This is a genomic window from Gemmatirosa kalamazoonensis (assembly GCF_000522985.1).
GTDB lineage: Bacteria > Gemmatimonadota > Gemmatimonadetes > Gemmatimonadales > Gemmatimonadaceae > Gemmatirosa > Gemmatirosa kalamazoonensis.
Genome location: NZ_CP007128.1, coordinates 4,246,890 through 4,304,560, shown reverse-complemented (window position 1 = coordinate 4,304,560; position 57,671 = coordinate 4,246,890). Strand labels below are relative to the sequence as shown.

Here is a 57,671-nt window from a genome sequence, read left to right as displayed (position 1 = left end):
AGAACCGTCTCGAGGTGAACGCGGGGATGAGCGTCACCGACGGCGTGGGGCAGACGAACGTCGGCCGCAACCAGCTCTCGGGGTGGAAGTACAACGTCGCGCAGGCGCGCTACACGACGCCGCACTGGTACCTCAACGCCTATCGCGCGCAGTCGCAGAGCGGCAAGTCCTTCGCGCTGAACCGCTACGCGGGCGCGCAGCTCACGCCGGCGACCGCGAGCCTGTCGCCCGACTCACTGCGCATGCTGTCGGACTGGCCGAGCGACGGTCGGATGTACGCCGGCGAGGCACAGGGCAACTACGTCGTGGCACCGCTGCGCAACACTGCCGTCGTGTTCGGGGCGCAGTACCGGGACGACGTGGTGAGCAGCGACCGGCAGTGGCTGACGGACCGCATCACGGGCTCCGACATCAGCAACGACCAGAAGGGCGTGTACGCGCAGACCACGACGCCGGTGATGCCGTGGCTCGACGTGGTGCTCGCCGGGCGCTACGACAAGCCGAGCGTGTATCACGCGCAGTGGAGCCCGAAGGCGGGCGTGGTGGTGAAGCCGATCGCGGACCAGGCGCTGCGCGTGACGTTCAACCGCGCGTTCAAGTCGCCGACGATCCTGCAGACGAACTTCTTCATCCCCGACTGGACGAGCATCATCTCGATCTACGGCAACACGACGGGCTTCAAGACGGTGAACGCCGCGGGCAACACGGTGTCGACGTACGGCGCGATGGTGCCGGAGACGAACAAGACGTGGGAGTTCGGCTACAAGGGCGTGCTCGCGCAGCGGCTGTACCTCGACGCGACATACTTCCGCTCGGACTACCAGAACTTCATGAGCCCCCTGACGATCGTCGGGAACCCGTTCGCCGCGGGCGGCGCGGCGACGTGGGCCGTGCCGACCGAGAACCCGGGGAACCACATCCCGGTGAACGCGCAGGGACGCATCGTGAACCAGGCGAACATCTCGCCGATCGTCCTGATCTATTACAACCTCGGGAACGCGAAGGTCTCGGGCACGGACATCGGCGCGAACTTCGTCGCCACGCCGCACGTCGAGCTGCGCGGCACGGTGTCGACGGTGAAGATCGACGAGCTGACGACGCCGAGCGGCGCGAGCCCCGAGGCGACGTCGCTGAACTCGCCGACGACGAAGTGGACGTTCGGCGGGACCGCGCGCGACGTCGGACCGCTCACGTTCGGCGCGACGTGGCGCAACGTGAACGCGTACTACTTCCGCTCGGGCTCGAACCAGGGCGTCGTTCCGACGTTCGGCACGCTCGACGCGTCGGTGTCGCTGAAGCTCTCGACGCTGCAGAACACGATGCTCAACCTCGGCGTGAGCAACCTGCTCTCGTGCACGGCGCAGGACGTGACCTACGTGCCGGCCAGCAAGCTCCCGACGGGCGCGCAGCCGAACAGCATCATCGACCAGGAGGACCGCTCGTGTGGGTTCAATCGCCGCCACGTCGAGATGATCAACATGCCCGAGATCGGACCGATCGCGTTCCTCGGCGTGCGGTTCCAGCGGTGACCGCGGCGCCGACGCAGCCGCCGGCCGTCACGGTGCCGGCAGCGGAGGGGCGGTTCGAGTGGCACACGTACGCCGGAGCGCCGGGTGCCCGCCGGTACAAGCTGTACGTGCCGGCGAGCTACGACGCGCGCCGACCCGCGCCGCTCGTCGTGATGTTGCACGGCTGCACGCAGGATCCCGACGACCTCGCGCGCGGCACGCGGATGAACGCGGCGGCCGAGCGCTCCGGCGCGCTCGTCGCGTACCCCGAGCAGGTCGCGACGGCGAACCCGCTGCGCTGCTGGCGGTGGTTCGAGGCCGCGCAGCAGCGGCGCGACGGCGAGGAGGTGGCGCTCGTGGCGGGGATCACGCGCGAGGTGATGCAGCGGTTCGCCGTCGACGCGCGGCGCGTGTACCTCGCGGGGATCTCCGCCGGCGGCGCCATGGCGCTCATCGTCGCCGCGTCGCACCCGGAGCTCTACGCTTCGGCGGCGTCGCACTCTGGCGTGGCGGTCGGCGTCGCGGTCACGGCGGAGGCGGCGTGGGCGATGATGCGCACCGGTGCGCCGGACGGCATGGACCTCGCCGCGCGGCTGCTCGCGGTCGCGGGCGAGCCGAGTCGCGCGGTGCCGCTGCTGGTCGTGCACGGGCTCGCGGACAACACCGTGAGCGCGCGCAATGCGCGCCAGATCGCGGAGCAGTGGGCGATGGCGTTCGGCCCCGTGCCTAACGGCGCGCCGGAGTCGGCCGAGGTGCGCGGGCGGCGCGTGGAGCTGGCGCGGTGGGGCCGCGGCGGGTCGACGCTCGTCGAGCTCGCGGTGGTGTCGGAGCTCGGGCACGCGTGGTCGGGCGGCTCGCGCGCCGGCACGTTCGCCGACGAGGCGGGCCCCGAGGCGACGGAGCTGATGCTCGCGTTCTTCGCGCGGCATCCGAGGGACGAGTGACGACGAGCGCGCAGGTCGGCGCCGCGTACGCGACGCCCACGAGGGGCGTGGTCACGGCGTGGCCAAGCTTTCCGGAGGGCGACGACGCGGTCGCGCGGTGGGCGCGGCTGGCGCCGCAGCGCGCGGCGGTGATCGACGGCGTGACGGGGCGTCGCACGACGTACGCGGCGCTCGACGCGATGGCGATGCGGTGGGCGGCGCGGCTCGCGCGCCACGGCGTGCGGCGTGGCGACCGGGTGGCGCTGCTCGCGGGGACGCGCGTGGAGTGCGTGGCGCTGTTCCACGCCTGCCTGCGGCTCGGCGCGGCGCTCGTGCCGCTGAACTGGCGGCTCTCGGTCCCCGAGCTCGCGCGCGTGCTCACGGACGCCGAGCCGGCGGTGCTGGTGATCGACGAGCGCCACGCGACGGTCGCCGCGCGCGCCGAGGCGGAGCGCGGCGCCGCGACGCCCGCGCTGGCCCTCGACGCCGCGGACGACGAGGATTCGACGCGCGTGCCTAACGTCGTCGCCGGCGCGGCCGACGACGCGACGATGATCCTGTACACGTCGGGGAGCACCGGTCGGCCGAAGGGCGTCGTGCTCCCGCGCCGCCAGCTGCTGTTCAACGCGATCGCGACGACCGTCGGCTGGCGGCTCGGTCCCGACGACGTGGCGCCGGTGGCGACGCCGATGTTCCACACCGGCGGGTGGCACGTGTTCACGACGCCGTTGCTGCACGTCGGCGCGACGGTCGTGCTGTGCGACGGGTTCGACGCGGACCGGTTTCTCGCCGCGCTCGACGAGCAGGCGTGCACGGTCGCGTTCGCGGTGCCGACGCAGCTCACGATGCTGCTCGCCTCGCCGCGGTGGGGCACGCCGCTGCCGCGGCTTCGCTACTTCATCTCCGGCGGCGCGCCGTGTCCGCCGAGCGTGCGCGCCGCGGTGCGCGCGGCGGGCTACGGCATGCGGCAGGGGTACGGTCTGACGGAGTGCGGCCCGAACTGCTTCGCGACGAACGACGAGACCGCGGACGCGCATCCGCACACCGTCGGCTGGCCCAACGTGGGGCTCGAGATGCGGCTCGTGCGCGACGACGGCACCACGGCCGACGTCGACGAGCCGGGCGAGCTGTGGCTGCGCGGCCCGCAGATGTTCGCCGGCTACTTCCGCGCGCCGGATCGCACCGCCGAAGCGGTGACGTCCGACGGCTGGCTGCGCACGGGCGATCTCGCGTGCCGCGACGCGGCGGGGCGTTACACGATCTGCGGCCGGAAGAAGGAGATGTACATCTCGGGTGGCGAGAACGTCTTTCCGGGCGAGGTGGAGGCGGTGCTGTGCGACGCGCCCGACGTCGCGGAGGCGGCCGTCGTCGGCGTGCCCGACGCGAAGTGGGGCGAGGTGGGGCACGCGTTCCTCGTCGCCGCGCGCGGCGCGTCGATCGATCCGGCGGCGGTGCTCGCGCACGCGCGCGGCGCGCTCGCCGGCTACAAGCTGCCGAAGCGCCTAACGGTGCTGGCCGAGCTGCCGCGGCTCGGCTCGGGGAAGGTGGACCGCGCGGCGCTCGCCGCGCGCGCGGGAGCGGAGTCGTGACCGTGGCGGAGCTCGTCGCGAAGGGATCGACGATCCGTGCGACGCTGGAGTTCGTGTCGAGCACGCGCGGCGAGGCGGCGCGGCGCGAGGTGCTGACGCGGCTGTCCGACGCGGACCGCGCGCTCGTCGAGTCGCTCAGCGCGACGGACGAGGTGCCGTTCGCGCTCTGGCTGCGCGTCTCCGAGGCGACCGACGCGGTGGTCGGTCCGGCGGTGCCGGACTGGCCGGAGCGCGCCGGCGCGCTCGCCATCGAGTCGCTCGGCGTGCAGCTCTACGGCGGCATCCTGCGCAAGTCGTCGCCGCTCGCGTTCGCGACGCAGAGCGTGTCGCTGTTCCGGCTGTACTACCACCCGGGCGACATGAAGGTGGTGGAGACGGAGTCGATCGGCGATCGGGGCGGGCGGGTGGTGCTCCGGCTCGTCGGCTTCGACCACACGAGCCGCCACTTCTGCCGCCGTCAGACCGGGGGACTCGCGAAGGCGGTGGAGATCGCGGGGGGCGAACGCGCGCGCGTCCGTCACGTCCGCTGCGCGCTGGAAGGCGATGCGTTCTGCGAGTGGGACCTGAAGTGGGAATGATGCGGTAGCCCAGGGGAACCTGCGGTCTCTGTTCGGGGTACCAGTTCCCGCTCCGTGGGGAGCCTGTGCCGGCCCGGTCGGGCGGCGCAGCGGACTGGACGACACCGCCTGGAGGAGACCGACATGGCACAGGAGACCGAGCTGACCCGGCTGCGCGACCCCTTCGCGCCCGAGGACATCGAGTGGCGGGTGCAGACCGCCGGCGAGAAGAACGGGAAGCCGTGGGCGCGCGTGCTCGCCTACGTCACGAACCGCGCGATCATGGACCGCCTCGACGAGGTCGTGGGGCCGGCGAACTGGCAGAACGTGTACAAGGAAGGCCCTGCCGGCGGCGTGATCTGCGGGCTCTCGGTCCGCGTCGCGCGGTCGGACGGCACGAGCGAGTGGGTGACGAAGTGGGACGGCGCGGAGAACAGCGACGTCGAGCCGGTGAAGGGCGGGCTCTCGAACTCGATGAAGCGTGCGGCGGTGCAGTGGGGCCTCGGCCGCTACCTGTATGATCTCGAGGAGGGGTGGGCGCAGGTGCACGACGGCGGCCGCTTCAGCGCGAAGACGAAGGACGGCAAGTGGTTCAAGTGGGACCCGCCGACGATGCCGGAGTGGGCGCTGCCGAAGGCGCAGGTCGCGTCCGTCGATCAGCTCGCGCGCATCGACGCGCTGCTCAGCCAGGTGCGCAATGCGAAGGTCGCGGGCGGCATCCGCAAGCGCGTCGCCGAAGGGCTGACCCGCGCCGCGGCCGACGACGCGATCCGCTTCCTGGAAGCTCGCATCGCCGTGGAGACGGAGTCGCAGCGGGCCGCCTGACCGGCGAGGGCAGGAGGGCAGGAGGGCAAGAGGGCAGGAGGGCCTAACGACTCTCCTGCCCTCTTGCCCTCTTGCCCTCCTGCCCTCGACCGTTAGGCCGCCGAGTCGATCGCCGCGTACATCCCCGACGTCGCCGCCGCCTGCGCGGCGGACTCGCGCGCGGCGGCGAACAGCGTGTCGGCGGTGCGGCCCTGGCCCGGCGCGACGGCGACGCCGATGCGGACGTGGGTGCTGCGCGTGGTGGGGCGCGGCGCGGCGAGCACGCCGGTCGCCGCGTCGCGCAGGCGGTCGGCGGCGCCGCGCGCCTCGCTCGGCTGCGTGTCCGGCAGCAGCACGGCGAACTCGTCGTCGGCGAGACGACCCACGAAGTCGCCGCCGCGCGTGTTGCGACACAGCGCGTCCGCGACCCGGCGCCGCAGCTCGTCGAGCGTCGTCGGCGCGGCGCCCGCCGACTGCCGTCGCGCGAGCGCGTCGGCCGCGTCGATCGTGACGACGAGCACCGCGACCGTGCGGATCGCCGCGCCGCGCGACGAGAGCAGCCGCCCGCACTCCGCGTGCACGAGCGGCGCGAGCGGGAGCCGCGTCAGCGGGTCGTGGCCGGGAGGGAGGGGGAGCGCATCGGGGCCGGCCATCAGCTCCGCCGCGGCGAGACGCTGCATCTCCGCGGTGCGCGGCGCCCACGCCGGCGCGACCTTCTCGAACTTCTCGAACACCGCCGGATCGAACGCGGTGCCGATGTCCTTGCGCAGGATCGCCATCGCCTCGTCGTGCGACAGCGCGCGCTTGTACGAGCGCACCGACGTCAGCGCGTCGTACACGTCGGCCACGCACAGGATGCGCGCGACGAACGGGATGTCCTCGCCCTGGAGGCCGTTCGGGTAGCCCTTGCCGTCCCACCGCTCGTGGTGCGACAGCACGATCGGCCGCACGTCCCACGGGAACTCGATGCCGGAGAGCATGTCGACGCCGGCGACCGTGTGGCTGCGCATGAGCGCCCACTCCTCGTCGGAGAGCTTGCCCGGCTTGTTCAGCACCTCCTCCGGGATCACGAGCTTGCCGACGTCGTGCAGCAGCGCGCCGATGCGGAACCAGAACAGCGACTGCTCGTCGAGCCCCGCCTCCTCGGCGATCATGCACGACAGATCCGCGACGCGCTTGCAGTGACCCTGGGTGTACCGGTCCTTCGCCTCGATGGACTCACCCCAGCGGCGCGCGACCTCGACGAACTCGTCCTCGATGCGGCCGACGCGGCGGCCGATGTCGGCGAGGTCGCGTCGCGCGCGCAGCGCCTCGAACAGCTTGTGCGCGGAGTTGAGCGCCTTCAGGGTGTCGGCGTTGCGACCCTGGCGACGGAAGAGCTCCGCCTGCTCGCGCGCCGTCTCGGCCTTCAGCAGCAGGTCGCCGCGCGACTCCGCGTTCTCGCGCGCGCGGTCGAGATGCTGCTCGGCCTCCGCGTACGCGCCCTGCTCGCGCGCGACGACGCCGAACATCTTGTGCGCGTCGCCGATGCCGGCGGAGTGCGTGGTGCGGCCGCAGACGTCCATCGCCGACTCGACGGCCTTGCGCGCGTTCTGGGTGTCGCCGCGCGCGACCCACATCTCGGCGAGGTTCACGTGCATCAGCGCGAGCGCGTCGAGGTCGCCGATGCCGGTGATGATGCTCGACGCTTCCGCGTACACGCGCTCGGCCTCGGCCCACTGGCCGAGGTCGACGTGCAGCATACCCATGTTGTTCAGCGTCGCGGCCACGTCGCGCACGAGCCCCGCGGCGCGGTACTCGGCGAGCGCGCTCTGATAGTGAGAGAGCGCGAGCTGCAGGTCGCCGCGCACCGTCGACACGATGCCGAGGTGCATGGTCGCGAACGCGCGCACGCGGCCGGAGTTCGCGACGCGCGCGCGGGCCATCGCGTCGCCGAACAGCCGCTCGGCGTCGTCGAGCTGACCGAGCTGCAGATGGACGATGCCCGCGTTGTTCAGCGCCTGGCCGGCACCGCCGTCGTCACCCGAGGCGGTGCACACGGCGAGCGCTGCCTCGAGACAGTCGAGCGCGGCCTCGGCGTTCCCCTCGATGTGGAAGCTGCGCGCGCTCACGCGCAGCGCTTCCGCGGCGATCGTCGGCGCGTCGCCGGTGCGCGGCAGGCCGCGCAGCACCTCGCCCGACATCGCACGCGCCTCCGCGAGCCGGCCCGCCATGACGGCGGACCGCGCGGCATCGAGCAGCTCCTCGGGCGTGCGACGCACGGGCGCCGCCGCGAGAGGCTTGCCGAAGACCGGGTCGGAGGAGAGTGGGCGCGTCATCGAGAGGTGGGGGCGGCGACGCGCTCAGTCGAACGCGCGCCGCCGCGGGGGCTGCGTCAGTGGCGGCCCCAGGAGACGATGTAGCCGGAGAAGTGCCAGATGTCGGTGCGCAGCTTGTGGCCGCGCACGTCCATGCTGGTGTTGAGATCCTCGAACGAGTTGGCCGTGCCGGCCGCCGCGTCGACGTCGCTGCGCGTCTTGAAGTACGACACGATCGGCGAGCCGCCGTCGTGCCCGTCGACCACGGCGTCGCGGATGTCCTGCTCGATCTCCAGCGGTCGCGTGAACGTCGCGCCCGACGGCTCGAACTCGTACGCGAACTGCGAACCCGCGATCGCCGTGACGGTGATCTCGAGCGACTCGGTGCCCGCGGGGAGCGCGTTGCTCGGCACCTTCACCTTCAGCCCCGCGGCATCGAGGCGGATCACCGCGCCGTTGCGGTCGACGACCACGCGGCGCGTGACGTCGTCGCCGAGCGGCGTGCGACGCTGCACGGTGGCGACGCGCACCGCCGTGGACGACGACGAGAGCGAAGGGATGCTGGGGCTGAGCTGCGTCCGGGACGCGTCATCGCACGCGCCGAGGGCGACCACGGCGGCGGCGACGACAGCGAGTCGAGCGGTGCGAAGTCCAGTCATACGAGTTCCAACTCCATGGGCATGGGTTGCGGGGCATCGTGCGTCACCCCGTCCTGCTCGGTCGTTCGCGTCCCGCCCCCAAAGCCGCCCAGTCCACCACGTGCTGGAGCCATACCTCTGGCGGCAGTCTCGGCGCTCCTTGCCGGGAACTTGAGGCTGGGTGGCGGCGGGCCGGGGCGTGGGACGTCCCACTGGCGAAACGACGAGACGGTCCGTGACCCGGTCACGGGTGGGGGCGTCCTCCCGTGTGACCCAGCGCACGTCCCAGGCAAACCGACCTCAGCCGTAGGGCCCCGCCGCCTCCGATGTCCACTTCCATCCTCCGCTCGCCGTCGCGCCGCGCCCGCCTCTCCATGAGCGCCGCCGCGCTCCTCGCCCTCGCCGCGTGTGGACGCGACCGACCCGCGAGCGGCGCCGGGTCGGGGAGCGGCGCGGGGGACGTCGGCGGCACGCTCGTGATCGCGACGGCCGGCGACGCCGACATCCTGCTGCCGCCGCTCGTCGCGAGCCTGCAGGCGGCGCAGATCACGTCGCAGCTCTTCGACCGGCTGGCGGAGATCGACAGCACGATGAACACGGTGGGCGACGCCGCGTTCGCCCCGCGGCTCGCGAAGAGCTGGACGTGGTCCGGCGACTCGCTGTCGGTGCGGTTCGCGCTCGATCCGCGCGCGCGGTGGCACGACGGCACGCCGGTGCGCGCGGCGGACGTGAAGTTCAGCTACGAGGTCTACGCGGATCCGGCGACCGGCTCGCCGGCGACGGAGCTGCTGCAGAACGTCGCATCCGTGGACGCGCCCGACTCGCTCACTGCGGTGGTGCACTTCAAGTCGCGCCGCCCGGAGCAGTTCTTCGACTTCGTGTACAACGTCTACGTGCTGCCGCAGCATCTGTTAGGCGGCACGCCGCACGCGGCGCTGCGCACGACGCCGTTCGCGCGGCAGCCGGTGGGCACGGGGCGCTTCCGCTTCGTGCGCTGGGAGCCGAACCAGCGCATCGAGATCGTGGCCGACACGACGAACTGGCGCGGGCGCCCGAAGCTCGATCGCGTGATCTGGTCGTTCGCGCCGGATCCGGCGGCGGCGACGGCGAAGCTGCTCTCGGGCGAGGCGGACCTGTGGGAGATGCTGCGCGGCGACGCGATCGGGCAGGTGGCGTCGAAGGCGTCGCTGCGCGCGATGCCGTACGCGTCGCTCGACGTCGGGTTCCTGCTGTTCAACGTGCGGGGCGGCATGTTCGCCGATCGCGCGCTGCGTCGGGCGCTCGCCGAGTCGATCGACCGTGAGGGCCTCGTGCGCAGCGCGCTCGACACGCTCGCGTACGTGGCGACGGGCCCCGCGCCGCGCGCGCTCGACGGCAAGCCGCACGGCGCGATCACGCACGATCTCGCCGCGGCGGCGCGCACGCTCGACTCGTTGGGCTGGCGCATGGGGCCGGACTCGGTGCGCGCGAAGAGCGGCAAGCCGCTCGCGTTCGGGCTCATGGTGCCGACGACGAGCCAGGTGCGCATCCGGCTCGCGGTGCTGCTGCAGGAGCAGCTGAAGCAGATCGGCGCGAAGGTGACGATCGAGCAGCTGGAGCCGAACGCGATGATGCAGCGCCTGGGCACGCACAAGTTCGACGCGATGCTGCATGCGTGGCACGCGGATCCGTCGCCGTCGACGGTGCGGCAGTCGTGGGGCTCGGCGGCGGCGAACGCGCCGGGGAGCCCGAACGTCGCGGGCTACGCCAGCCGCGCGTTCGACGCGCTCATCGACTCGGCCGCGCTCGCGTTCGACCCGGCGCAGCAGAAGCAGCTCTACGCCCGTGCATACGACACGCTGACGGACGACGCGCCGGCGGTGTGGATCTACGAGCTGCGCAACTTCGCCGGGGTGCACCGTCGCGTCCGTCCGGCCGGGGTGCGCGCCGACGCGTGGTGGGCGGCGCTCGGCGACTGGTCGATCCCGGCCGGAGAGCGGATCGCGCGCGACAAGATCGGGCTGCGTACGGCGTCCGCGCGCTGACTCACGGCGGCTCGGCGAATCGAACCGCAGAGGACGCAGAGGGCCGCAGAGGGCGTCAGCAGCAGTCCTCTGCGGCCGAGCCATGCCCGCGAGTAGATTGTACGAGGATCGTACGAACTCTCTCGTCTCCGAGATCACGACCGTGACCGTTTCCGTCCGTTTCGGCCTGCCGCACCTCCGGGCCGAGCTGCTCGACCCCGACGAGGCGCGCCGCATCGACCCGGCGCTCGCGACCCCGTCCGCGCCCGACGTGTGGGTGTACCGCTACCACGAGCCCGACGCCGGCTGGAGCCTCAGCGTGGCGACGCTCGCCGCGCCCGGCTCGGAGCGCATGTCGCTCGGCGGCTTCCGCATCGCCCCGCCCAGCCGCGCCGCGCTGCCCGGCTACGACAACGACCGCGAGGCGATCGAGCTCGCGGTCGGCATGGAGGAGAAGGTGTACTGGTCGCGCGTGCTCCGCGTCGCCGGCCCGCTCGGGCGACGGCACCTCGACCGCATCGTGGGCGGCAAGTGCGTGCTGCTGCCGACGCCGGAGGCGCGGGTGGGCCAGCCGCGCGACCACGAGCTGCTCGACTTCGCCGTGCAGTGCCTGCGCGACGTGAACGCGTCGGGCGACATCCAGGTCGTCACCGGCCAGGACCTCGGGCACGGCGCCATGAGCGACGGCCGCACGACGTCGCTCGCCTACATGCATGCGCGGTTCGACGGCAGCGTCACCGCGGACACCTCGGCGCCGACGGCGGAGGGCAACTTCCAGCTGCTGCGCGGCATGCTCGCCGGCGCCGGCGTGCCGATGGAGCGCGCGCGCGTCGCGCTGTTAGGCGCGGGCAACATCGGCCGCCGGATCACCGAGCGGCTGTTGGAGACCGGCGTCGGATCGATCACCGCCGTGGAGCCGTCGCCCGACGCGCGGGCCCGTCTCGCGGAGCGCGGTGTGAGCGCGTGGCCCGCGGAGCGGAAGCTCGAGGCGCTGGCGCTGCCGGTGGACGCGGTGCTCGTCAACGCCGCCGGCGGCTCGCTCGACGACGCGGCCGTCCACGCGATCGCCGCGAACCCGCACGTGCGGGTCGTCTGCGGCTCGGAGAACCTCGCCATGCCTAACGCGGCGAACGAGCGCGTGCTGCTCGGCGCGGGGAAGGTCTACTGCCACCCGGAGCTCGGCGGCATGATGGGCTACCTCACCGCCGTCGAGGAATACCTCGCGCGCCGCCAGGGCACGCCGTTCGACGTCACCACGCTGCTGCACGCCGCGCACCGGCTGTACGACGTGGGGCTCGAGGCGACGGTGCGCGTGGTCGCGGGGCGCTTCCGCGAGAGCTTCCAGGACGCGGCGCGGGCGATCTATACGGCGTAGCTGCGTGGCTGCGTGGCTGCGTACCGTTAGGCGGTCACGCAGCCACGCAGCGACTCACCGGTTCTTGAATTTCGCGATCGCGTTCCGCGTGAAGTCCGACAGCACGAGCCGCCCGCTCATCTCGGCGCGGCGCGCGAGCAGCTCGTCCCAGTCGTCGGTGCCGGACCACGCGGCGCGCTTGATGAGCGCCATGGCCTCGGGGTTCGACGCGGCGAGGCGTGCGGCGAGCACCTGCACGCGCTCCTCGAGCTCCATCGGCGTCTCGGCGAGCTGCGTGTAGAGCCCGTGCGTGTGCGCCCACCGCGCGTCGCGCCAGTCGGCGTCCACCGCCATGCCCTGGAACGCGGCGAGGCCGATCTTGCGCTCGATCACCGGGCCGACGACGAACGGGCCGATGCCGACGGCGAGCTCGCTCAGCTTGCACGCCGCCGTCGTCACCGCGACCGAGTAGTCCGACGCTGCGACGAGACCGACGCCGCCGCCGGCGACCTTGCCGTGCACCGCCGCGACGACGAACTGCGGGCAGCGCAGCATGGCGAGGATGACGCGCGCGAAGCCGAGGAAGAACTCCTTGCCCGCGTCGGCGTCCGCGATCGCCGTCAGCTCGTCGAACGACGCGCCGGCGCAGAACGGGCCGGGGCCGTCGCTGCGCAGCACGATGACGCGCACGTCGCGCTGGCGGCCGGCGTCGGCGACGCGCTCGGCGAGGTCGCGCAGCAGCGCGGCGGGGAGCGAGTTCCCCTTCGGGTGGCCGAAGCGCACGGTGGCCACGCCGTCGTGCACGTCGACGACGACGCGCCCGTATGCCGGGAGCGCGTGGAGGGGCGATGCGGGGGGCACGGTCATGGAACTCTCGCGGGCGTCGGCTCTATACCAGGGGAGGGTCGGCTATATTTAACGTCGAACGGAAGCGTCCCGAGATCCCAGTAGCCGGAGCATCGCCCGTGAGCACGCTGGCCACGCCCGAGAGCATCCCCGCCGACGAGAGCGCCCGACTCGCCGAGTTCGAGGCGCGCATCGCGGCCGGGGAGACGATCGAGCCGAAGGATTGGATGCCCGAGCGCTACCGCAAGCAGCTCGTGCGCATGATGAGCCAGCACGCCCACTCCGAGATCGTCGGCATGCTGCCGGAGGGGAACTGGATCACGCGCGCGCCGAGCCTGCGGCGGAAGATGTCGCTCATCGCCAAGGTGCAGGACGAGGCCGGGCATGGGCTGTACATCTACTGCGGCACGGAGACGCTCGGCGTCGATCGCGCGGAGCTCGTGGCCGAGCTGCTGTCGGGGAAGGCGAAGTACTCCAGCATCTTCAACTACCCGACGCTGACGTGGGCCGACATCGGCGTGATCGGCTGGTTCGTCGACGGCGCGGCGATCGTGAACCAGACGGTGCTCGCGAAGACGAGCTACGGCCCGTACGCCCGCGCGATGATCCGCATCTGCAAGGAAGAGAACTTCCACAAGCGGCAGGGCTTCGAGATCGTCGCCACGCTCGCCGCCGGCACGCCGGCGCAGCGCGAGATGGTGCAGGACGCCGTGAACCGCTGGTGGTGGCCGACGCTCATGATGTTCGGGCCGAGCGACAAGGATTCGCCGAACAGCGGGGAGCTGCTGCGCTGGCGCGTGAAGCGCTTCACGAACGACGAGCTGCGGCAGCGCTTCGTGAACCTCACGGTGCCGCAGGCGCAGGCCGTGAACGTGTCGCTCCCGGATCCGGAGCTGCGCTACGACGCGGCGTCGGAGAGCTGGGTGTTCGGTCAGATCGACTGGGACGAGTTCTGGCGCGTCGTGAAGGGCGACGGCCCGTGCAACCGCGAGCGGCTGGCGGCGCGCAACAAGGCGCACGACGAGGGCGCGTGGGTGCGCGCCGCCGCCGAGGCGTATGCCGCGAAGCGCGACTCGCGTCGGGACGCGGGACGCGGGACGCGGGACGCGGTTGCGCAATCGAGCGTGGCATGACGAGTCCCGAGTCCCGCGCCTCGAGTCTCGACTCGTCCGACACGCAGTGGCCGCTGTGGGAGGTGTTCACGCAGGAAGGGCAGGGCGCGCCGCACGAGCACGCGGGAAGCGTGCACGCCGTGGACGCCGAACAGGCGCTGCAGAACGCGCGCGACGTCTATGCGCGGCGCGGCAAGATCGTCAGCGTGTGGGTGGTGCCCACCGCGTCGATCACGGCGTCGACGCCCGACGACATGGGCCCCTTCTTCGATCCGGGCAACGACAAGCCGTACCGGCACCCGCAGTTCTACAAGGTGCCGCGCGGCGTGCGGGTGTACTGACGTGGGCTACGGCAATCCGCCCGACGAGCCGGAGACCGGGGCCGGGTCCGACGCGCCGCCTGCCGTCCGGCCGCTGAGCGCGACCGCGGGCCACGTCGTCCCCACGTGGACGTCGGGCGTCACCGACAACGCGCTCGCCGAGTACCTGCTGCGGCTCGGCGACGACCGGCTGGTGCTCGGCCAGCGGCTGGCCGAGTGGTGCGGCCACGGGCCGATCCTCGAGGAGGACATCGCGCTCGCGAACATCTCGCTCGACCTGTTCGGCCAGGCGGCGCTGCTGCTGAAGCTCGCCGGCGAGACGGAGGGGAAGGGGCGCGACGAGGACGCGCTCGCGTTCCTGCGCGACGCGGTGGAGTTCCGCAACGTGCAGCTCGTGGAGCTGCCGAAGGGCGACTTCGGCTTCACGATCGCGCGGCAGTTCCTGTTCGACGCGTACTCGGAGCTCTGCTACGCGGAGCTCGCGCGCAGCACGCACGCGGAGCTCGCGGGAATCGCGTCCAAGGCGCACAAGGAGATCCGCTACCACCTGCGCCACAGCACCGACTGGATCCTCAAGCTCGGCGACGGCACGCCGGAGAGTCACGCGCGCGTGCAGTCCGCGTTCGACGACCTGTGGCGGTTCACGGGCGAGCTGTTCGAGTCGGACGACGTCGACCGCGCCGTCGCGGAGCAGGGGATCGGCGTCGACCCGTCGACGCTGCGGCCGCGCTGGCGCACGCGCGTGGAGGCGGTGCTCGCCGAGGCGACGCTGCGCGTGCCTAACGACGGCGTGATGGCGAGCGGCGGGCGCCGCGGCCGGCACACGGAATACCTCGGGCACATGCTGGCCGAGATGCAGAGCGTGGCGCGGGCGCACCCCGGGGCGCAGTGGTGACCTCCGCGTTCGCTGGGGGGACGGCAGACGTCTGGGCCGCGCTGCGCGAGGTGCCGGACCCCGAGGTGCCGGTGATCAGCGTCGTGGAGCTCGGGATCGTGCGCGACGTGGCGGTCGACGGCGACGCGGTGACGGTGACGATCACGCCGACGTACTCCGGCTGTCCCGCGATGCGCGAGATCGAGCGCGACATCGTCGCGGCGCTCGAGGTGCGCGGCTTCGCGCGGGTGGCGGTGCGTACGACGTACACGCCGGCGTGGACGACCGCGTGGATCGACGACGACGCGCGCGAGAAGCTCCGCGCCTACGGCATCGCGCCGCCAGGGCCGCCCGAGGGGCCGGACCTCATCCCGCTGCGCCGCCGGCGCGTGGTACCGTGCCCCTACTGCGGCTCGGAGCGCACCACGCTGCGCAGCGAGTTCGGCTCGACGGCGTGCAAGGCGATCCACTTCTGCGACGCCTGCCGCCAGCCGTTCGAGGAGTTCAAGGCGATCTGACGCCGGCGCGCGCGTCGGCGAGCGACGCGCCGATCGTGAAGTCGACGACGGAGCCGGGCGCGACGCGCAGCACGCCGGTGGACGCGCGCGCGGGCCCCGTCTGCGGGACGGCGAGCAGCGTTAGGCCGTTGGCCGGGATCTGGGTCGCCTGCAGGCGGAACTGCTCCGCACGCCCACCCGGCACGTCGCCGAGCCGCGTCGCGACGCCGGCGCTCACGGAGTAGATCGCGAGCGGACCGGCGAACCGGCTCGACACGTGGATGACGACCGGCGCTGCCGCGTCGGCGAGCGACACCTCGCCGGGCGACTCGATCGTCGTGAGGGGGCGTGGTCCCGGCGCGGTCGCGCACGCCGCGAGGAGCAGCGCGGCGCCGAGCGCGAGCGGTCGAGTCGGGTGCATCTCGTGGGTCTCCAGTGGGTCGATCCTGGCTGCACGTGCAGCTTCGGTGCCTGGCCTGATAGAACGGTCTCGTCGTGTCGGCGGGACGACCGTGACGCGTGTCACCTCGGGTGCGACGGTGATGACCGCGTGCCGGTCGGCGCGGCACTCATGACTCCACGTACGTGTTTCTGGAGGACTGAAGGAGGACTGAAGAAGGACCGACAACACCCTTTGTGTTTGGTCCTTCTTCAGTCTCTCTTCAGTCCTTCTTCAGTCCCACACGAACTCGTACGTGGAGTCCGGCCGACGTCAGACGGAAAGCAACGCCTCCAATCGCGCGCCGATCGCCGCGGCGCTGGGCAGCACGGCCTCGAGCAGCACGGGGTGGTACGGCATCGGCACGTCCTCCACGCACAGCCGCTCCACCGGCGCATCCAGCCACCAGAACGCGTCCTTCGCGAGCGTCGCGACGATCTCCGCGCCGAAGCCGGCCGTCAGCGTATCCTCGTGCACGACGAGACAGCGCCCCGTCTTCCGCACCGACGCCAGCACGCACGCGCGATCCCACGGCGCCACGGTGCGCAGATCGATAAGCTCCACGCGATCGCCGAGCCGCTCGGCGGCCTCGCGGCAGCGGTGCACCATCGCGCCCCACGTCACGAGCGTGACGTCGCTTCCCTCGCGCAGCACCGCGGCTTTCCCGAACGGCAGGACGTAGTCGTCGCCCGGATAGTGCGCGCTGCCGTCGCTCGTCATGAGCAGGGCGCGGTGCTCGAAGAAGATCGACGGATTCTTCGATCGCATCGCGGCGCGCAGCAGCCCCACTGCGTCGGCGGCGTTCGACGGCATCGCCACCTGCCAGCCCAGCGCATGCGCGAAGCGGACCTCGTCGCTCAGCGAGTGCCACGGGTCGCCGACGTCCTTGCCGAAGCCGCCGGGCATGCGGACGACGATCGGTGCGGCGAAGCGGTTGTTCGTGCGCCAGCGCACGGTGCCGCAGTTGTTGAGCTGCTCGGTCGCCGGGTCGGCGTACTTACGGAACTGTATCTCGGCCACGGGCATGAGCCCCGCGTAGGCCATCCCGACGGCACGGCCGACGATCCCCTCCTCGGACAGCGACGTGTCGAACACGCGCCGCTCGCCGAAGCGCTTCTGCAGCCCCTCGGTCACGAGGTGCACGCCGCCCTTCACGCCGACGTCCTCGCCGAACACGACGACGCGCGGGTTCACCTCGAGCTCGTTCGCGATCGTGCGGCGCACCGCTTCCGCGAACCGCACGGTGGGGCCGTCGCTCGCGGGCGCGTCACTGCTGCCTAACGCGGCGAGCGTCTCCTCGGGGACGCCGCCCGTCGGCGTCTCGTCGCCCGGCGTGACTGGCTCGGCGTAGATGAATCGCTTCACGCGCGCGGGATCGGACACCGGCCGCGCGCGCGCCGCGTCGAGCGCCGTGGCGACGTCGCGCTCCGCCTGCCGCTCGATCGACTCCAGCTCGACGGCGTCGAGCACGTGCTCGGCGAGGAATCGACGGAGCCGCGGCAGCGGATCGCGCGCCTCGTCGGCGGCGATGTCGTCGGGCGATCGATACGCCTTCTGGTTGTCGGGGCCGGAGTGGCTCGACAGGCGCGGCACGGTCAGACGCACGAGCGCCGGTCCGCGTCCCGCGCGCACGTGGTCGACGCAATCCGTGAGCAGCTTCACCGTCTCCAGCGGGTCGCAGCCGTCGCCGTCGCGCACGTGCAGGTTGCCGAACGACGCGAGGTTGCGCGCCACGTTCGCGCCCGGCGTCTGGAAGCGGCTGGGCACCGAGATCCCGAGGCCGTTGTCCTCGACGTAGAACAGCATCGGCAGCGACAGCGTCGTCGCCATGGTGAGCGCCGACCAGAACCCGTTCGTCGCCACCGACGCCTCGCCGCCTAACGACACGCCGATCGCGCCCGCCCACGACGCGTCGCCGAGCACGTCGCGGTGGTAGCCGATCGCCTGCGCCCATCCCGCGACCGGCGTGTACTGCCCACCGACGTCGCCCGACATGGGCAGCACGACCGGCCCGTTCCGGTTCGGCAGGTTGCAGACGACGCCGATGTCGCGTCCGTCGCTGAACCCGCCGGCGCGGCCGAGTGGGCTCGCGAGCGCATCCTCGATCGACAGGCCGACCGAGAGCAGCAGTGGCCGCGAGCGGTAGTACGCTCCCGCGGCGTCGTGGGGGTGGTCGAGCAGCGCGCCGAGGATCGTCTGCGCGACGTCGTGTCCGCGGGCGGAGAACTGGTACAGCACCACGTGCTCGCGCGGCACGCTCGCCTTGTTCCGGTTCGTCGCCTCCTCGACGTCGTCGAGCCTGCGCGACACGAGCGTGTGGTATGCGACGCGGCGCCAGTCGACGCGGCTCAGGAGATCACGCGGCGGGGCCTTCGGTTTCGGCTGCGAGGAGACGGGCATGGGGAGAATCTAAAACGGCGGGACGATCTGACGGCGGGACGAGCCACTGCGGGACGATCGAACGCGGGACGATCCACGGCGGGTCCGTGTTGCGTTGGGCGGGATCCAGTGTGCGCCGGATTGGTGCCGCGGCCGTTCGCGCATGTAGCACCTTGGGCGAAGGGGGGGGAGCCCCCCTGGGACCTAGGTACGCGCCGCTGCTGTTCCCGCCGTCGATCGTCCCGCGGTGAGACGTCCCGCGGTGAAGACGTCCCGCCGCCAGTCGTCCCGCCGTTCATTCATGCCGTATCGCGTCGATCGGCGACAGCCGCGACGCGCGCAGCGCCGGGTACATCCCGAACGCGACGCCCACGACGAGCGGCGCGCCGACGGCGACGAGCATCGTCGACAGCGAGAAGCCCGCGTGCACGGGCATCGTCGCCTGCGTGCGCATGAACGCGGCGACGACCTGCGCCACCGCGTAGCCCAGGGCGGTGCCGAGCACCGCGCCCATCGCGGAGATCGCGACCGACTCGGCGAGGTACTGTACCAGGACGTCGCGGCGGCGCGCGCCCACCGCCTTGCTGATCCCGATCTCGCGCGTGCGCTCCGTCACCGTGGCGAGCAGCACGTTCATGATCCCCACGCCGCCGACGACGAGCGAGATGCCGGTGATGGCGCCCATCAGCAGTCGGAACACGAGCATCCCCTGTCGGATCCCCTCGCTCTCGCGCTCGTAGCTGGAGAGGTCGACCTGGTCGTGCCACCCGCCGCTGGCCGAGGCGCCCGATCCGGTCGGCTTGCCGAACCGCATCGACAGCCACCGCTGCGCCGCCGCGCGGAGCGTCGGGAGGTCCTCGACGCGCGCCGCGGTGAGCACGAGTGTCGGAGCGATCGGCCGGCCGGGCATCGCGACGACGGCACGGAGCGCGGCCCCGGTCGGAGCCACCGCGCTCGGAAGCCCCATCGACGGCCCGCCGGGCAGTCGCGTCGCCGCCGGCTTGCCGCTGCACGCGGTCGGCGCGTCTTCCGGAGGCTGGAGGATGCCGATGATGGTCCACGGCTCGTCGCCGACGGTCACGCTCCGGCCGACGAGCGCGCGGCATTCGGCGGTGGTCGGCTGCACCCGCTTCGGGCGCGCGGCGGCCGCGTCGCGTCGCCCCGTCGTCGTCGCGGGTACCACGTCGGCCGCTGCGGGGCTCTCCTTCAGCGTCTGCGCGAGCGCGGCGGCGAGCGCGTCGGACAGGACGAGCACGCGGGCGCCGGATCGTCCCTCGTCGGCCGCGAAGAACCGCCCGGCGGCCGGCGGGTGCTCGCGGACGTACGGCGGTGGGAAGTTGAGCCCGCGCAGCATCATCCCGCGTCGCTTCCCGGCGTCGCCGACGGTCACGTACGACGGCCCCGTCACCGACAGGTCGACCGTGCCGGCCGTGCCGACCACCGCGCCGAGCGCCTCCGCGTCCGCCGAACCGAAGACGGCGAAGCGCGCACGCGGCATCTGCAGGCCGTCGACGAACTCGGTGGTCTTCGGCTCGATCCGCATCGTGAGCACCCGGCCGTCGGCCGCGAGCTGCTTGCGGATCGACGATTCGACGCCGTCGGAGAGGGCGAGCACGGAGATCATGGCGCCGATGCCGATGACGACGCCGAGCGCGGAGAGGAACGTCCGGAGGGGGTTCGTGCGGAGCGCGGCGAAGCCGGAGCGGAGTGCGGCCGAGGCGGAGAAGAGAGTCATGCGGGCTCTACGGGGGAGATCGCGCGCTTGTTGCGGCCCGGCGGACGGCCCAACATGGCCGCTGCCGCGGAGCGCGCCGCGGCCGTTACGTTATGCCGGGCCGCGGCGCCGGCCGCCAGCCGCGGAACTTCCCTCCCACGCGCGCATGGACTACCAGCACGTTCGCTACGAGGTCGCCGACGGCGTCGCCACGCTGACGCTGAACCGGCCGGAGGTCCTCAACAGCTTCACCCGCCCGATGTCGGCCGAGCTCCAGGACGCTTTGCGCCGCTTGGCCGACGACGCGACGGTGCGCGCCGTCGTGCTCACCGGCGCGGGGCGCGGCTTCTGCGCCGGCCAGGACCTCGCCGAAGCGGTCCCGCCCGACGGCAGCGCGCCGCCGCCGATCGCCGGCATCGTGCGGCAGACGTACAACCCGGTGGTGCGCGCGCTCCGCTCGATGGAGAAGCCGGTGGTCTGCGCGGTGAACGGCGTCGCGGCAGGCGCCGGCGCGAACCTCGCGCTCGCGTGCGACATCGTGCTCGCGGCCGACTCGGCGTCGTTCGTCCAGGCGTTCGCGAAGATCGGCCTCGTGCCCGACACCGGCGGGACGTTCTTCCTCCCGCGCGTCGTCGGGATGGCGCGCGCCTCGGCGCTCATGCTGCTGGGCGACAAGCTCACCGCCACCGACGCGCAGGCGATGGGCATGATCTGGCGCGTCGTGCCGGCGGCGTCCCTCATGGACGAGGCCCGCGCCCTCGCCGCCCGCCTCGCCACGCAGCCGACGCGCGCGTTCGGTCTCATCAAGCGTCTGCTGAACGCGTCGCTCGAGAACGATCTCGACGCGCAGCTCGAGCTGGAAGCGGATCTGCAGGCGGAGGCGGCGGCGACGGCGGACTTCCGCGAGGGCGTCGCGGCGTTCCTCGGCAAGCGCGCGCCCGTGTTCCTGGGGCGGTGATGGACCAGGGGACGGTGGTGGGCGTGCTGGGCGCTGGCGCGATGGGCACCGGCATCGCGCAGGTCGCGCTCGTGCGCGGCCACCGCGTGGTGCTCGCCGACGCGCGCCCCGACGCGGCGGAGCGGGCGAGCGAGACGTTAGGCAGGGCGCTCGCGCGCGAGGTGGAGAAGGGGCGGCTGACCCCCGCGGCGGCGAACGGGGCGCATCGGCGGCTCACCATCGTGCGCGGCACGGAGGATCTCGCGCCGTTCGCCGAGTGCGGGCTCGTGATCGAGGCCGTCGTCGAGGATCTCGGCGTGAAGCGCGAGAGCTTCCGGCGGCTGGAGGACGTGGTGACGGACGAGGCGGTGCTGGCGACGAACACGTCGTCCCTCTCCGTCGCGTCGATCGCCGGCGCGTGCCGCCGGCCGGAGCGCGTCGTCGGCGTGCACTTCTTCAACCCCGCGCCGGTGCTGCCGCTCGTCGAGATCGTCCCCGCGCTCGCCACGTCGCCGGCGATCGCGATCGCCGTTAGGCAGCTCGTCGACGGGTGGGGCAAGACGACGGTGCTCGCGAGCGACACGCCCGGGTTCATCGTGAACCGCGTCGCGCGGCCGTTCTACGGAGAGAGCCTTCGTCTGCTCGACGAAGGCTTGGCCGACGCGGCGACGATCGACTGGGCGATGCGCGCGATCGGTGGGTTTCGCATGGGACCGTTCGAGCTGATGGACTTCATCGGCCTCGACGTGAACTACGCCGTCACGCGCTCGGTCTACGAGGCGACGTTCCACGACCCGCGCTACCGTCCCTCGCTCACCCAGCAGCGCCTCGTCGAGGCCGGACGGCTCGGTCGCAAGACGGGACTCGGCTTCTACGATTACGCCGAGGGCGCGGAGCGGCCCGCGGCCACGGAGGACCGCGCGCTCGGCGAGCGGATCCTGCGGCGCGTGCTGGCGATGCTCGTGAACGAGGCCGCCGACGCCGTGTACTGGCGCGTGGCGAGCGCCGCCGACGTCGAGATCGCGATGACGAAGGGCGTCAACTATCCGCGCGGCCTGCTCGCGTGGGGCGACGAGATCGGCGCCGACGTGATCCTCGAGGAGATGGAGGCACTGCGCGAGACGTATCGCGAGGACCGCTACCGCCCGAGCCTCCATCTGATGCAGGCCGTGCGCGACGAGCGGTCGCTCCTGTCGTGAGCGAGCTCCAGGCGCTGGCCGAGTCGGTCCTGGCGCACATGCTCGCTGGCGACGCGTTCACGCGCGCGCTCGGCATGCAGGTGCTGGAGATCGCGCCGCGACGCGCCGTCGTGCGACTCACCGTGCGCGACGACATGGTGAACGGGTTCGGCATCTGCCACGGCGGCGTCACGTTCGCGCTCGCCGACAGCGCGCTCGCGTTCGCGAGCAACTCGCACGGCAATGTCACGGTGAGCATCGAGAACGCCATCGGCTACGCGTCGTCGGCGAGCGTCGGCGATGTGCTGACCGCGCGCTGCGAGGCGGAGAGCACCGGCCGGCGCGTGAGCTTCTACCGCGTCGCCGTCACGAACCAGCGCGACGAGCCCGTGGCCCATTTCCGCGGGACGGTGTATGACACGGGGAGACGACACACCTGAGAGTCGTTGCGCGGCTGCGTGACGGTACGTCCACGCAGCCACGCAGCGACGCAGCCACGCAGCCTTTGATGCGATCCGCTTTCCTCCTAGACGGCACCCGCACTCCGATCGGCAGCCTCGCCGGCGCGCTCGCCGAGGCGCGTCCCGACGACCTCGCCGCGCACGTCATCCGCGCGCTGCTCGAGCGCCACGCGAGGCTCGATCCGGCGCGCGTCGGCGACGTGATCCTGGGCTGCGCGAACCAGGCGGGCGAGGACAACCGCAACGTCGCGCGCATGGCGGGGCTGCTCGCCGGCTTGCCCGTCACCGTGCCCGGCGAGACGGTGAACCGCCTGTGCGCGTCGGGTATGGCGGCGACGGCGCACGCGGCGCGCGCGGTGATGCTCGGCGACGGCGACGTCTACGTCGCGGGCGGCGTCGAGAGCATGACGCGCGCGCCGTTCGTGATGTCGAAGGCGTCCAAGCCGTTCGGCCGCGACGTCGAGCTGTTCGACACGTCGTTGGGCTGGCGCTTCGTGAACCCGAGGATGCGCGCCGCGTACGGCACCGACGCGATGGGCGAGACGGCGGAGAACGTCGTCGAGCGCATGGGCATCTCGCGCGCGGACCAGGACCTGTTCGCGTGCCGCTCGCAGCAGAAGGCCGCCGCGGCGCGCGCGCGCGGACGCTTCGCGATGGAGATCACGCCGGTCGACGTGCCGGCAGGTCGCAAGGGCACCGTGCGCGTCGAGCACGACGAGTTCATACGCCCCGACACGACGCTCGACGGGCTCGCCAAGCTGCGCCCGGCGTTCCGCGAGGGCGGGAGCGTCACCGCGGGCAACGCCTCGGGGCTGAACGACGGCGCGTGCGCGCTGCTCGTCGCGTCGGAGGACGTCGTAAAGGAGCTCGGCGTCGAGCCGCTCGCGCGCGTGGTCAGCACGGCGGTGGCGGGCGTGGAGCCGCGCGTCATGGGCCTCGGGCCCGTCCCGGCGACGCGCGAGGCGCTTCGCAAAGCGAAGCTGTCGCTCGACGACCTCGGGCTGCTGGAGCTGAACGAGGCGTTCGCCGCGCAGGTCCTCGGCTGCCTCCGGGAGCTCGGGGTGGCCGACGACGACGCGCGCGTGAATCCGAACGGCGGCGCCATCGCGCTCGGCCATCCGTTAGGCATGTCCGGCGCGCGCCTGCTGCTCACGGCGGCCCACGAGCTGCGCGAGCGCGGCGAGCGCTACGCGCTGTGCACCATGTGCGTCGGCGTGGGGCAGGGGATGGCGACCGTCATCGAAAGACCATGAAGTCCTCTTCACGCTCGACGCTTCACGCTCCACGCTCCCTATCCCGCCGCGACGTGGCGAGCGAGGAGCGTGGAGCGTGGAGCGTGGACGAGCATCCATGATCTACGAGTTCGAGGGGATGATCCCCGTCGTGCACGAGAGCGCGTTCGTGCACCCGCAGGCCGCGGTCACCGGCAACGTGACCATCGGCCGCGACGTGTACGTCGGTCCCGGCGCCGCCATCCGCGGGGACTGGGGCGGCATCGTGATCGAGGACGGCTGCAACGTACAGGAGAGCTGCACCATCCACGTCTTCCCCGGCGCCCTGGTCGTGCTCGAGGAGGCGGCGCACGTCGGCCACGGTGCGGTGATCCACGGCGCGCGGCTCGGCCGCAACGTGTTGATCGGCATGAACGCGGTCGTCATGGACCGCGCGCACGTCGGCGCGGGATCGATCGTCGGCGCGCTCACGTTCGTGCCGGCCGACATGATGATCCCCGAGCGCAAGGTCGTCGTCGGCAACCCGGCGCGCGTGGTGAAGGACGTGAGCGACGAGATGCTCGCGTGGAAGACCGAGGGCACGCGCCTGTACCAGGGGCTGCCCGCGCGACTCCACGCCGAGCTCCGAGCACGCGAGCCGCTGCGCGAGACGACGCTGGAGCAGGAGGCGCTGCGCGCGTCGCAGCGGGCGATCTACCGCACGTGGAACGAGACGCGAAAAGAATAGAGGTGGGTGGCAACTGCTTCAGGGGATCCGACGGCGATCGCTCGGATCTTCGGATCGCCGTCGGATCCCCATGAGTACTCGCCTTCCGCCTCCACCGTCTGCCCCCGAATAGAAGGGTCAATCGATGCGCCTCCAGAACTACGCCCTCGGCCAGTGGGTCGAGGGCACCGGCAAGTTCACGGAACTGTTCCACGCCGTCACCGGCGAGAAGGTGGCCGAGGCGTCGAGCGCGGGGCTCGACTTCCGGGGCATGGCCGAGTACGCGCGCACCGTGGGCGGGCCCGCGCTGCGGCGGCTCACGTTCCATCAGCGCGCGCGCATGCTGAAGGCGCTCGCCGTGTACCTCACCGAGCGGAAGACCGAGTTCTACAAGGTCTCCGAGGCCACCGGCGCGACGAAAGGCGACCACTGGATCGACATCGACGGCGGCATCGGGACGCTGTTCGCGTACGCGAGCCGCGGCCGGCGCGAGTTCCCCGACGAGACGTTCTACGTCGACGGGCCGACGGAGGCGCTGTCGAAGGGCGGCACGTTCGTCGGCCGACACGTGTGCGTGCCGCTCGAGGGCGTCGCGGTGCACATCAACGCGTTCAACTTCCCCGTGTGGGGGATGCTCGAGAAGCTCGCCGTGTCGCTGCTCGCCGGCGTGCCGTGCATCGTGAAGCCGGCGACGGTGACGAGCTTCCTGACCGAGTCCGTGTTCCGCGCCATGATCGCGAGCGGCATCCTGCCTAATGGGAGCGTGCAGCTCATCTGCGGCTCGGCCGGCGATCTGCTCGACCACCTCGGCATGCAGGACGCCGTCGCGTTCACCGGCAGCGCGTCCACCGGCCGGATGCTGCGGCAGACGGAGTCTATCGTTGAGCACAACGTCCGCTTCAACCAGGAAGCGGACTCGCTGAACTACTCCATGCTCGGCCCCGACGCGCGCCCGGGCTCCGACGAGTTCGACCTGTTCGTGAAGGAGGTCGCGCGCGAGATGACCGTGAAGGCGGGGCAGAAATGCACCGCCATCCGCCGCACGATCGTCCCCGCGCCGATGGTCGACGACGTCATCCAGGCGCTGCGCGCGCGGCTCGGCGGCGTGAAGGTCGGCGACCCGCGTGTGGAAGGGGTGCGCATGGGACCCCTGGCCGGACGCGGGCAGGTCGGCGAGGTCGATCGGAGCCTGCGCGCGCTGTTGGGCGCGACGGAGCTCGTGTACGGCGGCCCCGGCTCGCTCGACGTCGTCGGCGCGGACGCGGAGCGCGGCGCGTTCTTCCCCATCACGCTGCTCTACGACGACGATCCGTTCGAGAAGCGCGCGCCGCACGACGTGGAGGCGTTCGGGCCGGTGAACACGGTGATGCCGTACGACACGGTCGACGAGGCGATCGAGCTCGCGAAGCTCGGCAAGGGCTCGCTCGTCGGCTCGCTGTTCACCGCGGACGATCGCGTCGCGCGCGACGTCGCGCTGGGCACGGCGGCGTACCACGGGCGCCTCATGCTCGTGAACCGTCACAGCGCGAAGGAATCGACCGGCCACGGCTCGCCGCTGCCGCACCTCGTGCACGGCGGCCCGGGGCGCGCCGGCGGCGGCGAGGAGATGGGCGGTGTGCGCGGCGTGCTGCACTACATGCAGCGCACCGCGATCCAGGGCTCGCCCTCGACGCTCGCCGCCGTCACGCGCGAGTGGACGAAGGGCGCCGCGGAGCTGTCCGACCGCGTGCACCCGTTCCGGAAGCACTTCGAGGAGCTGGCGGTGGGCGAGACGTGGCACACCCACCGCCGCACCGTCACCGAGGCCGACGTCACGAACTTCGCGGGCATCTCGGGCGACTTCTTCTACGCGCACGTCGACGACATCGCGGCGCGCACCTCGATCTTCGAGCGGCGCGTGGCGCACGGCTACTTCGTGCTCTCCGCGGCGGCGGGGCTGTTCGTCGATCCCGCGCCCGGTCCCGTGCTCGCGAACTACGGGCTCGAGGGGCTCCGCTTCGTGAAGCCGGTGTACATCGGCGACACGATCCAGGTGCGTCTCACGTGCAAGTCGAAGACGGCGAAGGACGACCGCGAGGGGCAGGTCCCGCAGGGCGTCGTCGCGTGGGACGTCGAGGTCACGAACCAGGACGCCGAGCCGGTCGCGGTCTACACCGTGCTCACGCTCGTCCGGCGTCTGTACACGCTCGACGGCAAGCCGTACGACCGGCCGGCGGCGGTCGCGACGCCGGAGGTGTTCGTCACCGAGCAACCCGGTACCGCGCCCGCCCGCATGACCTGAGCGGAGAGGAGGCGGCGACTACACGGCGTTCACGGCGGAGCCGAGCGACGGCGTCGCGGCACCGAACGAGATGAAGGCCTCACCCTCGCGGATCTCCGGTGCGGCGAGGCTCACGCCCGGCAGGTTGTCCCGCACCCACTGACCGGCGCGCCGCGTCGACTCCTCCGTCCCCGCGCGATCCTCGCAGACGGTGATCGACGTCAGCCGATCGCCGTCGCGCACCGCGTAGTAGGCGACGAAGCCCCGCACACCGCCGATGATCTGCTGCACCTCGCCGCGCCGGCTCTCCATCGCCTCGATGAGCGGCGTCGCTCCCGACCACTGCCGGATGACCGCGTGCATGACGACACCTCCGGGTGTTGTTAGGCCTGTCTCGCCCGCCGGTGCTCCCGCCTAACGCTTCGCCGCCCCGCGCAGCCGCTCCAGGTGCGCGCGAAACGTCGGCAGCGCCGGGTCCTGCTGCGCCTCGCCGACCGCCACCGCCTTCTCCTGCGACCGGATCGCTCCCGCGAGATCTCCCTGCGCCTCGAGGCCGTCGGCCAGGCTGTCCCACCCGTTTGCGTAGTCCGGCGACCGCTCCACGTTGTGGCGGAACAGCTTCAGCGCGATGTCGAGGTGCTTCTGCTGCAGGTGGTAGTACGCCATCTGGTTGATGTCGTCGGGCGACACGGCGGTCGGGATGCCGAACCGCTTGGTGAGCGCCGCGTGGTACGCCTCGAGCGGCGCGACGTCGCCCTTGACCACCGCCGCCATCGTCACGCTGTCCGGCGGCTCCCATCCGGCGAAGATCCGCTCGAGCGCGTCGTACTCCGTGCGCAGCGGATTGCTGTTGTGCGTCTCCGTCGGCATCACGCGATACCACGACCGGAACCCGGCCGGGTGCCGTGCGTCGAGCGTCGCGGCGAGCTCGCGCGCGGGGTCGATCATCGAGCTCCCCTCGCGCTCGCCCGTCGTCATGTACAGTGCGCGGCCGTCGAGCGCCGCGGCCGCGATCGCGGTCTCGGCGCGCTTCACGTACTTGCCGTCGTCCCACCACAGCGACGGGCTGATCGCGACGTACGCGTCGAACGCGCGCGGCGTGCTCGCCAGCGCGTCGACGGCGAACAGCCCGCCGAACGAGTGGCCGACGAGGATGCGGTACGGCGCGGTCCGATAGCGCGACTGGACCCACGGCGCCAGCTCGTCCGTGATGAACGCGCGCAGCTTCGCCGCGCCTCCGGCGGTCGGGAAGCTCTGCGTCACCGTGTCCCGGTCGCTCACCGCGAGCTTCGTGACGCCGGCGGCGGCGGGCGGCGTGAGATCGTGCGTCCGGTCCTTCGTGTTCGGGATCGCGACGACGATCATCTCCGGCGCGCGACTGTTCCGCGCCAGGAAGTCCGCCATCGCGCTCACGGCGGCGAAGTGCGCGTCCCCGTCGAGCAGATAGACCACCGGGTAGACCGCCTTCGGCCGCGCGGTGTACGAAGGGGGCAGGTGGATCATCAGCGGCCGCTCCTCGCCGAGGATCGTCGAGCGGATCGCCGTCTGCACGCCGATCGTGATCGGCTTCGCGGACGTGTCGGCGGGCGACTGAGCCATGGCCGGGAGCGCAGCGACGAGCGCGAGCAGGACGAGACGGCGCATGGGACCGGGGGCTGGAGGTGAGGGCCGTGCGCCAAGATCGATGCCGGCCGGCGGGGTCGCAACCACGCGCGCGCGCTTGCCGTCACTCGGCGCGGTGCCGAGTTTTCGGGGGACGCCCAGGGAGGGACCGACCATGGCCGGGAAAGACGAGAAGCCGGGCAACCGGCGCTGCGATCCAGGGTGGACGCGCGGCCGCTGAGCATCGCGCCGCGTTCCCCACACTTGCCGATCCCGGAGGATCCCATGGCTACCACTCTCGAGACCACCTCGCGCCCCGTCGCCGCCGAGGCGCACGACACCTTTCCGATCAACGGCACGGACTACGTCGAGTTCTTCGTCGGCAACGCGAAGCAGGCGAGTCACTTCTATCGCGCCGCGTTCGGCTTCCAGCTCGTCGCCTATCGCGGCCCGGAGACCGGGGTGCGCGACCGCGCGAGCTACCTGATGCAGCAGGGGAAGATCCGCCTCGTGCTGACGACCGCGCTCTCCCCCGACTCGCCGATCGCGGAGCACGTGCACCGTCACGGCGACGGCGTGCGCGACTACGCGCTGTGGGTGGAGGACGCGCGTGCCGCCTACGCGGCCGCCGTCGAGCGCGGCGCGATTGCGGTGCACGAGCCGCGCGTCGAGCGCGACGCCGACGGCGAGGTCGTGATCGCCGCGATCGGCACGTACGGCGACACGATCCACTCGCTCGTCGAGCGGCGGAACTACCGCGGCCCGTTCCTGCCCGGCTTCCGCGCGGTCACGCCGCGCTTCCAGCCTGTCGACGTCGGGCTGCAGTACGTCGACCACTGCGTCGGCAACGTGGAGCTCGGGCAGATGAACCGGTGGGTGCAGTACTACGCCGACGTCATGGGCTTCCGGAACCTCATCACGTTCGACGACGAGGACATCAGCACCGAGTACTCGTCGCTCATGTCGAAGGTGATGGCGAACGGCAACGACCGCATCAAGTTCCCGATCAACGAGCCGGCGAGCGGCAAGAAGAAGTCGCAGATCGAGGAGTACCTCGACTTCTACCACGGCCCGGGCGCGCAGCACCTCGCGCTCGCGACGGACGACATCATCGCCACCGTCGCCGCGCTCCGCGACCGCGGCGTCGAGTTCCTCGCCGCGCCGACGACGTACTACCGCGAGCTGCAGGAGCGCGTCGGCCGGATCGACGAGCCGCTCGACGTGCTCGAGGAGCTCGGCATCCTCGTCGACCGCGACCCTGACGGCTACCTGCTGCAGATCTTCACGAAGCCGGTCGAGGATCGGCCGACGCTCTTCTACGAGATCATCCAGCGCAAGGGCGCCAAGAGCTTCGGCAAGGGCAACTTCAAGGCGCTGTTCGAGGCCATCGAGCGCGAGCAGGAACTGCGCGGCAACCTCTGAGGCCGCCTCATGCCCATCTACCACACGTTAGGCCGCGTGCCGCAGAAGCGGCACACCGCCATGCGCAAGCCCGACGGCGGTGTCTACTCGGAGCAGCTCATGGGGCACGAGGGCTTCACCGGCACCTCGTCGCTGCTCTATCACGTGCACCCGCCGACCACGGTGCGCAGCGTGCGACGGGTGCGCGAGCTCGCGTGGGAGGCCGACGACGACGCGACGCTGAAGCACCGCCACTTCCGCACGTCGCAGGTGAAGCCCGGCGGCTCGCCCACGCTCGACCGCACGCTGCTGCTGTTCAACGCCGACATCGCGATGCTGTACGTCGAGCCCGACGAGCAGGACGCGCACTTCTACCGGAACGCGCAGGCCGACGAGGTCGTGTACGTCGCGAAGGGGCGCGGCGTGCTCGAGACACAGTTCGGCGACCTGCCGTACGGCGAGGGCGACTACGTCATGATCCACCGCGGCATCATGCACCGGTGGAAGCTCGACCTCACGACGCCGCAGAAGTTCTGCGTGTTCGAGAGCCGCGGCCACGTGCGGTGGCCGAAGCGCTACCGCAACGAGTTCGGCCAGCTGCTCGAGGGCGCGCCGTACTCGGAGCGCGACATCCGCCGGCCCACCGAGCTGAAGACGCACGACGAGATGGGCGACTTCCCCATCCTCGTGAAGCAGTACGACGGGTTGAACGAGTTCGTGCTCGACCACCACCCGTTCGACGTGGTGGGATGGGACGGCTACTTCTACCCGTGGATCTTCAACATCCGCGACTTCGAGCCGATCGTCGGCCGCGTGCACCAGCCGCCGCCGGTGCACCAGACCTTCCAGGGCGACGGCTTCGTGATCTGCTCGTTCTGCCCGCGCCCGTACGACTTCGACCCGAACGCCATCCCCGCGCCGTACAATCACAGCAACGTGGACTCCGACGAGGTGCTGTTCTACGCGTCGGACGAGTTCATGAGCCGCAAGGGGATCGAGTTCGGCTCCGTGACGCACCACCCCGACGGCATCCCGCACGGCCCGCACCCGGGACGGTACGAGGCGTCGATCGGCCAGACGCACACGAACGAGCTCGCGGTGATGATGGACTCGTTCCGTCCGCTGAAGGTCGCGAAGGCCGCGACGAAGATCGAGGACCCGTCGTACCACCGCTCCTGGATCGAGGCGCAGCACGAGCGCGTCGCCGCGAAGGGGCCCGCGCTGCCACTCACCGACTAACCCAGCGCAGAGCGCAGAGCGCAGAGCGCAGAGAACGCCTGCCACTCTGCGCTCTACGCTCTACGCTCTACGCTCAGACATGCCGAGACCGAGTCACCGCTTTCAGTCGCTCCCACCATATCCGCTCGCCCACGTCCCACTGAAGAAGCGCGAGCTGCTCGCGCGCGGCGTCGACGTCATCGACCTCGGCGCCGGCGACGCGGATCTCCCGGCGCCGCCGGCCGCGGTCGAGGCGCTGAAGCAGGCCGTCGACATCCCGGCGATGCACCGCTATGGCTTCGGGCTCGGGTACTTCCCGTTTCGCGAGGCGATCGCGGCGTGGATGCAGCGGCGCTTCGGCCTCGCGTTCGACCCGACCTCGGAGATCATCCCGCTGTTGGGGTCCAAGGAAGGCATCGCGCACTTCGCGATGGCGTTCCTCGAGAAGGGCGACGTCGCGATCGTGCCGGAGCCGGGATACCTCGTCTACACCGGCGGCACGCTGCTCGGCGAGGCCACCCCGTACGCGTACGCGTTACGGCCGCGCACGAACTTCCTCATCGACCTCGACGAGATCCCGAACGACGTGCTGCGGCGCACGAAGCTGCTGTACCTGAACTACCCGAACAATCCGACCGCCGCGATCGCGCCGCGCGACTATCTCGCCGACGTCGTCCGGCGCTGCCGCGAGCGCGACATCCTGCTCGTCTACGACAACGCGTACTCGGAGATCGCGTTCGACGGGTACGTGCCGCCGAGCATCTTCGAGATCGACGGCGCGCGTGAGGTGGCCATCGAGTTCCACTCGCTGTCGAAGACGTACAACATGACCGGCTGGCGGCAGGGGTGGGCGGTCGGCAACGCGTCGCTCGTCGGCGCGCTCGCGAAGGTGAAGACGTTCGTCGACACCGGCTCGTTCATGGCCGTGCAGGCCGCCGGCGTCGCCGCGCTCGAGAGCTGGGCCGAGTTCACGCCGAAGAACGTCGCCGTGTTCCAGCAGCGACGCGACGCCGCGGTCGCGTCGTTCCGGGAGGCCGGCTTCGCGTGCGACGTGCCGAAGGGCTCCATGTATCTGTGGATCGCGCTCCCCGAGGGGATTCCGAGCCACGACTTCGCGAACCGTCTGCTCGAGGACGAAGGGGTCATCGTCCTTCCGGGCGCGAGCTTCGGCGCCGGCGGCGAGGGCTTCTTCCGCGTGTCGTTCATCGTCCCGCCCGATCGCATGGCCGAAGCGGCGCACCGCGCCGGACGCGTGCTCGCCAGCATGCTCGTGACGACCGACGCGTGACGCGCGAGGAGGTGGTGGTGATCGGGGCCGGCGCCGCGGGACTCGCCGCGGCGCGCGCGGTCTCCGACGCCGGCCGGCGCGTCGTGGTGCTCGAGGCGCGCGATCGGTTAGGCGGTCGGATCTGGACGCAGCACCTCCCGGGCTTCGCGCCGCCGATCGAGCTGGGCGCGGAGTTCGTGCACGGCACGTCGGACGCGGTGTGGCGCCTCGTCGACGCCGCGCAGCTCCGCGTCTGCGACGCGATCGAGGAGCATCTCGCGCTGCACGACGGGCGGCTCGGCGAGCGCGACCTGTTCAGCGGCGAGATCGGCGAGGTGCTCGCCGCGCTCGACGACTGGCGCGAGCAGCCGGCCCGCCCCGACGAGTCGTTCGAGCAGCTGCTGCGCGATCGGTTCTCCGCCGAGCGGTTCGCCGAGGCGCGCACGCTGGCGCGCAACTACGTCGAGGGCTTCCACGCCGCCGTGAGCGAGCGCGTGAGCGTGCGCGCGCTCGGCGTCGCCGAGGACGACGCATCCGGGAACGAGCAGGCGTTCCGCATCGTCGACGGGTGGGGCGCCGTGGTCGACTGGCTCGCGCGCGGCGCCGGCGCCCCGCTCGACGTGCGGCTCCGGACCGTCGTGCACCGCGTGGAGTGGAGCGACGCCGGCGTCCGCGTCACGGCGCGCGGTCCCCGGGCGGAGGAGTCGTTCGACGCGCGCGCCTGCATCGTCACGCTGCCGTTAGGCGTGCTCGCGGCGAGCGTGCTCGGGGCGGTCGATGACGGCGCGGTGGTGTTCGAGCCGCCGCTGGACGCGAGGCGCGACGCGATCGCGGGTATGCAGCCGGGCGATGTCGCGCGCTTCGTGCTCCGCTTCCGCAGCCGCTTCTGGGAGCGCGGCCTTCCGTCGATGCCCGAAGGGCGCGATCCGAGCGAGCTCGCGTTCATGCACGCGCCCGATCAGCCGGTGCCCGTGTGGTGGACGCAGCGCGCGCTGCGTGCGCCGGTGCTCGTCGGCTGGTGCGGCGGGCCCGCCGCAGCGGCGCTGCTCGCGCGTCCCGAGGCGGACCGCACCGAGGCGGCGCTCGCGTCGCTTGGCCACCTGTTCGGCACCGGGCCGTCGCTGCTCCGTGAGCAGCTCGTGTCGGTGCATCACCACGACTGGACGCACGACCCCTACAGCCGCGGCGCGTACTCGTTCGTGCGTGTCGGCGCCGTGCACGCCCCCGCGACGATCGCGGCGCCGCTGGCCGGTACGCTGTTCTTCGCCGGCGAGCACACCCAGGCCGACGGCGGCTGGGCCTCGGTGCACGGCGCGCTGGCGAGCGGGACCCGCGCCGCGCGGGAGGCGCTCGACGCGCTCGGCTGACCCGTGCGGCGGGGCAGGGCATTATCTTCGGCGGCATGTCGTCGACGTCCCCATTCCGAGCGAAGCGAGGAATCTGCTTCACTCTCGCGGTCGCGCTGCTCGCGGCCTGCCGCCCCGCCGCTCGTCCGGCGCCGCCCCCGACACCGGCGTCCACCGCGCCGCCGCCCGTCGCGCGCGAGTTCCGCGGCGTGTGGGTCGCCACCGTCGGCAACATCGACTGGCCGTCGCGCGCGGGCCTCTCGACGGCGGATCAGCAGTCGGAGCTGCTCGCCATCCTCGACAGGGCGAAGGCCGTGCGCCTCAACGCCGTCGTGCTGCAGGTGCGCCCCGCCACCGACGCGCTCTACGCGTCGCCGCTCGAGCCGTGGTCGGAGTACCTCACGGGGGAGATGGGACGCGCGCCCGATCCGTTCTGGGATCCGCTCGCGTTCGCGGTCACCGAGGCGCACAGGCGCGGGCTCGAGCTGCATGCGTGGTTCAACCCGTACCGCGCGCGGCAGACCGGCGCGAAGGGGCCGCCGGCGGCGAACCACGTCAGTCGCGTGAAGCCGGAGATCGTGCGGCAGTACGCGAAGATGCAGTGGATGGATCCCGGCGAGCCGGAGACGATGCAGTGGTCGCTGCGCGTCATCCGCGACGTCGTGCATCGCTACGACGTCGACGGCGTACATATCGACGACTACTTCTACCCGTATCCCGAGAACGACGCCGCGGGGAAGCGGATGGAGTTCCCCGACAGCGCGAGCTACGCGGCGTACCGCGCGCGCGGCGGCACGCTCGCGCGCGACGACTGGCGGCGCGACAACGTCGACCGGTTCGTGCACGAGATGTACGAGACGGTGAAGCGCGAGAAGCCGTGGGTGAAGGTCGGCATCAGCCCGTTCGGCATCTGGCGTCCCGGCAACCCCGCGGGCGTCTGCTGCTTCGACGCGTACACGCAGCTCTACGCGGATTCCAGGAAGTGGCTGCAGGCCGGCTGGGCCGACTACTTCACGCCGCAGCTGTACTGGAAGATCGCCGCCCCGCAGCAGAGCTATCCCGCGCTGCTCGCGTGGTGGGTGCAGGCCGACACGCTCGGCCGGCACCTGTGGCCCGGCAACTACCTGTCGCGCGTCGGCGACGGGCCTAACGGTTGGTCCGCGGCGGAGATCGACTCGCAGATCCGCCTCACGCGCGCGCAGCGCGGCGCGGGGGGCAACGTGTGGTTCAGCATGAAGGCGCTCATGAGCAACCAGGGGGGCGTGACGGACACGCTGTCCAACGGCGCGTATGCGGAGCCGGCGCTCGTGCCGGCGTCGCCGTGGCTCCCCGGACGCACGCCGGCCGTTCCGCGCGTCGTGCTGCGGCGTGCCGGGTCCGCGGTCGCGCTCGACGTGGCGCCGGGCGACCGCGAGCCGGTGCGGCTCTGGCTCGTGCGGGCGCGCTACGGCGCCGCGTGGACCACGGACATCGTGTCCGGCGACGAGCGCCGCATCGCGGTCCGTCCGCCCGCCACGCGCGGCGCGCCCGACGAGGTGCGCGTCAGCGCCGTCGACCGCGCCGGGCGCGAGAGCCCGGCGTCGGCGGTGACGCTCGCCTCCACCGTGAGCGCGGTGCGTTGAGCGTCGTGCCGAAGCGCCCGTTCTTCTACCGCGAGACGGACGGCATCCGGATCACGGTGCGGCCGGCGTACCTGCGCGAGCAGTCGCGGCCCGCCGAGCGGCAGTACGTGTTCGTGTATCACGTGCGCGTCGAGAACGTGAGCGGGCGCACCGCGCAGCTCATGAGCCGCCGCTGGCTGATCCACGACGCGATCGGCGAGGACACCGAGGTCGAGGGCGACGGCGTCGTCGGCGAGCAGCCCGTGATCGCCCCTGGCCGCATCCACGAGTACCGCAGCTTCTGCGTGCTGAAGTCGCCGCACGGCCACATGGAGGGCCAGTACCGCTTCGTGCGCCCCGATGGCTCGCGCTTCGAGGCACAGATCCCACGCTTCACACTCGACGCGAAGGCGCGCGACGATTGAATGGATGCTCGGGGCCTGGTCGGATCGAACCGCAGCGGACGCAGAGGGCCGCGGAGGAGAACCACTGAGACTGGTTTTCTCCGCGTCCTCCGCGTCCTCTGCGGTTCGATGTCGTCAGAGCGCGTCGACCCAGATCAGCGACGCGAACGGCGCGTAGAGCGTCGCGAAATCGGGCTCCGGCAGCGCGTCGCGCACGAGCAGCCCGAGCGCCGCGGCGAGCGCCGCTGCCGCCACCGGGTGCGGCTCGCCGGAGGCGCCGCGCGGCCGCGTGATCTGCAGGATCGGTCCGACGACCGCGTCGCGCTCGCGGGTGCGGTCGAGCCGCTCCACTACGTCGGCGAGCGCGCGGTCGGCGGCCGCGAAGCGGCGCGTCGGCTCCAGCGTCGCGAACGTCGCCGCCGCCGCGTCCCACTCGGCCTCGCCGAGGGCGGCGAAGCGCTGGAGGAAGCGGCGGATGGCCGGCGTGTTCGGGCCGTACGGCGCGGTCGGGGCAGGGGCGGGATCCATGGCGTCGGGAAGGTTAACCACGCTCCGCCGCGTGTCGCGCGTCACGCCTGCCCGGTGACGGGGCGGCGGTCGCCCGGGTCCGCAACGTCTGGCGAGCCGCCCGGCTCGGCGAACCGTGCGCGGCCGGACCGGCGCGGCTATCTTGCGTTGCTGCGACGGGGTGGCCCGCCGCACGCCACCGACCTGTATCCAGTTCTCCCACCGTATGGCGAAGCAAGACGCGATCGAGCTCGAAGGCACCGTGACCGAGGTGCTCCCGAACGCCACGTTCCGGGTCGTCACGAAGGGCGGTCACGAGGTGCTCTCGACGCTCGCCGGCAACATGCGCCGGTTTCGTATCCGCGTCCTTCAGGGCGACCGCGTCACGCTCGAGGTGTCGCCGTACGACCTGACCCGCGGGCGCATCACCTTCCGCCACAAGAGCTGACCGCGGCACGATCCCTGTACGCCTCCGGGTCACACGGATCCGGAGGAAGGGATGGCTGACACGACGGTCACGAAGATCGATTCGCGCGAGTCGCCGGTCGGCGCGATGGGGCAGCGGTACCTCGCGTCCGGCAAGCGCGTCGCGATGCGGCTGTGGGAGAACGAGGCGCCGGCCGAGCCGAAGCCGCCGACGAGCCGCGACTACGAGACGGTCGGCTACGTGCTGAGCGGCCGCGCCGAGCTCCACCTCGAGGGCCAGATGGTGCGCCTGGAGCCGGGCGACTCCTGGGTGGTGCCGCAAGGCGCCAGCCACACCTACCGCATTCTCGAGACGTTCTCCGCCGTCGAGGCCACGTCGCCTCCGGCGCACGCGCACGCGAGGGACGAGAGCTAGTCCGGCCCACGCGGAGACGCGGAGAACGCGGAGACCACCACGGCTTCGCACTTGGTGGTCTCCGCGTTCTCCGCGTCTCCGCGTGAGAATACCGGCTTATCGCGTGGCGACGTCACACGCAAGCCGTTGTCGGGAGCCGCTCGGCGGGCGACCTTGTGGTCCCCCGTTACCCGCCGCACCGATGACGTCCCTCCGCCTGGTCGATCAGATCGCGCGCGAGCTCTCGCTCAACGCGCGCCCCGTCGCCGCGGCCCTCGCGCTGTTCGCCGAGGGCAACACGCTCCCGTTCATCGCGCGCTACCGCAAGGAGGCCACCGGTGGCCTCGACGAGGTGCAGCTGCGCGACGTGCGCGATCGCGCCGAGTACCTCGAGGAGCTCGAGGCGCGCCGCGCGGCCGTGCTGAAGTCCATCGAGGAGCAGGGCAAGCTCACCGACGACCTGCGCGCGCGCATCGACGCCGTCGACACGAAGCAGGCGCTCGAGGACCTGTACCTCCCGTTCAAGCCGAAGCGGCGGACGCGCGCCATGATCGCCCGCGAGCGCGGCCTCGAGCCGCTCGCCGACCGGCTGTGGAGCGGCGACGTCGACGACGCGACCGCCGAGCGCGAGGCCGCGACGTTCGTCGACGCCGCCAAGGAGGTCCCCGCCGCGAGCGACGCGCTGCAGGGTGCGCGCGACATCCTCGCCGAGCGCGCCGCGGAGGACGCGACGCTGCGCGGCACCGTGCGCGAGCTCACGCGCGCCCGCGGCGTCGTGCGCTGCGCGGTGGTCGCGGGGAAGGGCGAGGAGGTGTCGAAATTCCAGGACTACTACGACTTCTCCCAGAAGCTCGGCGACCTGCCGTCGCACCGCGTGCTCGCCATCCGGCGCGGCGAGGAGGAAGGGTTCCTGACGTGGCAGATCGACGCGCCGGTGGACGACGTCATGGGCGCCATGCGCCGCCACGTCGTCGGCGACCGCCGCGCGTCGAAGCAGCTCGAGCTGGTCGCGCAGGACGCGTACAAGCGCCTGCTCGCGCCGTCCATCACGGTGGAGCTGCGTCTGGAGCTGAAGGCGCGCGCCGACGAGGAGGCGATCCGGATCTTCGGCCGCAACCTCGAGGAGCTGCTGCTCGCCGCGCCCGCCGGCGAGCGCGTCGTGATTGGCCTCGATCCCGGCTTCCGCACCGGCGTGAAGGTCGCCGTCCTGTCGCGCACCGGCGCCGTGATCGACACCGACGCCTGGTACCTCCATCAGCCGGATCGGTTCGCCGAGCAGCTCGCGCGCGCCGTGGCGCGGCACCGCCCGGAGCTCATCGCGATCGGCAACGGCACCGCGTCGCGCGAGACGGAGAAGCTCGCGCGCGAGGTCCTCGCCGGCCTAACGGGCGATGTCACCCCGCCGCGCGTCGTCGTCGTGAACGAGAGCGGCGCGTCGGTCTACTCCGCCTGCGACGTCGCGCGCGACGAGCTGCCCGACCTGGACGTGTCGCTGCGCGGCGCCGTGTCCATCGCGCGCCGGCTGCAGGATCCGCTCGCGGAGCTCGTGAAGATCGACCCGAAGTCCATCGGCGTCGGTCAGTACCAGCACGACGTCAATCAGACGCAGCTCAAGAAGCGGCTCGACGAGATCGTCGAGAGCTGCGTGAACCGCGTCGGCGTCGAGGTGAACACGGCGTCGCCCGCCCTGCTCTCGTACGTCGCCGGCATCGGGCCCACGCTCGCGCAGAATGTCGTGAGGACGCGCGACGAGCGCGGAGGCTTCCGGTCGCGGCGCGAGCTGGCCGACGTGCCGCGGCTCGGCGCGAAGGCGTTCGAGCAGTCGGCCGGCTTCCTGCGCGTGCGCGGTGGCGCGCACCCGCTCGACGCGTCGGCGGTGCACCCGGAGCGGTACGCGCTCGTCGAGCGGATGGCCGCGGACCTCGGCACGCCGCTCGGGGACCTCGTTGGGAACGACGCGCTCGTGGATCGCATCGAGCCCACGCGGTATCTCAGCGACGAGGTTGGGCTGCCGACGCTGCGCGACATTCTGTCGGAGCTGAAGAAGCCGGGACGCGATCCGCGCGACGCGTTCGAGCTCCCCGCGTTCCGCGACGACGTGCGCGAGCCGAAGGACCTCGTCCCGGGCATGCGGCTCGAGGGCGTGGTGACGAACGTCGTCGCGTTCGGCGCGTTCGTCGACGTCGGCGTGCACCAGGATGGTCTCGTGCACGTCTCGCAGCTCGCCGACCAATATGTCAGTGACCCGAATCGGGTTGTGCGGGTCGGACAGAAGGTGGCGGTCACCGTCGTGTCGGTGGATCTCGCGCGAAGCCGCATCGCGCTGACCATGAAGCGGCAGGCCGCTGCCGCCGCCGCGCCGCGGCCGAAGAAGGAGACCGGCTTCGTGCCGCGCTCCGGCGCGGTGGCGCCCAACGGCATGCGCTTTCGCTAGGTTGCGGGGTCGCGGTGCCGCTACGACATCGCCGCGGTTTGCACCATCGTCGCACGAATCAATAGGTTTGCCGCTCGATCGCGCCCGGGGCTCTCTCTGCCTGGGCGCGCGTAGCTCGTTCCGACCCGCCGCTCCGCGCGGCGGTCTCCGCTCACCCTCTCTGGAGAGAGCAATGACGCCTAAGTTCGCGCGAGCGGCCGGGCTGTTGTTCTGCCCCCTGGCGCTCGCCATCCTGGCGCCCCGCTCGGTGCTCGCACAATCCACCGGGACCATCCGCGGTCGCGTCACGGAGTCCGCGGCGCAGGCGGCCGTGTCCGATGCCCAGGTGTCGATCGCAGGCACCCAGCTCGGCGCGCTCACGAACGCGACGGGCGATTTTACGATCCTCAACGTGCCCGCGGGCACGCGCCAAGTCACCGTGCGGCGCATCGGCTACACGCCGCGCAGCCGCACGGTGACCGTCGTGGCCGGCCAGACCGCGCGCGTCGACTTCGCGGTCGACAAGTCGGCCGCCACGCTCGACCAGGTCGTCGTCACGGCGCTCGGGCAGACCGCGGTCGCCCGCACGCTCGGCGCCGCGCAGCAGACCGTCGGCGGCGAGCAGCTCGCGACGTCGCAGCGCGACAACTTCGTCAACGCTCTCCAGGGCCGCGTCGCCGGCGTCGAGGTGAACAGCTCCTCCGGCATCCCCGGCGCGTCGACGTCGATCACCATCCGCGGCATCAGCTCGATCAGCAGCAGCAACCAGCCGCTGTTCGTCATCGACGGGCTGCCGATGGACAACAAGACGCTGAACACCGGCGTCCTCGCGTCCGACGCGAACTCCAACACCGCGTTCAGCAACCGCGGCGTCGACTTCACCAACCGCGCGGCCGACATCGACCCGAACGACATCGAGTCGGTGACGGTGCTGAAGGGCCCCGAGGCCGCTGCGCTTTACGGCATCGACGCGTCGAACGGCGCGATCATCATCACGACGAAACGTGGCCGCGCCGGCTCCCAGAGCTTCCAGTACTCCAACAGCTTCCGCGTCTCCAACGTCCGCGACGAGCCGGCCATCCAGCGCGTGTACGGCCCGAGCGGCGTCGGGACCTCGACGTTCCAGTACTTCGGCACGCCGTACGCCGACACCACGCACTTCTACGACAACGTCGCAGCCTTCTTCCAGACCGGCCTGTCGCAGAACCACAACCTGAACTTCAGCGGCGGCGCGGCGGATGGACGCCTGAACTACCGCGTCTCGTCGGGGCTCGTCCGCACCGAGGGCGTGATCCCGAACTCGAAGTACGACCGCGTGAACGTGACGGGCGCGTCGAACGGGCAAGCGACGAAGTGGCTCGACGCGGATCTGTCGATGAACTACTCGTACGCCACGAACGATCAGCCCTTCAAGGGCGACAACGGCCCGCTCGTCGGCCTGCTCGTGTGGCCGGTGAACAACAACGCGGCCGACTACCTCACGCCGGCCGGCACCCGCCGCCGCGTCACGACGCTGACGCAGGGGGCCGAGGTCGACAACCCGTTCTTCAACGTCGCCAAGAACAAGATCAACTCGAAGAACAACCGCCTGATCGCGAACCTGACGTTCACGCTCACGCCGTTCTCGTGGGGGAGCCTCAAGACGCAGCTGGGGTCGGACAGCTACACGAACCAGAACCTGATCCTCCGCAACCCGGAGAGCGCGTACGGCTTCAGCAACAACGGTATCCTGGATCAGGCGAACGACGTCACGCGCAACCTCACGTCGCAGACGATCTTCACGCTGAACGCGCAGCCGATCCTCCCGAACCACCTGTGGGTGAACGGGATCCTCGGCAACGCGATCTACGACAACCAGTCGAACGTGGTCGCGCTGACGGGGACGAACTTCCTCGATCCGAACTTCGTCTCCATCAACAATACGTCGAGCCGCGCCAGCCTGACGACGCTCGGGCGGCTCCGCCGCATCGGCGCGTTCGGCCAGGCGTCGTTCGATTTCAATCACTACCTGTACGTGAACGTGCAGGGTCGCAACGACTGGACGTCGACGATCCCGCGCCCGAACAACTCGTTCTTCTACCCGTCGCTGTCGACGAGCTTCGTGTTCTCCGACGCGTTCCCGTCGGTGCGACGCTTCGTGACCGGGCGGCTCAAGGCGGCGTACGCCGACGCCGGCCGTGACGCGGCGCCGTACGCGTACACGCCCGCGCTCGAGTACAAGACCACGGCCGGCAATGGCTACGGCTACGGCTTCTGGGGCCCGAACCGGAACCTCAAGCCGGAGTTCAAGAAGGAGTACGAGGTCGGCGCCGAGCTGGCGTTCTTCAACGATCGCTTCGCCGTCGAGCCGACGTTCTATCGCAGCCAGACGACGGACCAGATCGTCCAGAACATCCGCGGCAGCTACGGCACGGGCTTCATCCTGTTCAACCTCAACGGCGCGACGACGCGCAATCAGGGGCTCGAGCTCGTGCTGCGCGGCACGCCACTCCAGCGGCGGGACCTTAGCTGGGACGTGCTGGTGAACTTCGACAAGCACCACGGCAAGGTGCTCTCGCTGCCGCACGACCTCGTGGAGTCGTACGTCTCCGACACGTGGCTCTACGGCAACGTGCGCGCGGGCACCATGCCCGGCCTGTCGACCGAGTCGCTCACGGGGCTGTTCTACCTGCGCAACAAGGCCGGGCAGCTGCTCATCGATCCGACGTCCGGCCTGCCGATTCGATCGGCCGACTTCATCGACGCCGGCTACGACCGGACGCCGAAGTACACGGTCGGCGTGTCGAACACGATCCGCTACCGCAAGCTGTCGCTCGACTTCCTCGTCGATTTCCGCCGCGGCGGCGACATCTTCAACGCGACCGAGCAGTTCCTCACGGCGCGCGGCCTCGCGACCAGCACGCTCGACCGCTTCACCCCGCGCATCATCCCGGGCGTGCTGCGTGACGGCAAGGAGAACTCGGCGAACCCGACGCCGAACAACGTCGTCGTCGTGCCGGCGGTGAACACCGGCTACTACACCGGCATGAGCGAGGAGCTGTTCATCGAGCGCAACATCAACTGGGTGTGGCTGCGCGACGTGACGCTCCGCTACCAGATCCCGCCACGCATCGCGCGTAACGCGAGCATCTTCGTCACGGGCACGGACCTGTTCCTCTCCACGAACTACACCGGCCTGGACCCGATGACCAACGGCAACACGGCCGCCGTCGGCGGGTCGGGCGCCGTCGGCATCGACTACGCGAACTTCCCGACGCCGCGCGGCTTCAACTTCGGCCTCAAGCTGGGCTTCTGAGATGCGACCTCTCTTCGCGCGCCGGACGCCCAACGGGCCCGCACCGCTCCGTCGAATGACGACACTCCGCACGCTGTCCCTCGCCGTCGCCGCGGCGGCCGTGAGCCTCGCCGCCGGTTGCAAGGACTTCCTCGACGTCAACACGAACCCCAACGCGCCCACGACCGTCACGGCGAATCTCTACCTGCCGCCGATGATCCACTGGCTCGTGACCTCGCCGATGTACGACGCCCGCTTCGTGGGCCGCTACACACAGGAGTGGACCGTGCCGGTCACGACCAGCACGCCGTCCACATGGGATCGCATGGGCTACGACCCGTCGAGCGACAACGGCGGCGAGCAGTGGCGCGACGTGTACTGGACGTACGGCCAGAACCTCGTCGACATGATGACGAAGGCTCAGGCCGAGCAGCGCTGGGACCTGCTCGGCGTCGGCCAGGTGCTCAAGGCGTGGGGGTGGCAGGTGCTCACCGACCTCCACGGCGAGATCATCATCAAGGAGGCGTTCGACCAGACGCGCTTCAGCTTCGACTACGACACGCAGGAGTACGCGTATCAGGTCGTCGACAGCCTGCTCGGCGAGGCGATCAAGAACCTGAAGCGCACCGACGGCGCCGTCGATCAGGTGTACCTCGCGCGCGGCGATAAGCTCTACAACGGCGACCGCACGAAGTGGCTGAAGTTCGCCTACGGCCTGCGGGCGCTGAGCCGCAACCACTTCACGAACAAGTCGACGTACAACCCCGCGCAGGTCGTCGCCTACGTCGACAGCTCGTTCACGAGCAGCGCCGACGATGCGGTGTTCGGCTTCACGAACGCCGATCCCGCGTTCGCGGACTACAACTTCCTCGGCCAGAGCCGCGGCAATTTCCAGGGGTACCGGCAGACGCAGTTCGCCGTCGCCCTCATGGACGGCACGGACTTCGGCGTCGTCGACCCGCGACTGACCCGCATGCTCGCGCCGTCGCCCGACGGCCAGTTCCGCGGCCTCGACCCGAACAACCCGAACGGGCCGATCCCGACGAACAGCCAGACGTACCCGAACGACTTCTACGGCGCGCCCGGCACGGCCCGCCCGACGCCCGGACGCTACCTGTTCGACGACAAGGTCAAGATGCCGGTCATGACGTATGCCCAGCTCCAGTTCGTGAAAGCGGAGGCGGCGTATCGGCGCGGCGACAAGTCGACGGCGCTCGCGGCCTACAAGAACGGCATCTCCTCGCACATCGATTTCGTGAACGCGCGGCTGGCCGAGGTGGGCAATGCGGCGAACCCGCCGATCTCGGCGGCGGAGAAGAACGCGTTCCTCGCCAGCACGGCCGTCGTGCCGACCGATCCGAACGCGCTCACGCTCACGCAGATCATGTCGCAGAAGTACATCGCGCAGTGGGGCTGGGGGCACAACGAGATGTGGATGGACATGCGGCGGTATCACTACACCGACGCGGACCCGGCGAGCGGGAAGCAGGTTTTCCCGGCGTTCGCGATCCCCACGAACCTGTACCCGGACAACGGCGGCAAGCCGGCGTATCGCATCCGCCCGCGCTACAACTCGGAGTACGTGTGGAACAAGCCCGGGCTCCAGGTGATCGGTGGGCTCGACGCCGACTACCAGACGAAGCCGCTCTGGATCGTCCAACCGTAACGATCACCCACTCATGAACCGGAACCGCAATCGAACGCTGGCCGCGCTCCTCGTCGCCGCCGCGCTGACCGGGTGCAGTGGGGACGGCGTGCAGCAGATCACCGCCCCCACCGCCGGTGCCTTCGTGAAGTTCTTCAACTTCGCCGTCGGCGCGCCCGGGGTGGACTTCTACGCCAACGAGCAGAAGATCACGGCCGTGAGCACGGGCGGGTGCACCCCGCCGAACAATCCGGCCTGCCTCACCACCGGGCTGCCGTCGACGACCGGCGTCGCGTCGGGCTCCGCCGGCAACGGTGGCCTGTACAACGAGATCGTGCCGGGGCAGTACACGTTCCAGGGCCGCATCGCCGCCGCGACCGACAACGGGCTGGCGATCTCCAGCGTCGCCGGGGCGCTCGCCGACGGGAAGTACTACTCGTACTACACCAGCGGCATCTATGACGCGGCGACGAAGAAGGCCGACGCGTTCCTGATCGAGGACGTGCTCCCGACGTCGACGGGCCCGTCGATCGTCAACGTGCGCTTCGTCAACGCGATCTCCAATTCCACCCCGATGACGCTGTTCGTGAAGGACTCGGCCGGCGTCGAGCACCCGATCGGCGGTGCCGTGCCGTACAAGACGGCGGGCGCGTTCGCGGCGATCCCGGGCGGCACGTACGACCTCGTCGTGCGGGCCGGCAGCACGGCCGCGGCGCTCATCAGCCGCGCCGCGGTCTCGTTCCCCGCGCTGTCCGGTGGTCGCGCGTTCACGGTCGCTGCGCGCGGGGACATGACGGTGACCTCGACGACGGCGGCCAACCGCCCGCAGCTCGACAACACCGCGAACCGGTGAGCTGAGCGGCGGCTCGCCTCAGCGCGTGGCCCCGCGACGACTTCGGTCGCGCGGGGCCACGCGTGCCTTCGCCCGGTGCATGGACCGCCCTTGCAGGGGGCCGTGCCGCCGAAGAGCTTGCACGCATGATCGCGCCGTGGCGGTGGAACCGCCGACGCGCCGACGCGCGCGTCGACACGCTGCCTTCGCTCGCCACGCTGGTGGCGTGTGGCATCGCCGCCGGGTGTGGCCACCGCGGCGGCACGGACCCCGGCGACCCCGTCGCCGTATCGGTGTCCATCGCCGTGCCGATGCGCACGCTCCACGTCGGCGACACGCTCCGCGCGAACGCCGCGGCGTTCGACTCTACCGGCCACACGCTGCAGGGCGTCGCCACGCGATGGGAGTCCAGCGACCCGCGCGTCGCGTCGGTGTCGTCGTCGGGGCTCGTGCTCGGTCTCGCGCCCGGCACCACGACCATCACCGCGACCGTCGGTACCGCGCGCGGCACGGTGGAGGTGCAGGTGCTGCGGCCGCTCGCGTTCACCGTCTCGGTGCTGCCGGAATCCACCGCGGTCGCGGCGTCGGTGATCGTCGACTTCACCGCGACGGCGCGCGACGTCGCCGGCCAGCCCATCGCCGGCGTGCGGCCCGAGTGGCTGTCGACCGCGCCCGACGTCGCCACCGTCGATGGGGACGGACGCGTCACGGCCCTCGCGCCGGGACGCGCCGAGATCCTGGCGACCGTCGACGCGGTGGCCGGCCGCGGCATCGTCGTCGTCACCCGTCCGTCCAGCGTGCACGTGACGAGCGTCGCGCCGGCGGTGCTCGTTCCCGGCGCGACCGTGACCATCGCCGGCAGCGGCTTCTCCGCCAACCGCACGTCGAACACCGTCACGATCGGCGGCGTCGTCGCGACGGTGCGCACGGCGAGCGCCACCCAGCTCACGGCGACGGTCGCGAGCACCGGCTACGGCTGCGTGCCCACGCGCGACGTGCCCGTCACCGTCACCGTCGCCGGCGAGAGCGGCTCGCTTGCCGCATCGCTGCAGGTCGCGCAGCGGCGCACGCTGCCCGAGGGGCAGGCCATCGTGCTGTCCGATCCGGCGCAGAGCGCGTGCAACGAGCTGGCGCCCGCCACCGGCCGCTACGTCGTCGCCGTGTTCGATCCGTCGACGTCGAGCACCGCGGTCCCGTTCGCCCTTCGCGGCGCGCCGAGCGTCGCACCGCCCCCGGTCGACCCCGCGGCGGCGAGCGAGCGGCTCGCGTCCGTGGCCGCCGCGCACGCAGTGCGCGCGACGAGCGCGGCCCTGCCTGACGCGCGCATCGCCGCCCTCGGCGACACGGTCACCCTGCACGTTCTGACGGCAGGCGCGCGTGGCTGCGGCGACCCCGCGGTCGACGTGCGGGCGCGCACGGTGGTCGTCGGCCAGCGCGTCACGGTGCTGGAGGACGTCGCTGCGCCGCTCGCCGGCACCATGGACGACGACTACCGCGCTATCGCGCAGGAGTACGACGACGTCACGTTCCCGCTCGTCGAATCGACGTTCGGCAATCCGCTCGCCGTCGACGCGCGGCTCGGACGCACGGGGCGCATCGCGTTGCTCTTCACGCCGGAGGTGAACGCGCGCGGGGTGTTGGGCATGTCGTTCAACTGCGACCTGCTGCCGTCGTCGACGGCGCGCGCGAGCAACGAGCAGCAGATCGTCTACCTCGCCGTGCCCACGTCCTCGGCACCCGGCTTCGGCGACGGCCGCTTCACGGGCACGCGCGCCGCGTGGCGCCGCCGCATCCGCGCCATCGCCGCCCACGAGACGAAGCACGTCGCGTCGTACGCCGAGCGGCTCGCGCGGTCCGCGCCGTTCGAGGAGCCGTGGGTCGAGGAGGGAAGCGCGCTCGTCGCCGAGGAGCTGTTCGCGCGCGCCGTACGCGCGCTGCCGACTCGGCGCGAGACGGGCTACGCCGAGAGCCTGGAGTGCGAGCTGCGACCGACGTTAGGCGGGTGCGACCTGATCCCCGTCGCGTTCTCCGACGCGTTCGCGCGCCTGCACGCCATGCTGGTCGATCCGGCGGCGCTCACGCCGGTGGTGACCGATCCCGCGCTCGATCCCGGTGGCGCGTTCTACGGCGGCGCGTGGTGGCTGCTGCGCTGGGCCGCCGACCACGCCGGCCCGACCGACCCGCCGTTCTTCCGCGCGCTCGTCGCGGGCCCGCAGACGGGCGCCGACAACGTCGCGGCCCGCGTCGGCCGCCCGTGGCCCGATCTGCTCGGCGAGTGGTGGCTCGCCACCGCCCTCGACGATCGGCCGGGATTCGTGCCGCAGCGCGCGACGCTCGGCGAGCCGAGCTGGCGGCTGCGCGACGTGCTCGCCGGCGCGAGCGCGACCGGCGACCCGCGCTTCCCGCGCGCCTTCCCACTGCAGCCGCGTGCGCTCTCGTTCGGCGACTTCGTCGTCGACGTGCCTAACGGGGTGCGCGGCGGCGGCGCCGTGTTCTTCGAGCTGAGCGGACCCACCGTCGCGCGTCAGCTCCTCGAGGTCCGCTCCCTCACGCCCGGTGCCGCCGCGCCGCCGTTGGGCATCGCGATCGCGCGCGTGCCGTGACGGAGGCGACGGCGCGAGGGGCTCGATGGAAGGCGAGAGCACACCGATGGGGATCCGACGACGATCGCGAGGACCTCCCGAGCCGATCGGCATGAGCGCCGCGAGCCTGACGTCCCTTGAGCCCTTTCCGCGTCAGGACTCCCTCAGCGACGCCATCGGCGTCTCCCGATAGCCGTCCCGCGCCGTCAGCAGACCGATGGTGACCGTGATCGCCATCATCAGCGCCGCGATGCCCGCGGCCGCGAGCCAGTCCGGCTGGAAGCGCCCCTCGAACACGAAGTGCACCAATCCCCACGCGCCGCCGAACGCGAGCACCATCCCCGCCGCCGCGCCTAACGCGCCGAGCACCCCGTACTCCGAGAGGAGGATGCGCAGGATCTGACGGCGCGTCGCGCCGAGCGTCTTCAGCAGCACCGCCTCGCGCAGCCGATCGCGCCGCGTCGCCGCGACGGCGCTGAACAGCACCGGCAGCCCGCTCGCGAGCGAGAACAGCGCGAGGAAGCGCACCGCCATGCTCACGCGATCGATGATGCGTCCGATCGTCGCCTGCACGAGCGACAGGTCCACGCTCGACACGTTCGGGTGCGCCGTGACGACGTCGCGCTGCAGCCGCGCGACGCGCGTGGGATCCGGCACGCGTGCGAGCACCGCGAACTGCTTCGGCGCGCGGTCGATCGCCGCGGTCGGGAACAGCGCGAAGAAGTTCAGCTCGAAGCGCTCCCAGTCGATCTCGCGCAGACTGTTCACGCGCGTCGGCACCTTCACGCCCTGGACGTCCCAGGTGATTCGATCGCCGAGCTTCACGCGCAGGTCGTTCGCGAGGTTGCGGTCGAGCGACACGCCGTACACCGTGGCGCCCCTCTCGTCTCGCGTCGGCGCGGTCGACCACCGTCCGCCCGCGAGACGCTCGGTGCTCGTGAGCGTGTCGCGGTACGTCGACCGGTACTCGCGGCGGAGCGCCCACATCCCCTGCCGCCGCGTCGTGTCGCCGACGAGCGACGCGACCGGCCGGCCGTTGATCTCGGCGATGCGCATGGTCACGATCGGCGTCGCCTGCAGCAGCTCGCCGTTCGCCCGCACGCGCTCCGTCACCGACGCGATCTGGTCCTCCTGGATGTCGAACAGGATCACGTTCGCGCGCGACGTGAACCCCGCGCCGCTGAACTGACGCAGCAGGTTGGTCTGCACGAGAAACACGGTCGACACGAGGAACGCGCCGAAGCCCAGCGCCAGGGTCACCGCGCGCGTCTGGTTGCCGGGGCGGTACAGGTTCGCGATCCCCTGGCGGACGACGTACGGCCACCCGGCGCGCAGCAGCCGGCGCGCCGCCCACGTCGTCGCGAACGCCGACAGCCACAGCACGACGAGCGCCCCGCCGATGCCGACGCTGAGCCACACGCCCTCGCGCACGCGGCCGGTGCGCGTCACCGTGAGCGCGACCACGCTCGCGACGATCCCGAGCTCCACGAGCCGTCGCGGCCAATCGATGCCGCGCCGCCGCAGCGCGCCGGGGTCCACGTCGCGGCGAATCGCCTGCAGCGGCGACACGCGCCGGAGCGCGAGCAGCGGGCGCAGCGCGAACACGAGCGCCACCCACACGCCCACCGCGAGCCCCGTCGTGATCGCCGCCGGCGCGAGCGTCACCTGCACGTCCACCGGCAGGAACTCGCCGACCGCGTGCGGCAGAGCGAGCTGCAGCCCGACGCCGAGCAGCGCGCCGAACGCCGCGCCCACGAGTCCCATCGCCGCCGCCTGCGTGACGTAGATCGCCAGCACCTGTCGGCTCGTCGCGCCGAGACAGCGCAGCACCGCGACCGTGTCGATCTTCCGTGTCACGAACGCGCTCACGCCGCTCGCCACACCCACGCCGCCCAGCAGCAGCGCGATGAGGCCGACGATCGACAGGAAGTCGGTGAGCCGATCGATCGCGCGCGTGAGACCACGCTCCTCGTCGGCCACCGTGCGCGTGCGCACGCCGAGCGGATCGAAGCGCTTGCGCACGTCGCGCACGATCGCGCGCGCCTGCGCCTCCGGCATCGCCACGAACGACTCGTACTGCGCGCGCGCGCGCCGAAGCCCAGCAGATGCGTCTCCGCGAGGTAGCGCTCCGGGATGTACACGCGCGGCCCGAGCACCGCCGCGATGCCCGGGTCGCCCGGCACGTTCTCCAGCGCTCCGATGATCGCGAAGCGCGTGTAGCCGAGCACCAGCGTGTCGCCGACGTCGGCGTCGAGCGCGACGAGCAGCGAGCGGTCGACGAGCGCGTGCGGACCGGTCTGCAGCTGCGCCCAACGTCCCGCGGGCTGCGTCGTGACCTCGCCGTAGAGCGGCAGCGACGCCGACACCGCGCGCACCTGCACCAGTCGCGTGCCGCCCGTGCGCGGCACGAGCCCCATCGACGCGAACGTCACCTGCCGCGCCACCGGCGCGCCGCGCTCGGCGAGCGAGTCGAGCCACGCCGACACCGGCTTCGGCATCGGCGAGTTCCTGCCGAACGACAGGTCGCCGCCGAGCAGCGCGCGCGACTGCGTGCGCGCCGACTGCGCGACGTTGCTCGCGAAGGAGTCGATGGCGACGAGCGCCGCGACGCCGAGCGCGATGGACGACATGTAGAGCAGCAGGCGACGGCGCGCCGTGCGGCTCTCGCGCCACGCCAGCGCCAGAAGCACGCGGAGCGCGGAGCGTGGAGCGGCGAGCGTGGATCTCACGGGAGTGCCTCCGGCGCTCCACGCTCGCCGCTCCACGCTCCACGCTCGGTGTCCTCGACGACGGCGCCGTCGGCGAGCCGGATGATGCGCTGCGTGCGCGCGGCGAGATTGAGGTCGTGCGTCACGAGCACGATCGTCGTGCGCGACTCGCGGTTCAGCGACTCGAGCAGCTCCACGATACGCGCGCCCGTCGTCGCGTCGAGATTTCCGGTCGGCTCGTCGGCGAACAGGATGCGCGGGGCGTTCACGAACGCGCGGGCGATCGCGACGCGCTGCTGCTCGCCGCCGGAGAGCTGGGCGGGGAAGTGGTGCCCGCGCCCGCCGAGGCCCACGCGCTCCAGCAGCTCGCGGGCGCGCGCCGCGGCGTCGGTGGCGCCTCGCAGCTCGAGCGGCACCTGCACGTTCTCCTGCGCCGTGAGCGTGGGGATGAGCTGGAAGCTCTGGAACACGAAGCCGACCTTCTCGCCGCGCAGCCGCGCGCGCGCGCATCCTCGTCGAGCGCGCCCAGGTCCTGCCCGTCGAGCAGCACCGTGCCGCGCGTGGCGAGGTCGAGCCCGGCGAGCAGGCCGAGGAGCGTCGTCTTGCCGCTGCCGGAAGGGCCGACGATGGCGACGAACGCTCCTTGCGGAACGCTGAACGACACGTCGCGTAGTACGGCCAGCGGCCGGCCGCCGCTCTGGAACTCCTTCGTCAACTCACGGGCGACGAGCATGAAGATCTTGTCGGGACTCGGGACTCGAGACTCGGGACTCGGGTTCGTCTCACTGCTAATGCTAAGCGCGGGTGCGTGCTCCAGACGGGACGCCGGGAGCACGCCGAGCTCGGATGGAGCATCGCGCGCCGCACTCGAGTCCCGAGTTCCCAGTCCCGAGGCCCGACCCCCGCTGCGTGTCCTGTTCATCGGCACGAGCCTCACCGCCGGGCTCGGCCTCGACCCGGACAGCGCGTATCCGGCGCGCGTCCAGCGTAAGGCCGACTCCGCCGGCATCGCCATCCAGGCCGTCAACGCCGGCGTGAGCGGCGAGACGTCTGCCGGCGCGCTGCGGCGCATCGATTGGGTGCTGCGCGAGCCCGCCGACGTCGTCGTGCTGGAGACCGGGGCGAATGACGGCCTCCGCGCGCTGCAGGTGGATTCGACGCGCGCGAACCTCGTCGCCATCGTGCGCCGCATCCGGGCGAAGCTGCCCGAGGCGCGCGTGGTCCTCGTGCAGATGGAGGCGCCGCCGAACCTCGGCCAGCGCTACACGGCGGCGTTCCACGCCATGTTCCCCGACGTCGCGCGGACGGAGGGCGTCACGCTCGCGCCGTTCCTCCTCCAGGGCGTCGCCGGCATCGGGCGGCTCAACCAGGCCGACGGCATCCACCCGAACGACGCCGGCGAGCGGATCGTGACCGAGACCGTGTGGAAGGCGATCGAGCCGGCGCTGCGCGCGGCGACCGCAGCGACGGCCGCGGGGACGGGTTGACCTGTCGCGGAAGACTGCGTAAACTGAAAGGCTGTAACCACTTAGATTAACTTCGTCAGGACTCCGACTATGGCAATGCCGGCCACCCAGATCCGCCGCGGCATGGTCCTCGTGTTCGAGGGGCAGCCGTGCCGCGTGATCGAGTTCCGCCATCACACTCCGGGCAACCTGCGCGCGATGGTGCAGGCGAAGCTCAAGAACCTGCGCACGGGCTCCAGCTTCGAGCATCGCTTCCGCGCGGCCGACTCGATCGAGAAGGCGGACATGGAGACCCACGAGCTGGAGTTTCTGTATCAGGGTGGTGACACGTACCACTTCATGAACACGGAGAACTACGATCAGCTCGAGATGGACGACGAGATGCTCGGCGACAACGCGCAGTGGCTGCAGCCGGGGATGAAGATCCTGGCCGAGTACTACGACGGGAAGCCGATCGGCATCGAGCTGCCCCAGTACGTCGTGCTCGAGGTCGTGGACACCGCGCCCGTGATGAAGACGGCGACGAAGACGGCGTCGTCGAAGCCGGCGAAGCTCGAGAACGGCGTGACGGTGAACGTGCCCGAGTTCATCAGCACCGGCGAGCGGCTGCGCATCAATCCGTCGACGGGCGAGTACATGGACCGCGCGAAGGAGTGAGCGGCGCGCGGTGAGGTTGTAGCCCCGGACGGGGCCGCATAGATTCAGAGTTCCCCGCTCGTGAGGGCGGGGGTCATGGTGACTATAGCTCAACTGGTTAGAGCACCGGACTGTGGCTCCGGGGGTTGCGGGTTCAAGTCCCGTTAGTCACCCCTCTCGCACGACGAAGTCGACGACGTGGTGTAGGTCCGTAGCTCAATTGGTAGAGCACCGGTCTCCAAAACCGGCGGTTGGGGGTTCGATTCCCTCCGGGCCTGTAGGAGCGCTCACCCGAGCGCCGGTTGAAATGCGAAACGGGGCCGATTAGGTTTCAAGTCTCGTTCGCACAGCGCGTTGCGCGACGAACACGGCGGTATCGTCTAGAGGCCTAGGACACAGCCCTCTCAAGGCTGGAACACGGGTTCGAATCCCGTTACCGCTATCGGCTCCCTCGGGAACCCCCCTTCGAAAGGGTGCTTGCTCGACACGAGTCGGCCCCATCGTCTATCGGTTTAGGACGCTACCCTTTCAAGGTGGAGAGACGGGTTCGACTCCCGTTGGGGCTATCAGCAGGATGTGGCAACGGCCTCGCGGCCGTCGTTGGAAAGGGGCCGTAGCTCAGTTTGGTTAGAGCACTCGACTGTCACTCGAGAGGTCGCGGGTTCGAGCCCCGTCGGCCCCGTTGCTTGAAAACGCTGGATCGCTTGTTCGCGCCCTGGTGGTGAAATTGGTAGACACGCCATCTTGAGGGGGTGGTGCCGAAAGGCGTCGCGGTTCGAGTCCGCGCCAGGGCATGCAAGCATTCTTCGCAGCGCGGAACGTCTGAACGTCCCATTGCCACAGTAGCTCAGTGGTAGAGCACCCGATTCGTAATCGGGCGGTCGTCGGTTCAATCCCGACCTGTGGCTCTCTCCAGCGCCTCTTGCGGCCTCGCCCGCAAGAGGCGCAGATTGTTGAGGCATCTCGATGCAGGCTCTGCGGGAGTAGCTCAGTTGGTAGAGCGCCAGCTTCCCAAGCTGGATGTCGCGGGTTCGAACCCCGTCTCCCGCTCTCGAAAGACCACGGCCGGCGAGGCACCTCGGTGCTCCGCCGGCCTTTTTTCGTTTCCCCCGCACCCGCTCCCGATGCGTCGCCTTCTCGCCGCCGCGGCGTGCCTCGCCGCGGCCTCGCCGGCCGCGGCACAGCCCACGCGCCCCCCGCGTGTCCCGAGCGACGTCGTCGCGTTCTTCAGCGGCGAATGGTCGTGCGCCGGCGCGTTCGCGAACGGACGCCCGATCGAGTCGGACATCTCGTTCGCGCCGACGCTCGACTCGGCGTGGCTCGCCGGCGCCCACGTCGATCGGGCGCCGAACCGCTTCGCGGCGCGGCTGCAGTGGGGCGGCGACGCGAGCGGCGGGCTGCTCTCGGTTCTCACCGACAACTTCGGCGGCGCGCGCCGCTTCCGCGCGGCGCCGTGGCAGGGCGGGACGCTCGCGTTCACGACGGACACCACCGCGGGACGCCGCGAGCGCTTCACCTATCGGCGCGCATCGGACTCCACGTTCCGCATGACCTACGAGGTCTCGCGCGACGGCCAGGCATGGGCGCTCGGCGACTCGCTCACCTGCCGGCGCGTCGACGACGCGGCCGCCATCCGCGCGGTGCTCGACTCCACCGCCGCCGGCTGGAACCGCGGCGACCTGTCACGCTATCTGTGGGCGTACGTCGACACCGCCACGTCGATGGGCAGCAACGGCCCGGAGCGCGGCATCGCGGCGATCGAGGCGCAGATGCGCGCCGGCTTCTGGCGCACCGGGCGGCCGCTGCAGACGCTCCACTACGAGCACGTCGTCGTGCGTCCGTTAGGCACCGGCCACGCGCTCGTCACGGGGCAGTTCGTGCTCACCGGTGGCGGACGTCCCGATCGCACCGGCTGGTTCACCACGGTGTGGGCGCGCACGCCCGCCGGATGGCGGATGATCCACGATCACTCGTGATTCTCCGGCGTGCGGCGGCAGTGGCGTGGGACGAATCGTGGGACTCGGCACGCGCACGCCGCTGAGGACGTCCCCCCGCGCCCGCTACGACCCGACCACCAGCACGCCCCCGCCGCTGACGAGCACCGCCCCATCACCTGCTACGGCCGGCGGGACCATGAGCGTCCCCCCGCCGCTGACGAGCACCACCCCCGTGCCCGCCACCACCGGCGCGCTCGTCAGCGTCCCGATGCCGGTGATCGAGCCGGGCGTGCCGACGGTGCCGGCGCCGATGATCGCCGGCTGGGTGGCGAGCGTCGCTCCCCAGGTCGGGGAGCCGAGCACCTGGGGGTGCGCGTCGAACCAGTCCTTGGCGAAGTTGCCGAGCTTCGGCGCCGCGGCCGTGCTGTAGTGCTCCGAGAGCGCGTCGTAGTAGGCCGTATTCGCGCACGCGTGCGAGGGCGCGCGGTCGATCTGGAGGAAGCGCACGCCACCGTCGTTCATCGCCTCGAAGTCGAGCAGACCCACCACGCCCGGCAGCGCGAGGAACCCCGCGGGGTCGCGCAACCAGTCGTTCCACAGCTTCACGTTCACGCCCTTCTGGTTGATCGTGCCCGTCTTGGTCGGCGTGTAGAGCTGGTCGTAGTCGATCGAGGTCTGGCCGATCACCTTGAAGCCGAGCGCCACCGCCCGCGCGACGAACGCCGTGAAGAGCGAGATCACCGTCGGCACGTCGCCCGCGTTGACGTAGGTCGAGATGATCGGGTTGAGGACGAACCCCGTGAGGAGGAGGTGCGGCCCCCCGCGCCGGGTATCGAGCTCCAGCGCCACGCGGTAGTCCCACGTCGTATCGAACTCCACGAATCCAGCGCCGTTGTGCGCGGCACTCACCTTGTTCGGGTCGTCCTCGAGCCCCAGCGCGGCGAACGTCCCTGCGCCCGACTTGCGCTGCGCACAGGTCGTGAACCACCACCCGGTGCCGTTCGCGCCCGCCGTGTCCCCCGCGTCATCCACCGGCGAGGAGGTGCCGAAGCCGCGATCGTTGGAGGCGCCGATGTTGACGATCGTCCCCATCTTCGAGAGGTCGGGCGCGGCGCCGAACTGCGCGCGGGCGAACGCCTCGAACGCGTCGTCGAGCGCGCGGCTCCGCGTGGCCGAGCTGACGCCGACCCAGAGCACGGTCATGTCGGCGTAGGTCGTGCCCCACCGGCCTAACGCCACTTGGAGCGATCTGCTCGTCGCCACCGGAAGGCGGTGGCGCTTCACGCCCTGCCGGCCGCGCACATGCAGCTGGTAGACGTGCGGCCCGCCGAGCGCCGCGGCGACGTTCTGCTCGCGCCCCGCGATGACGGCGCGCACCGTGCTCCCCGCCGTGCTCTTGCTGTCGAGCGTCACGAGGTTGGTGGTGCCGCTCGGCCCCGCGTTCGCCTGGAGCCCGTAGGTGCCGCCCGGCCGCGTGGTGAGGTTGCAGTAGGGCAGCGCGGTGGTAAGCGTCGGATCGGGCGAGAGGCTCACGAGGTGCGCGCCGGCCGAGGGCGACCTCACCACCGCGAAGATGTGCAGCGCGTCCGTCGCGGCGAGGTTGATCGCCGAATCGAGCGCGGCGATCAGGTGGTCCTGGCGGGCGGCGCTGAACACGATCCCGCTCGCGGTCCACAGCGGCTGGCTCCCCGCCGTCGCCTGCGCGAGCGTGTTGAGGAAGCCCGCGCCCGCGCCGCGCACGTCGTCCCACGCGCTCACGCGATCGCTCCCGTCCTTCGTCACGTTCTCGCGCGAGTCCGCGACCGCCAGCCAGACCGCGTCGCCGCCCGTCGCCGCGATGAGGGCGTCGTTGGCGATGCGCGCGGCGGTGCGAACGATGACGGTGACGGCGTCGGTGTCCGTGGCGCTCGCCGAGTCCGTCGCGGTGAGCGTGATCGTGTGCGTGCCGAGCGAGAGGGTCGGGGAGATGCTCGTGCCGGTGCCTAACGCGCCGTCGAGGCTCGAGGTCCAGGCGAGCGAGGCGCCGGTGAGCGTGCCGTCCTCGGCGTCGGTGGCCGTGCCGGTGAGCGTCGTCGCGCTCCCCTGCGTCACCACCGTCCCCGCGGCCGGCGCGGTGATCGTCGCTGTGGGGGGGGCGTTGCCGCCGACAGACGCGCTCGTGAAGCTGCCGACCGAGTAGAACGCCGCGTCGGTGAAGTTCCTGCGCACCGCGCGCCGCTGATCCGCCGTGCGCGCCGTCTTGTAGATGCGGACCTCGCGCAGCTTGATGGTCGCCGGCAGGATCTGCGTGCGCGTGGCGCCATTCAGCCGGCGCGTGCCGACGCTGATGTCCTGCGGCGCGCTCGCGATCGGGGTCTGGACGGTCCCCGTCGTCGTGACGCCGTTCACGTCGAGGATGCGCCGCGCGGCGGCGGTCGCGTTCTGGAGGTCGAACACGGCGGCTCCGTAGTTGACCCCCACCGCGATCGCGCCGTTCGCCGCGTTGACGGCGTTCGTCAGGTTCTGCGAGCGCATCGAGTCCGTCGGGCGGACGCTCAGCTCGTACGGAATCTCCGGCGACGCGAAGTCCCCGAGGTCGACCAGCGAGGAGGTGCCCGCCGTGATCGAGGCCGTCGTCTCGAAGATCGCCTCGAGCGTGAGGACATTCTTGTCCGGCACCACGTCGCTCGCCCCGTTATGCTCGCCGTAGCTCGCGCCGTCGCCGGCGACCTGGCCGTCGCCGCTCTTGTCGAGGCTCGGCGTGCCGGCGCCGGTGATCGTGAGGTTGCGCCCGCCCGCCGTCGCGTCGGTGCCCACCCACGTGGCGCCGTTCCCCATGTGGCAGACGAACGCGAACGTGCTGGTGTCCCAGGCCGCCGCCGAGCTGTAGTCCGTGGCCTGCGAGCCATCGCCTAACGCGACGACGAAGGTCTGATCCGCGGTCTTGGAGACGGTGCGACCGGCAACGTAGAGCACGACCTCGCCGGCCGACGCGTCGTAGCGCGTGCGCTCGAAGGTGAGCTGCGTGACGAACGCGCCGCCCGAGTAGCTGGCGTAGGGCACGATGTCGCGCGCGTCGGCGCGACACAGCCCGCCGTTCGCCACGCTCGCCAGCTCCGCGGCGCTCAGGCGCACCGCGACCGTGAACCCCGTCACGTCGGCGGCGAGCGAGCCGTCGGCGGGGATGGTGACGGTGAAATAGCCGGCGAAGGCCATAGGGCGGGAGGCTAACTACGTGAGGCTGAGCGTCGAGATCGTCACGTTCTGCCCGACGGCGATCGACGTGTTATCGAGCGTGATGTCGCCCCCGCCGCCCGTCACCGTGATCGTGCCCTCGATGCGGTGCTGCGTGGTCGAGACGGCGCCGGTGTCGCCCGCCGCCTTGATGCGGAAATGCCCCGCGGT

At 71.5% G+C, this 57,671-nt stretch carries 46 protein-coding genes, 8 tRNA genes and 1 pseudogene (2 of these 55 cut by a window edge); 41 read left to right on the top strand and 14 right to left on the bottom strand.

The features are described from left to right. The 5 genes from J421_RS18820 to J421_RS18800 form a co-directional block, all read left to right on the top strand. Window positions 1-1,529, top strand: the 3' portion of a protein-coding gene (locus J421_RS18820) for a TonB-dependent receptor (protein ID WP_025412716.1). Its footprint begins 1,072 nt before the window's first position; the window shows 1,529 of its 2,601 coding nt (coding positions 1,073-2,601); its start codon lies off the left edge, out of view; the stop codon is at window positions 1,527-1,529. Continuing rightward, window positions 1,526-2,452 (top strand): extracellular catalytic domain type 1 short-chain-length polyhydroxyalkanoate depolymerase, encoded by a 927-nt coding sequence (locus J421_RS32885; RefSeq protein ID WP_025412715.1) that lies wholly within the window; start codon window positions 1,526-1,528, stop codon window positions 2,450-2,452. The genes J421_RS18820 and J421_RS32885 overlap by 4 nt, the downstream gene beginning before the upstream one ends. Then, a complete protein-coding gene (locus tag J421_RS18810) occupies window positions 2,449-4,020 on the top strand; it encodes a class I adenylate-forming enzyme family protein (RefSeq protein WP_025412714.1) in 1,572 nt (523 codons plus the stop codon). The genes J421_RS32885 and J421_RS18810 overlap by 4 nt, the downstream gene beginning before the upstream one ends. Beyond that, the gene (locus J421_RS18805) at window positions 4,017-4,598 is read left to right on the top strand and encodes a hypothetical protein (protein ID WP_025412713.1); all 582 of its coding nucleotides are present in this window, start codon (window positions 4,017-4,019) and stop codon (window positions 4,596-4,598) included. Before J421_RS18810 ends, J421_RS18805 begins: the two co-directional genes overlap by 4 nt. Before the next feature lie 123 nt (window positions 4,599-4,721). Continuing rightward, window positions 4,722-5,402 carry a Rad52/Rad22 family DNA repair protein gene (locus J421_RS18800; protein ID WP_104022797.1) on the top strand — a complete coding sequence of 227 codons (681 nt, stop codon included), beginning with the start codon at window positions 4,722-4,724 and terminating at the stop codon, window positions 5,400-5,402. Window positions 5,403-5,494: 92 nt separating this feature from the next. Here J421_RS18800 and J421_RS18795 read toward each other — a convergent pair whose 3' ends face one another. Next, window positions 5,495-7,699 carry an HD domain-containing phosphohydrolase gene (locus tag J421_RS18795; protein WP_025412711.1) on the bottom strand — a complete coding sequence of 735 codons (2,205 nt, stop codon included), beginning with the start codon at window positions 7,697-7,699 and terminating at the stop codon, window positions 5,495-5,497. 56 nt (window positions 7,700-7,755) lie between these two features. Next, complete coding sequence (locus J421_RS18790; protein WP_148306393.1) at window positions 7,756-8,337, bottom strand: hypothetical protein; 582 nt, start codon at window positions 8,335-8,337, stop codon at window positions 7,756-7,758. A gap of 305 nt (window positions 8,338-8,642) precedes the next feature. Between J421_RS18790 and J421_RS18785 the strand changes: the two genes are divergently transcribed. Further along, a complete protein-coding gene (locus J421_RS18785; RefSeq protein WP_104022796.1) occupies window positions 8,643-10,340 on the top strand; it encodes a peptide ABC transporter substrate-binding protein in 1,698 nt (565 codons plus the stop codon). A gap of 142 nt (window positions 10,341-10,482) precedes the next feature. Continuing rightward, window positions 10,483-11,694, top strand: coding sequence for a Gfo/Idh/MocA family oxidoreductase (locus tag J421_RS18780; RefSeq protein WP_148306392.1), 1,212 nt, complete (start codon window positions 10,483-10,485; stop codon window positions 11,692-11,694). A gap of 54 nt (window positions 11,695-11,748) precedes the next feature. Here J421_RS18780 and J421_RS18775 read toward each other — a convergent pair whose 3' ends face one another. Further along, the gene (locus J421_RS18775) at window positions 11,749-12,540 is read right to left on the bottom strand and encodes an enoyl-CoA hydratase/isomerase family protein (RefSeq protein ID WP_025412707.1); all 792 of its coding nucleotides are present in this window, start codon (window positions 12,538-12,540) and stop codon (window positions 11,749-11,751) included. 98 nt (window positions 12,541-12,638) lie between these two features. On the opposite strand from J421_RS18775, the gene paaA reads away from it, so the two are divergent. The 4 genes from paaA (at window position 12,639) to paaD (ending at window position 15,343) form a co-directional block, all read left to right on the top strand. Further along, window positions 12,639-13,652, top strand: coding sequence for a 1,2-phenylacetyl-CoA epoxidase subunit PaaA (gene paaA, locus J421_RS18770; protein WP_025412706.1), 1,014 nt, complete (start codon window positions 12,639-12,641; stop codon window positions 13,650-13,652). Next, window positions 13,649-13,972 carry a 1,2-phenylacetyl-CoA epoxidase subunit PaaB gene (paaB, locus tag J421_RS18765; RefSeq protein WP_025412705.1) on the top strand — a complete coding sequence of 108 codons (324 nt, stop codon included), beginning with the start codon at window positions 13,649-13,651 and terminating at the stop codon, window positions 13,970-13,972. Before paaA ends, paaB begins: the two co-directional genes overlap by 4 nt. Window positions 13,973-14,117: 145 nt before the next feature. Next, window positions 14,118-14,846 carry a 1,2-phenylacetyl-CoA epoxidase subunit PaaC gene (paaC, locus tag J421_RS18760; protein WP_343123355.1) on the top strand — a complete coding sequence of 243 codons (729 nt, stop codon included), beginning with the start codon at window positions 14,118-14,120 and terminating at the stop codon, window positions 14,844-14,846. Then, window positions 14,843-15,343 (top strand): 1,2-phenylacetyl-CoA epoxidase subunit PaaD, encoded by a 501-nt coding sequence (gene paaD / locus J421_RS18755; RefSeq protein WP_025412703.1) that lies wholly within the window; start codon window positions 14,843-14,845, stop codon window positions 15,341-15,343. The genes paaC and paaD overlap by 4 nt, the downstream gene beginning before the upstream one ends. Here the strand turns inward: paaD and J421_RS18750 are convergent. The 3 genes from J421_RS18750 to J421_RS18740 form a co-directional block, all read right to left on the bottom strand. Further along, window positions 15,330-15,743: a hypothetical protein gene (locus J421_RS18750; protein ID WP_025412702.1), complete on the bottom strand. Its 414-nt coding sequence runs from the start codon at window positions 15,741-15,743 to the stop codon at window positions 15,330-15,332. The two genes, paaD and J421_RS18750, sit on opposite strands and share 14 nt — an antisense overlap. Window positions 15,744-16,034: 291 nt before the next feature. Then, the gene (locus tag J421_RS18745) at window positions 16,035-18,161 is read right to left on the bottom strand and encodes an alpha-ketoacid dehydrogenase subunit alpha/beta (protein WP_025412701.1); all 2,127 of its coding nucleotides are present in this window, start codon (window positions 18,159-18,161) and stop codon (window positions 16,035-16,037) included. 274 nt (window positions 18,162-18,435) lie between these two features. Next, a complete protein-coding gene (locus tag J421_RS18740) occupies window positions 18,436-19,875 on the bottom strand; it encodes an ABC transporter permease (RefSeq protein WP_025412700.1) in 1,440 nt (479 codons plus the stop codon). Between the two features lie 145 nt (window positions 19,876-20,020). On the opposite strand from J421_RS18740, the gene paaG reads away from it, so the two are divergent. From paaG to paaZ, 6 genes are all read left to right on the top strand, one after another. Then, window positions 20,021-20,812 carry a 2-(1,2-epoxy-1,2-dihydrophenyl)acetyl-CoA isomerase PaaG gene (gene paaG / locus J421_RS18735; protein WP_025412699.1) on the top strand — a complete coding sequence of 264 codons (792 nt, stop codon included), beginning with the start codon at window positions 20,021-20,023 and terminating at the stop codon, window positions 20,810-20,812. Further along, on the top strand, window positions 20,812-21,990 hold the full coding sequence (locus J421_RS18730; RefSeq protein ID WP_025412698.1) for a 3-hydroxyacyl-CoA dehydrogenase NAD-binding domain-containing protein: 1,179 nt from the start codon (window positions 20,812-20,814) through the stop codon (window positions 21,988-21,990). Before paaG ends, J421_RS18730 begins: the two co-directional genes overlap by 1 nt. Then, entirely contained in the window at window positions 21,987-22,409 is a 423-nt protein-coding gene (gene paaI, locus J421_RS18725; RefSeq protein ID WP_025412697.1) for a hydroxyphenylacetyl-CoA thioesterase PaaI, read from the top strand. The genes J421_RS18730 and paaI overlap by 4 nt, the downstream gene beginning before the upstream one ends. A 68-nt stretch (window positions 22,410-22,477) precedes the next feature. Next, window positions 22,478-23,683: a 3-oxoadipyl-CoA thiolase gene (gene pcaF / locus J421_RS18720; RefSeq protein ID WP_025412696.1), complete on the top strand. Its 1,206-nt coding sequence runs from the start codon at window positions 22,478-22,480 to the stop codon at window positions 23,681-23,683. Between the two features lie 97 nt (window positions 23,684-23,780). Beyond that, a complete protein-coding gene (locus J421_RS18715) occupies window positions 23,781-24,389 on the top strand; it encodes an acyltransferase (RefSeq protein WP_025412695.1) in 609 nt (202 codons plus the stop codon). Window positions 24,390-24,513: 124 nt separating this feature from the next. Next, complete coding sequence (gene paaZ / locus J421_RS18710; RefSeq protein WP_025412694.1) at window positions 24,514-26,649, top strand: phenylacetic acid degradation bifunctional protein PaaZ; 2,136 nt, start codon at window positions 24,514-24,516, stop codon at window positions 26,647-26,649. Between the two features lie 18 nt (window positions 26,650-26,667). On the opposite strand, the gene J421_RS18705 is transcribed toward paaZ, so the two are convergent. Beyond that, window positions 26,668-26,991 (bottom strand): hypothetical protein, encoded by a 324-nt coding sequence (locus J421_RS18705; protein WP_025412693.1) that lies wholly within the window; start codon window positions 26,989-26,991, stop codon window positions 26,668-26,670. A gap of 51 nt (window positions 26,992-27,042) precedes the next feature. Next, the gene (locus J421_RS18700) at window positions 27,043-28,272 is read right to left on the bottom strand and encodes an alpha/beta hydrolase-fold protein (protein WP_025412692.1); all 1,230 of its coding nucleotides are present in this window, start codon (window positions 28,270-28,272) and stop codon (window positions 27,043-27,045) included. Window positions 28,273-28,515: 243 nt separating this feature from the next. Here J421_RS18700 and hppD point away from each other — a divergent pair, with 243 nt between their 5' ends. From hppD to apaG, 6 genes are all read left to right on the top strand, one after another. Continuing rightward, entirely contained in the window at window positions 28,516-29,652 is a 1,137-nt protein-coding gene (hppD, locus tag J421_RS18695) for a 4-hydroxyphenylpyruvate dioxygenase (RefSeq protein WP_025412691.1), read from the top strand. Window positions 29,653-29,661: 9 nt separating this feature from the next. Beyond that, a complete protein-coding gene (locus J421_RS18690) occupies window positions 29,662-30,870 on the top strand; it encodes a homogentisate 1,2-dioxygenase (RefSeq protein ID WP_025412690.1) in 1,209 nt (402 codons plus the stop codon). A gap of 79 nt (window positions 30,871-30,949) precedes the next feature. After that, a complete protein-coding gene (locus J421_RS18685; protein WP_025412689.1) occupies window positions 30,950-32,137 on the top strand; it encodes an aminotransferase class I/II-fold pyridoxal phosphate-dependent enzyme in 1,188 nt (395 codons plus the stop codon). Further along, window positions 32,134-33,483, top strand: coding sequence for a flavin monoamine oxidase family protein (locus J421_RS18680; RefSeq protein ID WP_025412688.1), 1,350 nt, complete (start codon window positions 32,134-32,136; stop codon window positions 33,481-33,483). Before J421_RS18685 ends, J421_RS18680 begins: the two co-directional genes overlap by 4 nt. A 35-nt stretch (window positions 33,484-33,518) precedes the next feature. Next, a complete protein-coding gene (locus tag J421_RS18675) occupies window positions 33,519-35,084 on the top strand; it encodes a glycoside hydrolase family 10-like protein (protein ID WP_025412687.1) in 1,566 nt (521 codons plus the stop codon). Window positions 35,085-35,089: 5 nt separating this feature from the next. Beyond that, window positions 35,090-35,488 carry a Co2+/Mg2+ efflux protein ApaG gene (apaG, locus tag J421_RS18670; RefSeq protein WP_201773040.1) on the top strand — a complete coding sequence of 133 codons (399 nt, stop codon included), beginning with the start codon at window positions 35,090-35,092 and terminating at the stop codon, window positions 35,486-35,488. A gap of 114 nt (window positions 35,489-35,602) precedes the next feature. On the opposite strand, the gene J421_RS18665 is transcribed toward apaG, so the two are convergent. After that, entirely contained in the window at window positions 35,603-35,995 is a 393-nt protein-coding gene (locus tag J421_RS18665) for a hypothetical protein (RefSeq protein ID WP_025412685.1), read from the bottom strand. Between the two features lie 205 nt (window positions 35,996-36,200). Here J421_RS18665 and infA point away from each other — a divergent pair, with 205 nt between their 5' ends. The 7 genes from infA (at window position 36,201) to J421_RS32880 (ending at window position 47,561) form a co-directional block, all read left to right on the top strand. Next, on the top strand, window positions 36,201-36,422 hold the full coding sequence (infA, locus tag J421_RS18660; RefSeq protein ID WP_025412684.1) for a translation initiation factor IF-1: 222 nt from the start codon (window positions 36,201-36,203) through the stop codon (window positions 36,420-36,422). 51 nt (window positions 36,423-36,473) lie between these two features. Next, a complete protein-coding gene (locus tag J421_RS18655) occupies window positions 36,474-36,815 on the top strand; it encodes a cupin domain-containing protein (protein ID WP_025412683.1) in 342 nt (113 codons plus the stop codon). Between the two features lie 181 nt (window positions 36,816-36,996). Next, window positions 36,997-39,228, top strand: coding sequence for a Tex family protein (locus J421_RS18650; protein WP_025412682.1), 2,232 nt, complete (start codon window positions 36,997-36,999; stop codon window positions 39,226-39,228). Window positions 39,229-39,400: 172 nt separating this feature from the next. Next, on the top strand, window positions 39,401-42,502 hold the full coding sequence (locus tag J421_RS18645) for a SusC/RagA family TonB-linked outer membrane protein (protein WP_025412681.1): 3,102 nt from the start codon (window positions 39,401-39,403) through the stop codon (window positions 42,500-42,502). Between the two features lie 55 nt (window positions 42,503-42,557). Beyond that, window positions 42,558-44,147 (top strand): RagB/SusD family nutrient uptake outer membrane protein, encoded by a 1,590-nt coding sequence (locus tag J421_RS18640; RefSeq protein ID WP_025412680.1) that lies wholly within the window; start codon window positions 42,558-42,560, stop codon window positions 44,145-44,147. A gap of 13 nt (window positions 44,148-44,160) precedes the next feature. Beyond that, window positions 44,161-44,979, top strand: a complete 819-nt coding sequence (locus tag J421_RS18635) for a DUF4397 domain-containing protein (protein ID WP_025412679.1) — start codon at window positions 44,161-44,163, stop codon at window positions 44,977-44,979. 125 nt (window positions 44,980-45,104) lie between these two features. Then, a complete protein-coding gene (locus J421_RS32880) occupies window positions 45,105-47,561 on the top strand; it encodes an Ig-like domain-containing protein (protein WP_025412678.1) in 2,457 nt (818 codons plus the stop codon). A 132-nt stretch (window positions 47,562-47,693) separates the two neighbouring features. Here the strand turns inward: J421_RS32880 and J421_RS18625 are convergent, their stop codons facing one another. The 3 genes and pseudogenes from J421_RS18625 to J421_RS34650 form a co-directional block, all read right to left on the bottom strand. Continuing rightward, complete coding sequence (locus J421_RS18625; protein ID WP_312845240.1) at window positions 47,694-49,409, bottom strand: ABC transporter permease; 1,716 nt, start codon at window positions 49,407-49,409, stop codon at window positions 47,694-47,696. Next, on the bottom strand, window positions 49,406-50,269 hold the full coding sequence (locus J421_RS34010) for an ABC transporter permease (protein ID WP_148306390.1): 864 nt from the start codon (window positions 50,267-50,269) through the stop codon (window positions 49,406-49,408). The genes J421_RS18625 and J421_RS34010 overlap by 4 nt, the downstream gene beginning before the upstream one ends. Beyond that, window positions 50,266-50,981: pseudogene (locus J421_RS34650) on the bottom strand (ABC transporter ATP-binding protein). Before J421_RS34650 ends, J421_RS34010 begins: the two are co-directional and overlap by 4 nt. Between J421_RS34650 and J421_RS18610 the strand changes: the two are divergent. The 11 genes from J421_RS18610 (at window position 50,875) to J421_RS18560 (ending at window position 54,326) form a co-directional block, all read left to right on the top strand. Continuing rightward, entirely contained in the window at window positions 50,875-51,735 is an 861-nt protein-coding gene (locus J421_RS18610) for an arylesterase (RefSeq protein WP_312845224.1), read from the top strand. The pseudogene J421_RS34650 and the gene J421_RS18610 overlap by 107 nt on opposite strands. 69 nt (window positions 51,736-51,804) lie before the next feature. Next, window positions 51,805-52,371: an elongation factor P gene (gene efp, locus J421_RS18605; protein ID WP_025412676.1), complete on the top strand. Its 567-nt coding sequence runs from the start codon at window positions 51,805-51,807 to the stop codon at window positions 52,369-52,371. A gap of 78 nt (window positions 52,372-52,449) precedes the next feature. Further along, a tRNA-His gene (locus J421_RS18600) sits at window positions 52,450-52,523 on the top strand. 32 nt (window positions 52,524-52,555) lie between these two features. Further along, window positions 52,556-52,628, top strand: a tRNA-Trp gene (locus J421_RS18595). A 91-nt stretch (window positions 52,629-52,719) separates the two neighbouring features. Further along, window positions 52,720-52,792 (top strand) — tRNA-Glu (locus J421_RS18590). A gap of 51 nt (window positions 52,793-52,843) precedes the next feature. Further along, window positions 52,844-52,916 (top strand) — tRNA-Glu (locus J421_RS18585). A 41-nt stretch (window positions 52,917-52,957) separates the two neighbouring features. Beyond that, window positions 52,958-53,032 (top strand) — tRNA-Asp (locus J421_RS18580). A 30-nt stretch (window positions 53,033-53,062) separates the two neighbouring features. After that, window positions 53,063-53,144 (top strand) — tRNA-Leu (locus tag J421_RS18575). Between the two features lie 42 nt (window positions 53,145-53,186). After that, a tRNA-Thr gene (locus J421_RS18570) sits at window positions 53,187-53,258 on the top strand. A 69-nt stretch (window positions 53,259-53,327) separates the two neighbouring features. Further along, window positions 53,328-53,400 (top strand) — tRNA-Gly (locus J421_RS18565). A 74-nt stretch (window positions 53,401-53,474) separates the two neighbouring features. Next, window positions 53,475-54,326, top strand: a complete 852-nt coding sequence (locus J421_RS18560; RefSeq protein ID WP_025412675.1) for a YybH family protein — start codon at window positions 53,475-53,477, stop codon at window positions 54,324-54,326. An 84-nt stretch (window positions 54,327-54,410) separates the two neighbouring features. Here J421_RS18560 and J421_RS18555 read toward each other — a convergent pair whose 3' ends face one another. Both J421_RS18555 and J421_RS32875 read right to left on the bottom strand, forming a co-directional pair. Beyond that, window positions 54,411-57,482: a hypothetical protein gene (locus tag J421_RS18555; protein ID WP_025412674.1), complete on the bottom strand. Its 3,072-nt coding sequence runs from the start codon at window positions 57,480-57,482 to the stop codon at window positions 54,411-54,413. 15 nt (window positions 57,483-57,497) lie between these two features. Next, window positions 57,498-57,671: the 3' portion of a hypothetical protein gene (locus J421_RS32875; protein ID WP_025412673.1), read on the bottom strand. 234 nt of this gene lie beyond the right edge of the window; only the last 174 of its 408 coding nucleotides appear in the window; its start codon lies off the right edge, out of view; the stop codon is at window positions 57,498-57,500.

Coding starts and splice junctions, on each gene's coding strand:
- J421_RS18800 (WP_104022797.1), top strand. CDS start 4,722: ATGGCACAGGAGACCGAGCTGACCCGGCTGCGCGACCCCTTCGCGCCC.
- J421_RS18795 (WP_025412711.1), bottom strand. CDS start 7,699: ATGACGCGCCCACTCTCCTCCGACCCGGTCTTCGGCAAGCCTCTCGCG.
- J421_RS18790 (WP_148306393.1), bottom strand. CDS start 8,337: ATGACTGGACTTCGCACCGCTCGACTCGCTGTCGTCGCCGCCGCCGTG.
- J421_RS18785 (WP_104022796.1), top strand. CDS start 8,643: ATGTCCACTTCCATCCTCCGCTCGCCGTCGCGCCGCGCCCGCCTCTCC.
- J421_RS18775 (WP_025412707.1), bottom strand. CDS start 12,540: ATGACCGTGCCCCCCGCATCGCCCCTCCACGCGCTCCCGGCATACGGG.
- paaB (WP_025412705.1), top strand. CDS start 13,649: ATGACGAGTCCCGAGTCCCGCGCCTCGAGTCTCGACTCGTCCGACACG.
- J421_RS18750 (WP_025412702.1), bottom strand. CDS start 15,743: ATGCACCCGACTCGACCGCTCGCGCTCGGCGCCGCGCTGCTCCTCGCG.
- J421_RS18745 (WP_025412701.1), bottom strand. CDS start 18,161: ATGCCCGTCTCCTCGCAGCCGAAACCGAAGGCCCCGCCGCGTGATCTC.
- J421_RS18740 (WP_025412700.1), bottom strand. CDS start 19,875: ATGACTCTCTTCTCCGCCTCGGCCGCACTCCGCTCCGGCTTCGCCGCG.
- paaG (WP_025412699.1), top strand. CDS start 20,021: ATGGACTACCAGCACGTTCGCTACGAGGTCGCCGACGGCGTCGCCACG.
- J421_RS18730 (WP_025412698.1), top strand. CDS start 20,812: ATGGACCAGGGGACGGTGGTGGGCGTGCTGGGCGCTGGCGCGATGGGC.
- pcaF (WP_025412696.1), top strand. CDS start 22,478: ATGCGATCCGCTTTCCTCCTAGACGGCACCCGCACTCCGATCGGCAGC.
- J421_RS18715 (WP_025412695.1), top strand. CDS start 23,781: ATGATCTACGAGTTCGAGGGGATGATCCCCGTCGTGCACGAGAGCGCG.
- paaZ (WP_025412694.1), top strand. CDS start 24,514: ATGCGCCTCCAGAACTACGCCCTCGGCCAGTGGGTCGAGGGCACCGGC.
- J421_RS18705 (WP_025412693.1), bottom strand. CDS start 26,991: ATGCACGCGGTCATCCGGCAGTGGTCGGGAGCGACGCCGCTCATCGAG.
- J421_RS18700 (WP_025412692.1), bottom strand. CDS start 28,272: ATGCGCCGTCTCGTCCTGCTCGCGCTCGTCGCTGCGCTCCCGGCCATG.
- hppD (WP_025412691.1), top strand. CDS start 28,516: ATGGCTACCACTCTCGAGACCACCTCGCGCCCCGTCGCCGCCGAGGCG.
- J421_RS18690 (WP_025412690.1), top strand. CDS start 29,662: ATGCCCATCTACCACACGTTAGGCCGCGTGCCGCAGAAGCGGCACACC.
- J421_RS18685 (WP_025412689.1), top strand. CDS start 30,950: ATGCCGAGACCGAGTCACCGCTTTCAGTCGCTCCCACCATATCCGCTC.
- J421_RS18675 (WP_025412687.1), top strand. CDS start 33,519: ATGTCGTCGACGTCCCCATTCCGAGCGAAGCGAGGAATCTGCTTCACT.
- J421_RS18665 (WP_025412685.1), bottom strand. CDS start 35,995: ATGGATCCCGCCCCTGCCCCGACCGCGCCGTACGGCCCGAACACGCCG.
- infA (WP_025412684.1), top strand. CDS start 36,201: ATGGCGAAGCAAGACGCGATCGAGCTCGAAGGCACCGTGACCGAGGTG.
- J421_RS18655 (WP_025412683.1), top strand. CDS start 36,474: ATGGCTGACACGACGGTCACGAAGATCGATTCGCGCGAGTCGCCGGTC.
- J421_RS18650 (WP_025412682.1), top strand. CDS start 36,997: ATGACGTCCCTCCGCCTGGTCGATCAGATCGCGCGCGAGCTCTCGCTC.
- J421_RS18645 (WP_025412681.1), top strand. CDS start 39,401: ATGACGCCTAAGTTCGCGCGAGCGGCCGGGCTGTTGTTCTGCCCCCTG.
- J421_RS18640 (WP_025412680.1), top strand. CDS start 42,558: ATGACGACACTCCGCACGCTGTCCCTCGCCGTCGCCGCGGCGGCCGTG.
- J421_RS18635 (WP_025412679.1), top strand. CDS start 44,161: ATGAACCGGAACCGCAATCGAACGCTGGCCGCGCTCCTCGTCGCCGCC.
- J421_RS32880 (WP_025412678.1), top strand. CDS start 45,105: ATGATCGCGCCGTGGCGGTGGAACCGCCGACGCGCCGACGCGCGCGTC.
- J421_RS18610 (WP_312845224.1), top strand. CDS start 50,875: ATGGCGACGAACGCTCCTTGCGGAACGCTGAACGACACGTCGCGTAGT.
- efp (WP_025412676.1), top strand. CDS start 51,805: ATGGCAATGCCGGCCACCCAGATCCGCCGCGGCATGGTCCTCGTGTTC.
- J421_RS18560 (WP_025412675.1), top strand. CDS start 53,475: ATGCGTCGCCTTCTCGCCGCCGCGGCGTGCCTCGCCGCGGCCTCGCCG.
- J421_RS18555 (WP_025412674.1), bottom strand. CDS start 57,482: ATGGCCTTCGCCGGCTATTTCACCGTCACCATCCCCGCCGACGGCTCG.